We start from the raw sequence: 45620 nt of genomic DNA, 5'->3' as shown, positions 1-45620 counted from the left end.
CAAACTTCAGATTCTAAGATATCCCCTAAAACACAACCCTACCACCAATATTAAATCCTAAGCCAAAGTTTTTATCAAATACACTGCTTTGTAAGCTAAGACTGCCATTTAAATACCATCTACCAAAGCTATATTCTCCACCACCTGTAAGGAATACATAAGACTTATAGCCTTGAGCTTTATATCTCATATTAAAGTTATTTACAGAATCACCTATATTGCCTATACTTGTAGTTGTAGTCCCACTAGAATCTACATTATTTTGTAAAATGATTGCATCTTGCTTTAATTGAGCGACTATAAAAATATAGCTTTGATTTGCAAAGTATTTACGACCATCTATACCTATATTTACGCTTATAGTTTGTCTTATGTTATCATCTGTATTCATAGCAAATATAGGTGTATTATCACTCTTTCTTTTAAAGCCACTTGAGCCTAATACATAATACGATAATCCTGCAAAAGGTTTTACAATATAACCCTTTTTCATTAAAAAAGCATAACCATAAGTTGCATTTAAATCTACATTAGAGAGTGTGTAGCTATACTCATCTTTAAAGAGAGCAAGTAAGTCAAAGTTATTAATTTGAGAGTTTTGTTTCTCATTTGTAAAGCTAAAGGCAGTATTGAGTGTTACATCTATTTCATGGTTTTCAATGAAAGTCCTTGTATAGATTCCAGCAAACATATTGTTTGAATTATTTGAAGTAAAGCCATTATTATTGCCATTAAATGTGCCATAGCCATAACCACCATACGCACCAAATGCAGTTTGGAGTTTATCTACAAAATAATCATATCCTGCATTAAAGCCATAAAGTTGAGCCGAGCCAGTCTTTGAGAAGTTAAGATTACCTAGCATATTAACCCAAGCATGATTTGGATATTCTTCTCTATTATTAAATCTCATGATTAAATCTGCTAAGGTATCAAACCATACTTCATTTGAGTTGTTATCAGTTGTAACATCACTTTGTATATCTGTTACTCCATTGTTTGCATTTTGTGTGTTTGTGTTAGAGCTACTTGCTAGAGTAGCTACACTACTTCTATAAACTGCATTACTATTTGTATTACCACTTACTATATTATTAATAGCTGCTATTCTTGTGTTTGTATTAGAATCTAGACTTGCTAGTTTTAGCTTCTCTGCTTCCCTTAATGCTGCTTCTAAATTCTTTTGATAGTTTTGCATAGCTATATAGCTACTAGCACTACCATGAATGCTAGCTACTCTTGCTAGACGATTTAGCTTTGCACTCTCCATTGATAGTGTGAGTGTATGAAGTGTTGATGCTTTATTCTCTAGGTTTGAGACATGATCTATTGCTGTATCTAGAGTCCTACCTACTTCTAGGAAATACTCTAGGTTTCTTGAGGCAGCTAGAGTTTGGTCTAGGTTTATTAAAAACACAAGTGAAGATTTATCATCATAGAATAGATTTTTTAGAATCTCATAGCTATTTGCACTCTCTTTTTTAATCGCATTTATCCATGAGTTATTTCCACCTGCTTCCATGTATAAAGCACAATCAAATGTGCTAGATTCTGCATTACATAAAGGCTTTTCTGTATTGCCCTCTATGAAGTTATTAATATCTACTTTATTGATTTTAAAGCCTATTGTTGTATCATTTACGACTTTTTCTATATCGATATATTTACCATCTATGCTACCGCCTTTATAAGTGAGTGAAAAGCTATTTTTCATCTTTTGTTGTGCGTAATCATAGCCTCTGTTTGCTTCAGTAGCGTTAGCATTGCTACCAAAGCCACAATACTTGCCATCTTGTTTGCATTCTTCTTGTTTATCTTGCTGACTTGGCTTTTGTATGAGATTGCCTTCATTATCAGTTGAGCCTATGCCATTTTCTACTACATTGCCATTAGAATCTGTTTGGGCTTTATCCATATCCCATGGATTGTCTTTGCCATTTGTTGTGAAGTCGGTTTCTTGTTTTGTATTGCCATTGCTTCCTGTTTGGCAGTCTTTATTTGTGCATTGTCCGCCATTGGTGTGTTCTGTTTTTATGGTTGTATTGCCGTTGCTTTTATCAAAAGTCGTAGTATAATCCCCTTGTGTGTAAGTGTAGCTTATAGATTCTGCTTTTATGAGATTGTATTCTACGCCCTTGCTACCATTAGTATTAAGCTGACTGCTTATACTCGATAAAGTCTTAGAATCTGCTATATCTGCCTGTAATGCCCCTGTGCTTCCGGGTGATATGTCTAGTGTTGCTTTGCCTTTGATATTCATACTTGCATTTTTTATTTCATTGTTGCTAGAGTCATTTGGATTTGCTTGAATGCTAAAAAGGATTTTACCTTTGTTATTAAAGTTTCCTGTTACTTCTATATGTCCGTTAGCTCCCAAATCTATTGTATTGTAGTTATTGAGATTACCTGTGAGATAGAGTGTCGGTTTATCTCCACTTACAAAGCCATCATCGATTAGAATCTTTCCATAGTTATTTAATGCACCTTTTGTGAGTTCGGTTTGCTCTATTAAGATATTACCACCATTTGCAACTTGTCCTGTGCTATTTGTAATATTATCATTTGTCATAATATCTGGCAAGACTAGATAATGTTTGCCATCACTTGTTGTGATATATGTGCCACTTGCGTTTTTGTAATCTGATTCTGTTTTTTCATTATTTCCATTTGTGTTTTTATTAGATTCTATAAGCTTTGCTATCTCATCACCACTCATATTTTTTAGGTCTTTAGAATCTACGCTTACATTTAGGTATTTGTCAAACTTTTGGTCTATGTTTTCGCCATTAGCATTTAACTCAATTTTCATAACACCGCTATGCTTGCTCGAGTCTTTTAGGTGTAAAAGCTCATTGACATTTAGGGCGTTAGCTGTGATTTTTGAAGCGCCGTTTGTGATGATTGTCTGTCCTTTTTTGTTTGTAATGGTGTTAAAGATACCGGTTTTCATGTAAATATCAGCTTCCATTGCACTCAGTTCGTTGATATTTACTTGTTTAATATCCCCAAAGTTTATATAGCTTGTAGGTCTTGCAGCAACGAAGTTGATATTTAGAATATCACCGCCACCTTTAAACCACAAAGCCGCAGAATCTGCTGTATGACTTGTGCCTATTTCCATTGACAGATTATTGATGAAGCTTTTACCGATATTTTCACTCACGGTTGTATATGCACTGCCATCAGTTGGATGCTCAAAACCTACACGATTTGCATTTGCTTTCCACACAGTGAAGTTATTAAAGTGAAAGTTTTTTGCTTTGAGTGTGCCATTTCGAAATTGCAAATCATCAATAAAAGTGGTGTTTTTTACACCGCTTAAATCAAGATAGCTATTATTTAGCGAAGTAACTAGCGAGATTGCTTCCACTTTACCAGCATAGAAGTTATTGCCTTTGATTTGAAGTGTATTAAATGAGCCAATACCGCTTTCATTCGCTGTGCCACCAGTTACACTTTTTACGATAACATCACCCTCTTTACTATTTAGCTCTATCCAACCCGCACAAGCTTGAGTGATACAAATATCAACGGCAAAACCGACATTCCCTACCACTATATCTTTTTTTGTACTAACAAAGATATTAGAATGTCCCATGCCTTTAATACTTTGTGAGATAAAACCACCTTCTTTTGCATTAAATTTTATCTCACTTTTTGGAATCACAGCAAAGCCACCAACCCCACCAATACCATCAAAATACACATCATCTGCAACGATACTGCCGTCCGCATTGACATTTAAAACCTGCGATAATCTACCAGCAGCTTTACCTATATTAATGTTATTTGCATATAGATTTATTACCCCTTGAGAACCAGTAAGTCCATTTTGATTAAAAGATACTCTATCTATATGTAGGTTTTTTGTATAAGCACCATTATTTGCACCAATGATAACATTCAATCTAGTGCCACCACCAGTATTATTATGTGCTAAACCACCAATTTTTGTATCTACATTGATATTGACATTCCCGTTAAAGCCCAATAGACCAGTATGAGAATTGTAGAGATCATGTATTGTGATTTTGCCTTCCCATGGATTTTCTGATTTTATATTAAGATCTACGCTGCCACCAAAGTTATTTGTCCTCAAATCAATACTTGTAAAAGTGAAACTACCACTTTGATTCCCATTGGCAATATGCAATGTATCTGAAGTTGCACCCCCACCGAGATGACACAAAGTCCAATCACAAGCAGCAATCCAAGAATCTTGTCCTCCGGCTCCCAACCATTGCTCCTTGCCATACCCTACATTACACAGCAATAGCGTAGTTCCAAATATAGAGACACATAAGTATTTTGTCTGCACCCGTTTTAGCAAAATATCACTTAATATAAAAGCTTTGCCCTTTAATTTCATTCCCCAATTTTTACCACTCATTACACTCACTCCAAAAAAGATAAATATTTGCAATAGCAAATAAATATTGTATGGGATTCTAACAAAAAAGAATAAATTTAAGTAAATTTACCACCAATTCTAATTTCTTACTATTATTTTACACACTATAATCCCATTTCTCATAATATCAAAAAACAAAAGGGATTGATTTATCAATACCCCTAAAGATACAATGTATATGATTATTCTCAAGGTAGAGAAATGCACCCTCTAGCATATAGGGCCAGTTAAAGTCATCAAGCTGTGGTTGCAGGTTATGACAATAGCAAACAATGGCGATTAAAAAAGTATCATGCGTGATGAATATCTCCATATCTTCACAAGTCTTATCAGCAAAGATATAGTTAAAGAGTGTTTTCATACTCTCTTCTACACCACGCATACCGGGTAAGCTCTCACCACGCAAAAACGCAGATATTATAGAATAAGGCGATTGCGTTTTAAATAACTCTACTGCTTTATCTAAGTCATTGATATAGGTATCTGTAAGTATATTTGTATGGATTATTTCTAGTTCTTTATGTTTAGATTCTTTATAGCCTTTCGCAAAAAGATTTGCAGTTTGGATACACCGCTCAATTATGCTTGTGTGTATTTTAGCAATAGAGAAGTTACAATGCAATCCAAAATGCTCTGCCATGACTTCACCTTCACGAGTGAGTAAAATATCATTTCCCGTTTCATTTGGTGGTATTTTATCTCTTAGTGAATGTCGTAAAATCATTTTTGCATTTTTTGGGCTTATGGCTGCACTTTGTGCAAACCCCTTGTATATTGTTGCTATCATATTTTTCCTCTATTATTTAGAATCTCTGTTAGAATCTATCTGTCTTGCTGCTCTATAACTGGTCGTAGCCTGTAAGTATAACCAAAGGTTGTTAAAGGCACAAATCTAAATTCTGCTTTCACATAGATATTATCAATTACGCTAATTGTATTACCTTGTGATAGCATAGGCGTCCTATTGCTCCCAGCCTTTAGTCCAATACCAAAGCATTTAATGTCTTTATATACGCCAACGCCTACATTAACGATATTTTGCGTCCTAAAGTCATAACCTAAATCCGCTACTAAACCAAAATAGCCCAAATCTCCACGCAGTGAAGCACTCAAATAATTTGACGAGTCTATGGGCTTATAAGTCAGCGTAGTAGGATCAATACTCCATGCCGCATCATCTCGTTTTAAGAAGTAAGAAATACTTGCTGCATACGCCCCTTTTGTATATGAGGCATTTACCCCTATTTCAGTAAAATTACTATAAAACCATGAGTAAAAAAGGCTAAGATTTAAGCTTAATCCCGGAAGTGGTGTCGTGCCAAATTTATTTTCCATAGGGATACGCAAAGGTGAGATTGTATCATCAAAGTTAAAGGACTGACTAAGCTTCCAATAAAAGATTTCAGCACCATTACGATTATAGATATAGTTTGACATGCTAAGGTCAAGCCGCCTTATCATTTGATAGATATTGCCAAAATTTTGTGGATTCCAAATATTTGCACCATTTTGTATTGCATCAAGCACACCAACGGGTAATTGCGTATAGGTTTTTAGAATCTCTGGACTTAAGATCCCATTTGTAAATACCACTCTATCAACTGGGGCATTAAATAAAACTGCGGTTTGCATAGAGTGGAAAAAGTTCCCATATCTTCGCCCAATATCGCTATTTACAGAAATTCTATAATTAAGATTTGCGTAATTACCCATATTCTCTTGCATAGCGATAGAAGTATTTGGGGCGGTATAGATTATAGTATCTTTTGTATTTGTAGCATAGGTATTCCCCGCAAAGACATTAAGCCATGCTCCAATAGAAAAGTATTTATTGAGAAATGAAAACTGCATACCAATGGGAATGGAAAGCTCATTTGATAAATATGAGTAGCCACTATCTCTATACGCATACTGCATCTTATAATCAAGCGAATACAATAATTCTTTTATAAATAAAGATCCCATGTATTTATGATATTGAATATTTGGGAGATTCTGAAATGTCGTTGAGTTATTTTGTGTGTAAAGGTTTAGATAATAGCGTAGATTTAAACCAAAATAGTGATTATCTGTTTGAGCGTAAAGATTTGCCTTTGAGATATATGAGGTTTGATTGAGAAAATATCTCACATCATCAAGCCGCATATAATCAATGTCATTCATAAATGCTAAGTCAAAGAACATAGCATTATCAAGCTTAGTTTTAGCACCAAAATATTTTTGAATCACATTTCTTTTGCTATGCTTGAAATCAAAACCATAAACATGCTGATTGAGTAGATTTAGCTTTTGCATATATTCATCATTATTGTAGAAATACTTGAAATGCAAGATATATTTATCGTTACTGCTATCAATAGCTCTAAACTCAAAATTTGCACCGCCACCCCTTGAAGTCCTTACCTGTGGGCTAATAGTCATATCCCAGAAGTTTTGCAATGCTACATAATAGGGCTGAATATAGGTAAAGCCATCAGTGCTTGAGCTACCTAAAGTTGGGTATAAAATACCACTTGTGCGTTTATTCTCAAGTGAGACTTTAAGGTAAGGCAGATAAAATACCGGCACATCGCCAATGTAGATTCTAGGATTCCATAAAGCAAGTGTATTTTTTTCCTTATCATACGCCCCTTTGCTTGAATCAATACGCCATGCAGGACTTACAAAAGAACAACCTGAAACCATAGAATCTGCAAAGCGATAGATTGACTTTTGAGAGCTAGCACTCTCTGCATGAGTCCAAATGCCTGTATCTGTATCCTGTATATAAAAGGGTCTGATAATGCTAAAATCACTATTGAGATAAACTGTCGCCTGTTTTGCAATCACAGAGAGTGTGTCGCCTTTATAAATGCGGACATTACCCATTAATCTAGCTTGTTTTAGCTCGGGATTATAGATAATCTCATCAGCGATGATATAGGCTTCTTTATTTTTCAATATCGCATTACCACGCACAACCATATAATTGTCATAATGCTCTATCTCTTCACCTAAAAGCTCAAAAAGCTTTGAAAAATCTGTATCTTTTTTGCTTACGCCTGTTTGCAAGTTTTTTTCATTTTCTCTCTTTTCACTCTCACTCATAGTTTGTTTTATGTCTTTAGAATCTTCTTTTTTAGTGTCTGAAAATGTCGGCAATACTTGTTGCTCTTTAGAATCATAAAAGAGTGTTGCACTATTTTGATTCTGTGAAGTTTGTATATCCGTAAGCTGTTCTACTCCATAGACAAAATGAAAAAAAAGCAATACAGACAGAATCCATTTTAGGAATATCACATTTTTTTTATGAATCTTAAAGGCAATATAATACATAAGAAACTCTATGCCGTAACCACGATGGTATGACTCATTTTATCATGTAATGCACGATAGAATCTATCCACAAACGCCACAATGAACCCAACATAAAGCACCGCTCCAAAGATACATTTTATTATCGCTCTTTTCATGCTTACATGCAAACTTGGCTTATCAAAACGATAAATATCCACAACCCTTATACGCAATATAATCTGCCCTAAAGTCGCCCCATAATAATACACAAAGAAGAAATAATACACAATCTCTAGCCCAATGTATATCGCCATATAAAGCAATAGTATCTCAAAGGCTTCTTTTGAAGTTTTACGCATATCTTCTAGTATTTTGCTATTATCTGTCGTGCTATTTAGCGTTGTTCGCGTGTTTGGCAAACTATAAGTTTTTTCAATCGTCTCTTTTGCAAGCACTAATCTTTCTTGCTGTGCTTGTGAAAAAAATAGCGTAATAACAAGACTTAATAGAATCATATCAATCAAATACGCACCAATTCTTAAACTAAGCGGTGCTATCTTGATATTTTCTCTAAATAAATCATTCTCCAATCTATCCATAACCTTTCCTACTTTTTTATAATCTTATTTTATCGCCTTTGGTTTATAATCTCTAGGGCTAGATTCTTATGGAATCTATCTTTCATATTTTGCGATCGATAATTACTAGAATCTGGCTTTTTTGTCGTTTTAAACCAATAAGCAAAATATCTCTTGTATAATCTCTATTAGATACTCCGCTTTCCTTTATGTAGCAATTGCCAGAAGCTTAGATTCTAAAAATCCCACTCCAAGCCCCACAACCCATACAAAGATTAACACAATACTAGATTCTATGCACTAACTTTATATATCATCTCTTTATATGCCAAGCATGGGGATATACTGAAACAAGTAAGACACAACAAAGATTGAGAAAATACAAAGGATAGCACACATAAAGGCTACAAAGCGAATGGGAGCGGTGCTATTGTCTTCATAAAAGTTTTCATTGCTGCCTTGTTTGAAATACATAGCAACGATTAATTTTAGATAATAGCACACTGCAATGGCACTATTTAACATCATCATAAATGCAAGCAGCATTTCATTTTGCTGCAAAGCATTTGTAATGACAAAAATCTTACCCCAAAAGATAGAAAATGGCGGTATCCCAGCAAGAGATAACATAAATAACGCCATGCTTAAAGCCATTATAGGATGCTTTTTCCCAAAGCCATAGAATCTTTGCAAGTCGTAATCATAGCGAGTTTGCGTATTAAGCGGCTTTGCTATCCATAGCATTGTAAATGCTCCAAGATTTGTTATCAAAAACAATACCCAATAAAGTATCAAGGTATCAAATGTCCCAAGATAGATACAAGCAAGGGCAAAACCAGAATGCGAAATCGAGCTAAATGCAAGCATTCTTTTCACATCTTTTTGCACTAGAGCCATAATATTTGGCAAAGTAATAGTAATGAGTAAAAGGATTCTAACAAGATATTCAATGTAATTATGCGATGCGTTTTCGCTCTGTAAAAGCGGTAAAAAGAGTATAGCAAAAAGACCAAAACCAGCAATCTTTGGCACAACAGAAACATAACCTGCTAACACAGGGTTACTTGCCTCATACACATCTGGCATCCAGCTATGCCATGGGACTAATGAGACTTTAAAACCAAGCCCTGCAAGCATGAAAAGCATACTAAAAAGCAGCAATAAGACATCTAAAACATGTCCGTGTAATAAGACATTTTTGTATTCAATAGCATTTCGTTGTAATGAAAAATCGCCAAAATAGAGATAAAAAAGCATGATTCCAAGTATGAAAAATATGCTTGCAAGCGCACTTGCTACAAAGTATTTTATCCCTCCCTCAATGCCATAAATCCTGCGATTAAACGCTAACATCGCCGCTAAAGGCAGACTGCCTATCTCTAGTCCAAGTAACACTAATACTAAATTATTACCTTGCACCATAAGCATAAAGCCTGATATGGAGAATAGATAAAGCGGATAAAACTCTGGTGTTTGAAACTCAACAAATTTATATTTTGAAAAAGTAAGCAATATAAACCAAAATGAAGCAATGAGAATAATATATTCCGCACTTAGAGTAATGGCTGAAACATTCTCAATATGCCCAACGCTAAGGCAGAAAAAGAAAGCCGCTGCGATAAAAATCATACATAAAGATAAGCTTGTATTGCGTGAAAATTGACTTGCAAATACATTGCTAAATAGCACAACAATAGCCCCTAGCACTAAAATGACAGAAGGCATATACATGTATAAATAAGTGTAAAAATCTAGCGTATTCATATTTACTCCTCTTTATTTGTGCTATTGCTTTGATTGTCTATACTTTGAGATTCTGTATTAGAATCCATGCTTTCTCTTTGCGGTGTGGGCGGTGGTAATTCGCCAAGATTATCCATTATTGTATTATTTAGCATTGCCCTTTCTATGACTAAGCCATTATTGACTTTAGCGATATGCTTTTTTGTTGCTTTCTCTTGTGCTAGAGTATAGGTTGTGCCTACGAGTTGCTGCACAGAGACTTGCATAGGTTTTAAAAGCGTATTTGGAAACACACCAAGCCATATAATCACAAATGCGATAGGACCTAGCACACACAATTCTTTGAATCCTAAGTCTTTTAGCGATTGTGTGATATGTGTTTGTTTCAATGTGCCATAGAATACATTCTTAAAAAGATATAGCATATAACTTGCTGCGATGATGAGTGTAGTCCCAGCGATAGCGGTTATAATAGGCGAGGTTTGAAAATATCCATAAAGTGATAAAAACTCCCCTACAAAGCCGATAGTAAGCGGTAAACCAACATTTGATAGCATAACAATAGCAAAGAAAGTTGAGTAATGTGGCATAACATGTGCGACACCGCCAAAATCATCAACATGTCTTGTCATCGTGCGATAATAAAGCATACCTACTAACATGAAAAGCCCCCCGCTTGTAACACCATGTGCTACCATCATAAAAATCGCACCGCTAATGCCCTCATTATTAAACGCAAAGATTCCAAGCACAACGATACCCATGTGTGAGATTGAGCTATATGCGATAACCTTTTTTATATCCTTTTGTTTAAAGGCAATAATACCTGCATATACCACCATAATAACGGCTAAAACGCTTACAATCGGCATAAAATGCACGCTTGCATCAGGAAATAAAGGCAAAGCAAAACGCAATAACGCATAAGTCCCCATTTTTGAAAGTAAAGCAGATAGCATAACACTGCCAAGGGCTGGGGCTTCACTATAAATATGTGGTAGCCATGTATGCAGGGGAATGATTGGAATCTTTACAGCAATGGATACAAAAAAGCCTAAGAATAGCCATATTTGTGTATCTAATGGAAACTTTAAATCTCCGCTTAACCACACGCCTAAATCAAAACTCCAATATCCAAGCTGCTCATAACAGAGATAGCCAATATAAAGGATTGCAAGTAGCATCATAAGGCTTGATGCAAAGGTATAAACAAAGAATTTTAAACCAATATAAATCTTTTGTCCGCTACCCCAAACACCAACCATATAAAGCACAGGTAATAATGCAAGTTCCCAGCATGTATAAAACATTAATACATTCTGTGAAACAAAGAGAGCCATAAGTATAGCTTCAAGTGATAGCAAACATACAACAAAGGGCTTTGCATCATCTCTTCTTTGCAAATAGATATTCGCAAGGAAAATAATAAAGGCAGTCAATACAATCAAAAACAAAGAGATTCCATCAACAAATACAATATAATCAATGCCAAGGGCTGGAATCAAAAATATCTTTGTAAAAAACTGCGTATCCGCTATATCCGCACGATAGCTAATCCATAAAGCGATAACAAGCCCAAGCTCAATAAAAGAAATAATTCGCCCAAATCGCTTTGCCCCGCTATCATCAAACATGAATATAAATAAACATGCTACAAGGGGGCAACCAATAATTAAGCTTAATAAATATTCCACTTTTACTCCTTGCTTAATTCATTATAAAATACATAAGCGTTACACATAATAAAATGGCAACACCAGCACTCATTAACCGCAACATACTGCTTAGATTCCCATTTTGCAATGGTCGCAACATATAGCTACATAGCACAAAGCATTTTGCAATACCATCAACTATTTTATCTAGAATCCCCATATCAATAATATGATATAAGAAATCTGATATAAAGCCAAAAGGTTTCACAATAAAGATTCTATATAAATGCGGAATGTAGTATTCATTTTCTAGAATCTTATGTAAGATATTTTTCTTACCATCTTTATAGCCATTTCTATACATAAAATACGCACTCACAATAGAGAGTATCACAAGCCCTAGAGTAAGTGAGATAAGCATGATAATATTATCTACATGTATTTTTGCTGGAACAAGCACAGATGATAAGAAAGTATCAAATTGAGTATAAAATAACCCAGCAACAATAGCTAGAAATGCTAAAGGAGTCATAGCATATAGCATAACCTTACTTGCTTCATGTGGATGCTCGTTATGATTTTTTGGTGCTAAAAAGACTAAAGTAAAAAGTCTAAAGCTATAAAAAGCCGTGCAGATAGCACCAATAAGCAGCACAATCCATAATTCATACGAGCTTGTAAATGCGACTTCTAGAATCTTATCTTTTGAGAAATAACCAGAAAGTGGCGGGATACCACAAAGGGCGATAGAGCCTATAAACATGAAAATCATGCTAATTTTTAAAGGCTTATTTAAAGCCCCCATTTTTGTAATATCAAGTTTGTCATTCATAGCGTGCATAACATTACCCGCACCTAAGAATAAAAGCGATTTAAAAAAGGCATGTGTGAAAAGGTGAAAAAGGGCTATTGTATAAGCCCCAAGTCCAGCCGCTACAAACATATATCCAAGCTGTGAAAGCGTAGAGTAGGCAATAATCCTTTTTAAGTCTTTATTTACAATTGCCATAAGTGAAGCAAACACGGCTACAAATGCCCCAAGACATGCGATAAAGTAAGCAACTTGTGGGACACTATTATAAAGTGGGGCTAATCTAATGACTAGATATACTCCAGCAGTTACCATTGTAGCAGCATGGATTAGGGCTGAAACTGGTGTTGGTCCCTCCATAGCGTTTGCAAGCCATGTATGCAGTGGAAATTGTGCGGATTTTCCCATAGCACCGATAAAAAGCAAAATAGCAGCCCATGTTAGCACAGAATCTTCTGGTGGATTACTTGCTAATTGTATAAAAATCTCATTATATGAGAGTGAGCCTACACTTGTATAGACTAAAAAGATTCCAAGTAGCATACCTAAATCAGCGATTCTATTCATCACAAAGGCTTCAATAGACGCTGCATTTGCACTCTTTTTTTGATACCAAAAGCCAATGAGTAGATAAGAGCAAGTCCCAACGCCCTCCCAACCGATGAAAAGCACCATAAGATTATCGCCACCAACAAGCAGTAGCATTGAGAATACAAATCCGCCAAGATAGGCAAAAAAGCGATTGAAACCTTTATCGTGTGCCATATAACCGATAGAATAAAAATGCACCATACTTGAAACGAGTGTAACGACTAGAATCATCACTGCATTAATATGATCAAACATGAAAGAAAAGGTTACTTGAAACTGCCCTGTTTGGATAAAATCCCATAACACAACATGAAAACTCTCACCACCATTCATTAAAAAATAAAACAATAAAAGTGCAAGAATAAAACTCGCACTAATACAAAGAGAAGAGATATAGCCAAGCATAATGGAGGGTTTTAGGGTAGAGCTAAGCCCAGCCATAAGAGCGGATATAAGTGGAAGTAATATCAAGGCTATAAGTATTTGTTCTTGATATTGCATAATCGTTGTAAAAAGCATAATTACCCCCTCATGTTACTAAGCTTATCAATATCAAGCGTTTTATATTTTTTATATAGCATAAGTACTAAGCCTAAGCCAATGGCAACTTCTGCTGCTGCTAATGCAATGACAAATAATGCCATAATCTGCCCTTGCAAATCGCCCTTATAATAGCCAATAGCTACAAAGGCTACATTGACAGCATTGAGCATAATTTCAGTAGCAAAGAGTAGAAGCAAGATATTTTTTCGCCTTAAGATTCCATAAAGTCCAATACAAAACATAATGGCACTAAAAACAAGATAATGATTTAATGTAATCATTGTGCCTCCTTCTGTGAGAATTGATTGTGCGGTATTGCTTGATTATATGTTAATGAATCTTTTTCATCTTTTTTGACTTCATTTTTTAGTGAATCTTCATGTGTAAATTCTGGCTTATGAGAGCCTACGCCAATACCTGCTATCATTGCCATTAAAAGCATGATTGCCGCTGCTTCAAAGCATACAAGATAGTCTTTAAAGAGTAAATGTGCGAGTGCGTTTGTGCTATTGTCGTTTTGATATGGGATTGTTGTTTGTGTATTGCCAACAACAATTAAAAGCCCAATAGCAAAAATACTTACAAGTAGCCATACCATAAATTGATTCTGAAATTTTTCTTTGACTTCCTTGCTTACATCAAATAGCATCATACCAAAGGCATACATAACCACAACAGCACCCGTATATACAATAATCTGCACCACACCTAAGAAATCAGCATTAAGCAAAAAGAATAAACCAGATACTAAAATCATACCAAAAGCAAGTGCGGTGAGTGCGTAAAGAATGTTATTTGTCATAACGACAATCAAAAACGCACATAAACACAACGCACCAAATACATAAAATGCGATAGCCTCAAACATACCTACTCCTTAGTAATCTAGCGGTGTTTGCTTGACTTCTTTATCTGCACTTGGACGCACAGACCCAAATCCCACAAACTCAAGCTGATGATGACTTTTTGCTTCTTCTAAATCTTTTAGAAAATCTTCTTTTAAACCAAAATGCGCTCTTTGCTCACTTGCATTCTCAAAGCGATTCCCCATAACAATGGCAAGCTCTGGGCAGACCTCAGCACATAAACCACAATAGATACACCGACCTAAATTAATCGTGTAAGAATCAATCTTTTTACGACCATCTTCACCCTCATGCGTTAAGATTCTAATGCAATTACTCGTGCATATCTTTTCACATAAACCACAGCCAATACATCTCTCACTACCTGATTCTAACATTCTCTGCAAGTTATGCACGGCACGATACCGAGGGCTTAAAGGCTGTGTTTCAAAAGGATAGTTAATCGTTACTGGTTTGCTAAAAAACTCTTTTATTGTTAAGCCTAAGCCTTTGATAATATCTGCACCCAAGCTTAACTTCACGCTTCGCTTAAAGCTTTCAAAGCCATTTTCTGGCATTTTCTCCATACTCACAAAATAATAATCTTTCTTTTCTTGTGAATCTGTCTTTGTCTCTGTATGTGTTGTTTGCATACAATCTCCTTATAATAATACAATGCCTGTAATAAGTACATTTGCCAAAGCCAAAGGCACAAGCACTTTCCAACAAGTATTCATCAATTGATCTGGGCGGACATGTGGCAGAGTAGCCCTTACCCACATGAATAAAAAGATGAAAAAGCACACTTTTAAAATGATAGCAATACCACCGGGGATAAAGCCGATAGGATTAAAACCACCTAAGAAAATAAGGCTTACAACAAAGCCAAAGGCAAACATATGTGCGTATTCAGCGATGAAAAACATACCCCATTTTAAGCCACTATACTCCGTGCAATACCCTGCTATAATCTCTGCTTCATGCTCGAGTAAGTCAAATGGCGTTCTGTTTAATTCTGCATAACTTGCGATTAAGAAAAGCAGGAATGCTAAAGGCTGCTTCCATATAAGCCAATCAAGCACACTGCCGCTTTGATAGCTATTCATAGCCACAAGTGAGAGTGAGCCTACTAACATAATGGGTGCTAAAATCGCAAGCCCGCTTACAATCTCAAAGCTTAAGACTTGGATACATGCCCTAGCCCCACCTATTAAACTCCACTTATTCCCACTGCTAAGCCCTGCTAAAAGCGGCGCATAGATTCCTACTGCACCAACTGATATAAAAAAGAGTAAGCCGACATTAATATCTGAAATAATCGGCGTTACCTTATAGCCAAAAATCTCAAAATCAGGAAAAAATGGAATAGCAACCATAGAAGTCATCGCACTCACTAAGGCTACAACGGGTGCTAATGTGAAAATAAACTTATTTGCACCTTTGGGGATAATATCCTCTTTTGTAAAAAGCTTAATCGCATCAGCCCCAAACTGCAACAATCCAAAAGGTCCTACATAAACAGGTCCAAGTCGCCTTTGAAAAAATCCTAGAATCTTTCTTTCAAGATATGTTGCAAATCCACCTAAAAATGAAAACACAAGCAAAACAACTAATACCTTTATAATAGTCTCAATGATAAACTCACTCATGCCCTATTCCTTTCTTCCTTATTCATTTCATCTGCCTTTACAATCTCTAGCGATGTGCTAAAATAGCCTTGAAACAATGCTTTTATATTACTAATCATAGGTGAAACAAGCAAAAGCATAGTATCTATTTCATTATCGCAATAAATCTCACTCTCAACGCGTATATCATTGTGTATAAGATATATAGAATCTCCCTCACTCAAGCCATGCTCTTGCATATATGCCTTACTTGCATATACACCGCTTTTTGATTGGAGATTCTTACTTGAGCGCGTTGTGTTATTAAACTGATTCTGTGTTTCAAGTAATAACGCATTATAGCCTATATTCTCACGCGGACATAATGAAAACTTCACTTCAAGGCTACTTTGTGCTTCTTTTTTATCTAAAAGCAACATATAGCCCCGATTATCCCTGCCATCTCTCTCAAAACTCACCTTTAAATCTTTATGTAGAATCTGCTTATAAGCGGCATTATTCATATACAAATATTCTGTAAAATCGCTTAAATACTCTAAATGTGAAATCTCATCAGGCAAAGCTTCTAACTCTCTTGCAATATCGCTTAAATCAAGTCCAGATTCTAAACAAGAATCTAAATAAGGCACACTAGGGATTAAAGGCAGGACTCTATTTTCTAGATTCGTTATACTACCCTCACTTTGTGCGAGTGTAGGTAGGGCGAAATTTGGCTTTATAGTAGGGAGATTAGAATCTAGAGTAAAGCTTCCCTTTGTGCGGATACCTATGCTATATTTAGATTCTATAGTATCACTTGGGCTTAAAGCACAAAGATTTGCTACGCCAATTGTATTTGTGCCTTTTGGAATATAAAGCAGGGAAAGATTTAGCCTATTGCATACAAAGGCGATTAAATGAGCTAGAATCTGAAGTTTCACTCCATTATCCATAATATCATGTCGCACAGATTCTGTAATGCCCTCCATAATCGCTGTTGCCACCGCATTTTCTATTGTGGGGGGATTTTTATCTGTAAAATGTGATTGCAATCCATAGCCTTCACTACTTGTAAAATCATGCGCTAAAAACTCATCAAAAACATATTGTGAGATCATTAAGATTCCATCTTTTTTGCTTAATTTAAGGCTACTTAAATCAGTCATATTTAATGCGTTTGCGATTATACTTGTATCATAGGGGCTTAGGTTATCTACTTCGCTTTTTGTGTCTGCTTGTTTCTCTTCTGCTTGATTTACTTCCACTTGATTTTCAACTTGAGAATCTTTAGATTCTAAACTCTCTTTAGAATCTTGTGTCAAAGTCTCTTCAGCTTCTTTTTGGATATAGAATCCCTCTACCTTTTGGACTTCCTTTTTCATAAATGCACTTAAGCTATTAGGAAAGCATTCTTCAAAATCATCAATTAAATCATTTGCAAATACTAAGCCAAGTATCCCCATAAGTGAAACATTCGCATTATCACCTTGTATTTGTGTAACATTTTTGCCAAGAGATTCTAAAAGTGTATCTTTAAAGAGAGTTATGCTTATTACTTGTGAGTTTTTCTGCATTTTTAGATTATTGTTTAGCTTGTAGCGAACAATTGGTGCGTCATGTTTAAAATAAGTATGTAATGCTATAAAGCTTGGACTTGTTTTAAAGTCTTCAAAAGTAGCAAAGAAGTTTTGTTTAGATTCTGTGCTAAATTGTGTATTATAAAGCTTTCTTGCTTGCAAAAAGTAATTTTCAAAATGCTGCAAACAATAGGCTTCATGATTTATTAATGGAATCTCTAGCTTTTTAGCAATCAGGTCAGCAAGAAAAGCTTCTTCATTACTCACATCACTGCCTATAAATATAGAATCTGCCCTTTGGAATGCTTGGTGCAATGCCGTTGTATTACGAGAACCAATAGATACCATATCAAAGGCAAACCGCCCTGCCCCACAAATAGGATTATATAAAAAATCATTTTGCACGCGATAGACTTTTTGTAAATCGCCCTTTACATCTAAATGCTTTACATTATATATAAGAGAGCAACCCCCCGCACAATGCGTGCAGGTAGAATGTATCTTTTCTAATTCCCACGCATTACTTGTATAGGTAAAATCTTTATAAGTCATAGCCCCGACAGGACATACAGAGATACACTCTCCACAATCCTTGCATTCATTCTTACCCACAAACTCAATCAAGCCTTTTTGTCTTTTCGCCCATACAGAATAGGGATCTTTCCCCATAGAATCTTTATAGTTATCTGGCGTGAAGAGGTTTGCTTTGCCTGCTTTCAAGTTTGCTTCACCTATATTATCCTTGCAAGTGGTAACACACCTTTCACACATGATACATAATGCTGGGTCATAAAAGCTTTGAGCAAAACTATATGACTTTTTATCTGCTTCTTGTAAGCCAAATTGTTGCGTATCAACCTTTGTATAAAGTGTGAAATCTTGCAATTCACATTCCCCGCTTTTATCACATACGCCACATTCTAAAGGGTGATTCACACAATAGGTAGTCATAATCTCATTTCTATCTTTTTGTAACTCTTCATTATGGACTACAACTTCCATGCCATCTTTTACTTTCGCATTACAGCTATACACCCTTTTACCATTGACTTCCACCATACACATTTTACATGCTAAAGTCGGGCTACAACCGCTTAAAAAGCAAATGGTAGGAATCTGTATATTATTGCGTCTTGCAACATCAAGGATTGTATCCCCATCATTTGCTTGAAGCACTTGCCCTTCAATCGTAATATTCATACTATGCCCTCTTATAATCAAAATATTTTGTAGAAGTTATTACATAATCACTCGCAAGGACTGCTACCATGCCTTTCATAAATGAAGTCTGCATAACTCTCACACTAAGGATAACATCGCCTACTTGTAGATTGATAATCTCATTATCCTGCAATTTTGTAGCAATGCAAAACTGCTTTGATACCTTTAAGATTCCATGCAACTCTTTGCCATTATACACTAGATTTTCACTTCTGTATTCATTGCGATAAAAGCTTAAATTGCCACTTAAAGCCGCTTTGTAGATAAAGATACCACTGCCCTCACTCATTACAATTTCTGGATATTCAAGCAGGGCTATATTATCTAAAGTGAGTTTTAAATTTTTAGAATCTAAAGGCATTTTAGATTCTAAAGAGTCAAAATCTTTAATATTTTTTTCTTGTAAAAACTCACTTAAAAAAGGAACTTCACTTGTAATATCTATCATATATTCACAATCAAGCCCTAAATAATCCCTGCTTATATCAAGCAAATCTCTTTGTATGCAATCTTTCGTGCTACTAAAAATATCATCATCTCTAAAACTTGGGTAGAGCTTTACTAGATTCCCATACATATCAATGACACTTCCCTCCATAAACTGCAATGGCATAATGGATAAATGCTTGTGTGGATTTTTAGATTCCGTTGTAGAATCTAGTTTGAAAGGCATGGGTGCAATGCTAAATTCAGCATTTGAGCGGATACCTAACACATTATTATAACTGCCATCATCATAAGCTAAATCGCATAACAAACCAATCGCATGGATATTATCATAGCAAAGCGGGATAATAGAGCAATTCTTATTGCAAAGAGAAATAGCGGATAGAATCTGTGCTATAAGCTTATAATGCTTAGAGAGATAGAAATCTTGTCCTATTAGAATCTTTATGTGAGAAGTTTGAGTAATATGAGATTCTAAAGGCTTATTATAATTACATATAGAATCTAAAAGAACTAATTCTGCTTCACTTACATTGCTTTCTGCCATAAGATAGGCTAAATCTTGTGCTTGTAGCCATGTCAAAGTATTTTGCAATAAGGCTAGATTCTGAACACTATTTAAAGCCTTATCAGATTCTAAAGTGTGTATTGTATCTTGTATTTGCTTTGTAAATAGGCTTAAAAGTAGTGTGCTAATAGCAAGTTCGCTTGATACTTCATAAGTAATTGCTAAATCACTTTGAAATCTCTCTTCAGCAATAGGGCTTATCCAAATATTTTTCACACCTTTTTTGAGTGATAGCTTTGAGAGATCACTACGCAATACGGGCATTTCATCATAGAGATAACTACCTAAGATAATCACAACGCCATTATGTTGTAAGTCTTTTATTGCGTTTAGATTCTCTACTTCTGCGTATGTATTACAAATCGCATTAAACTCTTTATAGGATAAAGCCTCGTTGCAATAAAGCTTTTTATTAGATTTTTGTGCTAAAAGATTTGCTATATAAATCTCTTCATTTGTTAGATTTGTCCCAAGACGCAGGGCATTTATTTGCGATAAAGCTTCATTTAAGCTGAAATTATTAGTTGTAGAATCTTGTAAGTTTTTGCGTAAAAAGTTATGTCTTCCAGCATGGCATAACTGCATGATATGGGCTTCATTTTTAATGCGATAGACTTCTTTTTTAGAATCTATATTATGCTTTACTTCATAATGCAAAGGGCAGTGCAAACTGCAATGAATGCAATGCGATTTAGCTTTCTCTAGCTCCCAAGCATTACTTGTATAAGTGAAACGCGTAGAAAACATAGCCCCTGTTGGACACACACTCACGCATTCATCACAATCTTCACAATAGGCATTAAAATCTACACCAATCTTTGAGTGAAAGCCCCCTGCAAGCACGGATAATACACTATTTCCCACATATTCATTACAAGTTCTAGCACATCTCTCACACATGATACATAAGGCTTCATTATAGACTTTATTATGAAAATGCACATAGTCATTTTGCTTTTGAATGGCAAAAAAGGGCTGAATTGCAACCCTAGATTCTAACACTTTATCTTGCAATTCACACTCACCGCTTTTATCACATACACCGCATTCTAAAGGGTGATTAATACATAAAAAGCTCATAATTTGATTGCGATATTTTTGTAGCTTCTCTGTTTGAGTATAGATTCTAATTGGCTTTGCTACATAGCTTTTACAACTTGCAATAATATTGCCATTATCCTCTTCTACCACACACATGCGACATGCACCCGTTGGTGTAAGCTTTTTAAGATCACAAAGTGTAGAGATATTTATACCATTATTCCTTGCTACGCTTAATAAACTCTCCCCTTTTTTCGCATAGCATTCCTTATCATCGATAAATACTTGAATACGCTCTGTCTTAGAATCTTCATGCTTTATAGCAATATCTGCTTGTGTCATGTTGTCTCCTTTTGCAAAGCTTCTTTGTCTTTATTAGATTCCCTATCACAGCCTACAACACACATGCTAATATAATAACACCGCATACATCGTTGTGCCTCAGCTATTGCCATTTCATTATCAAAGCCTAGATTGACTTCCTCAAAATTACCTGCCCTATATTCTGGCTGCAATTTATCACTTACTGCCCGAGTGTTGCCTGATAAAAAGCCCTTAATCTCTCTATTCTTATCAAATACACCAATTTGCTTTAATAAATCCTCCATTCTCTCATCATCATTAATCGCTACCTCGCCTGTTTGTAAGAAATTAGCTACAACGCTTGCTACTCTCCTGCCCTGCCCTACTGCATTTACAATCGTTAAAGGACCGCTTACGCAATCTCCTGCGGCAAAGATCCCCTTTTTTGTCGTTGAGAAACTTGCATCATCAACAGCAATTGTCTTCCATTTGCTTATCTCCACACCAAAGCTAGAATCTAAAGGGAAATCCATCTCTTGACTAACCGCTGGGATTAAAATATCACACTCTAGCATAACCCCACCATCTTCAATAAGCTTTAACTCGCCCTTTGGACTTGTATCACTTTTTATTAACTCATAGCGATTTATTTTCAAGGCTTTGATTCTAGAATCTTCTTGTATTATCTCATCTACCGCACTTAAAAACTGAAATACAACGCCCTCTTCACATGCCTCATGATACTCTTCTTTTGAAGTGTTTTTAATGATAGTCGCCTCATCTCTACGATAGAGCATAATCACACTAGAAGCCCCAAGCCGCACACAACATCTCACAACATCCATAGAGGTAAAACCACCGCCAACGCATACCACTTTTTTACCTGCTAGATTCGGTAACTCGCCGATATTAAATTTTTGTGCTAGATTTACAGAATCCATAAATTGAATCGCTGGTAAGTATCCCTCTAGTTTTGTATTTTCATTCTTACAGCCAAGCTTTTTACTAGCCCTTGTGCCAACAGCTATCACTAAAGCATCATGCTTAGATTCTAATTCACTAATATTTCTAGAATCTACTAAGAAATTTGTATGAAAAATAACACCTAAAAACTTCAAAGATTCTATATCATGGTTATATTCATTAATTGGCATACGATAGTTTGGCACACCTACTGCTACCTCACCACCTAAAACAGGCAAGGCTTCATACACATCGACCTTAATCCCCCTTAATGCCATATAATACGCACTGCTAAGCCCTGCTGGACCTGCTCCAATAACACCTACTGACTTATTAGCAAACTCTCTTGTCTCTATATTATTTGGGTGAGAATAGCCCTGCCATTTGCTTATGTGCTTCTTATTAAACTCAATATTTGCACCAATTCGCTTTAACTCCATAATGCTAATAGGATCATCTAAAATAGCCCTGCGACACGCATTCTCACAAGGATGCGGACATACACGACCACAAACTTGGGCTAAGGGCATACTCCCCCTTGTGCTGCTTAGTGAATCAAGATATCGCATATCTTTCACACCCTCAATATAGGCTGGAATATCCACACGAGATGGACACTCATCGGTGCATGGAGCAGTGATTTTTGATATATATTCTAGGTTATTTATCCTTGTTGTGATTGCACTTTTATATCGCTCTAAAGATTCAAAAGTGTTTTCAGTGGTATTGTCTCTAGTGAGATTGTAAGTTACGGGCATAAGTGTGTGAGTTTTTATCTCTTGCGTTGTATTTTTAGCACTTTTATTAGAATCTAGGGTATTAGCTCGGTCATATATGTTTAATAAGCTCCCTTCGCCTTTGCTTTGAAAACCGCTAAAATCACTCAAAGATACTTCCACAGGATTTTTATCTGTGTTAGCGTTTAGAATCTTGTCATGTTGAGCCTTTGAAAAAGGCGAAATATCTTTGTTAGATTCTATGCTAGATATTTCAGCACACGCCTCAATATGACAATTTTTAGAATCTACACTCTCTCTTGCTATCTTTCTAGCAGATTCTATCATTATGCTTTCTAAATCTTCTTTTTCCTGTGTAGCCTTTATATTCTCTATTCTTTGCATAACATCATGGACTAAGGAAGCTGGGGTAACTCCGCTTTCAATGCTTTGCTGCACCTTATCTACAAAGTCTCTTGCATCTTGCAGCTTCTTTGTGCTTTGTCTTAATTGCTCTGTTAAGTCATTTAGACTTTGCGTGCTATTCTCTAAAGCCGAATCTTTTTGTTTTGATAGAGGCAGGGCTTTTGCAAAGACTTCTGGTCTCTCTTTTAGAATTTGTAAAATAGGATTTGGTGTCGTTTTGCCAACTTCACATTTTGAAGTAGCTTTCATTAACTCACACACTTCCTTTAACTTTTCAATATCCTTTAATGCCTCACAATCACTTGCATAATTATAATTTTGTAGCTTTTCTAAAAGCTCATAAAGCACTTTGCCGCCATATTTACCCGGCGTGCATCTCCCACATGATTGTGCGTAGTTTTGATATTGCTTTGCATAGATTTTTAAGGTTTGTAAAATATCTAGGGAAGGATCAAAGATTACTATCCCATCCCAACCGACAAATGCTTTTATCTCTTTTTGTGTATTCTCAATAGGCTCTTTTGTAAAAAACTTTACTTGCGGTAAAACCTTAGGAAAATCATTTAAGCTATATGGAATGTTTGGATTTGTTTTCTTTACCATTACGCAACCCTTATCCTATGCTTTTTTTACAACTATTGTCCAATCAACATGATTAAACTGCAAAGAGTTCATAAGCGTATGTCCCCTTTCTTTCACATAGTTTGCACTCTTTGCAACATTCTCATGCTCTCCCTTTTCAAAGAGAAAAATACCGACTTCCCCACTATCTAATTGCGTTTCAATCAACTCGCCCATTTTGTCGTAAAATTCACTTTTTAAATGTCGTAAATCAAATCGTTTCATGCCCTACCCTTTTAGAATCTCTATCTATCTATTTCGCCTAAGATAATATTGCTATTACCTATAATCGTAATAACATCAGCTAAGTAATGTCCGGGCAGCATTGCCTCTAATACTTGCAAGTGATAAAAACTTGGGGCTTTTATCTTTACTCTGTGTGGATATGGATTCCCTAAAGAGCTTATAAAAAAGCCTAATTCACCTTTTGGCGATTCAGTCGGAGCATAGACTTCACCCTTTGGCGGTCTCATACCTTGTGTTACAAGCACAAAATGCTGCATTAAAGAATAGTTTTGTGTCATCACATATTCTTTTGGCGCGGAGATATATTGTGGTGCGTGTGCCATAAGAGCTGTATCTGTATCTTTATAGAGTTTCATTGCTTGTCTAATGATAGAGCATGATTGAAATACTTCTTCAGTGTAAAGCACATAGCGACCATAGCAGTCGCCACTATCTGTAAAAGGCACACTAAAGTCTAACTCATCATAGATTTCATAAGGCTCTTCCTTTCTAATATCATAAGGGATACCAGACCCACGCAGCATAACACCACTAAGCCCATAATCCTGTGCCATCTCTTTGCTGATTTTACCTACGCCCTCTAATCTCATACGCCAGATTCTATTCTTATCTAAAAGCCCTTTTATGAGATTGATTGTCTTTGTAACTTCATTTAAACAAGATTCTATATTTTCAAACCAATTATGCGGAATATCAAGCGGCACACCACCTATACGAATAGAATTATGCGTAAGTCTTGCCCCACAATAATCCTCTATCATGTCAAGCACATATTCCCTACCCTTAAATGCGTAAAGAAACACACTCATAGCACCAACATCAAGAGCATGTGTAGCCATAAAAAGAAAATGTGAGATAATGCGATTAAGCTCTAAAATGATTGTGCGTATAACCTTAGCCCTTCTTGGCACTTCTACCCCTAAAAGCGTTTCTACACCATAGGCAAAAGCATGATTATTGCTACTTGCAGCGGTATAGTCCATTCTATCAGTTGTTGGCATAAATTCATTATAAATCATATTTTCAGCTAACTTCTCAATCCCTCTATGCAAGTAGCCAATATCAGGATAAGCCTTTTTTACCATCTCTCCATCAAGCTCTAGAATCAGTCGTAATTGCCCATGTGCGCTTGGGTGCTGCGGGCCGAGATTTACAACCATTTTGCCTTCATCTTGCTCAAATAAAACATTTTCAAATTGCGTTTGTAGCTTATTAAAATATTGTGCCATATCTACCCCTATACTCGTTTTTCACGCACTTTTGGTTGAGTGTTTGGAAACTTTTGTAAAATCGGTGGTTTATTTGTCTCTTGATAGCTTATCTCATGCACCATATCGCTTGGTGTTGCACCTTTTGGCACTTCTTTGCCTATGCGTGAGAAATTGATACTATCATTTCTATCAATCCTTGCACTATCTCTTTGCTCTGGTCCTACAACATCTCTATATTCTCTACCAAAAATCTTATCGACTTCATACCATGAGGCAAACTCATCGCCTTTTAATGGATAGGTTTTTAATAAAGGATTGCCTACCCAGTCAATAGGCATAAGGATTCGCTTCAAAAATGGGTGATTGAGAAACTTTATACCAAACATATCATAGCATTCTCTCTCACTCCAATTCGCACAAGCAAAAATGCCACTCACACTAGGCATAGCCTCATTTTCTTTTAAAGCGCATTTTACACGCAATCTGCGGCGGTCTTTATGTGATTTTTCATGTGAGGTAAGCTGATAGAAAAGCTCAAATGTCCCATCACTTGCAAGATTATCAATCGCACTCATTTCAGACATAATATTGTATTTCATAGATTTTAGAATCTCTAATGTTTTGCAAACTTCTTCTTTTGGGACATAAAATACTGCTTGATTTATCTCTACATAGCTATTTAATATACTGACTTCTTTTTGCAGGGATTCTAAAACTTCTTTATAGTTTGAGTTTATAGTCTCTATTTTTGGGGTTGTTATAGGCTGATAGAATCTATCTATATGATAGACTTTTTTTTGGACATCTTGTTTTTGTGCTTTTCTGCGTATCATGTTTTATCCTTATCTTCCTTTATTCAAACTTTCCTAATTTGAGTTTTTACTAGATTCTAAATCCTCTATAAAACAAAGTTTTATTTAACTGCTTGTGGAATCTAAACACCATATTAAAACTTATAAATGCAATTTGTCTTATAAAATCTATACAATGCAAGGTTTTTCTATATTTATATAAAGGATATTTACATAAACACGCTCTTTTTGCATTCCTATATGACATGTCCTGCATTCCAAATCCTTTTTAGATTCTCATTCCAATCTATACCTAATTCTTTGATTAGAATCTGTGCTATTATAAACCTCTCTACACAAGCCTTTTTGGTGCTTCAGTTTTAATCGCCTTTTCAGAGCGAATCTTTTGCTGCAATACCATCATAGCATACTGCAGTGTCTCTGGTCTAGGCGCACAACCGGGCAAATAAATATCCACAGGGATAATCCTATCAACACCCTGCACTGTAGCATAGGTATTAAACATACCTCCAGTATTTGCACAGCTTCCCATAGACACAACCCACTTTGGCTCAGGCATTTGGTCATACAATCTTCTTGTAAATTCCGCGTGCTTCTTCGTCAATGTCCCTGCGATAATCATAACATCGCTTTGTCTAGGACTAGCACGGAAAATGATTCCAAATCTATCGAAATCAAACCTTGAACCACCCGTTGCCATCATCTCAATAGCACAACATGCAAGCCCATAAGTAAGGGGCCAAAGAGAGTTACTTCGCCCCCAGTTTAGAATCTTATCCACACTTCCAAGTGCGACAGGCATACCCCTTGGACTAAGCTCACCTACCTCATGTGTTGCCATGACAATGCCCCCCTTTTCCATGCAAACAAAAAGCCAACTACAAGTAAGCCAATAAATGCAAGCATTTCAATAAATCCTAACATTCCAAGATTACGATACTCTAACGCCCATGGAATCATAAAAATCACCTCTACATCAAAAAGCACAAATAGCACAGCTATAATGTAGAATTGGTGTGAGATTTTATTTTCTTGCTTGATAGGGATAGGTCCGCATTCATAGGGTGCTGTTTTAAGTTTATCGCCCTTTTTCTGTGCTATCTTTCTTGATACAAGCCTTTGTAAAAAGAAAGTTGCTTGAAAGGCAACAAGCGTTAAAACAAACATAACAAATGCACCAAAATATGGGTGTGCCAACATAGGCTCTAGCGTTTTGGGCATATTCTTCCTTCACTTTCAATTTTGTATGTAATTCTAATTTCAAATTAATAAAAAATAATTTAAACTTAATTTCAATGCGTCATTTTATTGTTATACAAGTTACAAAATGTTACTAAAAGATTTTATCTATACATATATCCACTTATTATAGATTATGTTATTTTATATATATAAAATTATATATTAAATAATTTATATATTAAATAATTTTAAGATTATTTTCATAGGCTTAAATATACTTTATTAATCTAAACCCACTAAGGCATATTTAATATAGAATCTAGCTTTAATCTTTTTAGAAACTATTATGCTGCTTAAACTCTTAAGCCTTCCTAAATTTGTAGGACTTTATGTTATAATACTAAGCATTTGAGATTCTAATTTATTCACAACTACTAAGGATTATAATGACTACAAAAACTACTATGACAAAAGATTCTAAAATCTTTGTTGCTGGGCATAATGGGCTTGTTGGCAGCTCTATTGTAACAAGCCTTAAAGAGCAAGGATTCCATAATATTATATGTCGCACTAGATCTGAACTTAACTTGTTAGATTCTGTGGCAGTGGAGAAATTTTTTGCTACACAAAACATAGAGTTTGTATTTTTAGCAGCAGCTAAAGTTGGCGGGATTTTAGCGAATAATACTTATCGTGCGGACTTTATTTATGAAAATCTTGTAATACAAAATAATATTATCTTCAACGCATACAAATTCAATGTAAAAAAGCTTTTATTTTTGGGTAGCTCATGTATCTATCCAAAAAACTCACCTCAACCTATGAGAGAAGACCACTTGCTTACAGGGGAGTTAGAATATACAAATGAGCCTTATGCTATCGCAAAGATTGCTGGGTTAAAAATGTGTGAGAGTTTTAATCTTCAGTATAACACAAATTTTATTTCCATTATGCCTACAAATTTATATGGAAATAATGATAATTTTAATCTTTTAAACTCTCATGTATTACCCGCTTTAATCCGCAAATTCCACCTTGCAAAGCTACTAAGCGAGAATAAAAAAGATTTAGTATATAAAAATCTCATGCAAGATTGCGCTAAGAGTGAGAGTGAATGCGAAGCCCTTTTAAAACAACTTTTAATCACAAAAGATTCTGTTGGAATATGGGGTAGTGGGAAGCCTAGAAGAGAGTTTCTACACAGCAAGGACATGGCAGATGCAAGTGTATATATCATGCAAAATGTTGATTTCTCCGATTTAGCAAAAGGTGAAAATGTGCGTAATACACATATTAATGTGGGTTATGGAAGCGATATCAGCATAAAAGAACTTGCAAATCTTGTAAAAGATATTATAGGATATAGTGGCGAGATTGTCTTTGATACGACTAAGCCTGATGGCACATTTCAAAAGCTTATGGATTCAAGCAAACTAAACTCACTTGGCTTTACGCCCAAAATCTCACTAGAAGAAGGCATAGCAAGCGTCTATCAACATTATTTACAAAAATATAATGGATAATCATGCGAAATCTAGCCTATAAATTTCGCCCCACAACACTTGAAAACTTCATAGGACAAAAGCATTTATTAGCACAAGATGCACCGCTAAGAATAATCATCGAGAAAAACATACAAGATTCTAATATGCTACCAAATCTTTTATTTTTTGGACCGCCGGGCAGTGGCAAAACAAGCCTAGCCCACATCATCGCAACACTAAGCAAAAAAACCTTTTTATCCTTTAATGCGACAAATTTTAAGCTAGATTCCCTAAAAAAAGAATTAAGCTTGTATGAACACACAATGAATAAGCCGCTTTTATTTATCGATGAAGTCCATAGGCTAAACATAGCACAACAAGAGTTTTTACTCCCTATTTTAGAAAAAGGACAAGTCGCATTCATAGGGGCTAGCACAGAGAATCCTTTCTTTACCCTAAGCCCAGCCTTAAGAAGTAGATCCTTTCTCTTTGAGTTAAAAGCCCTGCAAACACAAGATTTTGAAGAGCTTTATAACAGAGTATTAAAAGCCTATCCACCAAAGCATAGCTTTGATTCCATAAAGTCATGGCTTTTAAGCCATCACAATGGCGATTGTCGTGCGTTTTTGAATCTACTTGATATTGCCCTTGATATAGATTCTAAGCAGGAAGTAAGTGTATCCATGCTTCAATCTCTAGTCCAAAACGCACAGGGCGTAAAGTCGCAAAGCACGCATTATGACTACATATCAGCCCTTATTAAATCCATACGGGGCAGCGATGAGAATGCAGCATTATATTATCTCGCATGCCTCATACAAGCAGGGGAAAACCCAGAGTTTATAGCACGCAGACTAGTCATTCTAGCAAGTGAAGACATAGGCAATGCAAACCCAAATGCACTAAATCTAAGCGTAAGCACAATGCAAGCAGTAAGTAAAATCGGCTATCCAGAAGCAAGGATCATTCTCTCTCAATGCGTGATTTATCTAGCATGCTCTCCAAAGAGTAACACCGCATACACAGCGATAAATCACGCCCTAGAAGATACAAAAATCCGCTTAGAATCTGTGCCAAGCCATCTAAAGACAGACGCAAAAGGCTATAAATATCCACATGATTTTGGTGGCTTTGTAAAGCAAATCTATCATCATGGAAAAAAGTATGTATTCCTTAAAAACATCGGCTTTGAAAAAACCTTGCAAGAATGGATAATGAAAATAAGAAATAGTGATATATCTAAAAAGTAGATTTATATGCCTACGACCATTCCAACACCTGCTGTAACTTACAAAGTAAAATACCTAGAGATCTGTCAAAGAAAAGATTGTAGTTATGGCTCAAATGATAAAAGTTTAAATTTCCATAATCAACTAATGTAATTTTTTGTCGATACTACTTCTTTGAAAAAGCAAGGAGTTTATATGAAATGTATAAGTGTAATATTGTGCAGTATAACTTTATCAAGTGTGGCGTATGCACAAGTTTATAAACGCACACAGCCTAGATTGCCCGAACCCACAAAAGAGATCACAAAAGATTCAAAGACTGGGGCTATGCTTGGTGTTGATAGCGGGTTTAATCTTGTAATGGGACATGATAGCGATAGGTTTGTTGTAGATGCTGGTTTGAGGCTTGGCTATAATCTATTTTTCACAAAAACATGGGGTATGCGACTTTATGGTAGTTATAGCTATAGCTTTAGTGATTTTGTAACAGCATATAGAGATGTAGCAGTTATAAATGATTTATATGCAAATACGCATACATTTTTGTTCAATGCTGATGTGCTATATGATTTTTATAACAACAATGATTTGAAATTGAGTTTGGGTATTATATTTGGCTTGGGTGCTGGTTATGAGCTTGGCGCACAAAAGACATATAGAGATAACGGGAATTTGCAACATACGCAAAACTATACAAAGAGTGGATTTAAAGCGGTGGCAAATGCGGGCTTTTCGCTCACATTTGAAAGCCGACATAGGTTAGAGATTCTCTATCGATATGCAATATTGCAACCTGATTTACACAATATCGTGAGAGATACCAACAATCCGCCAAATGTAATTCGCGAGGAAATATATAAGCCTAAAAGCCCATTTTCTTTCCATCTTGGGTATAGCTATACACTCTAGACAATATGCTTGTTCTATGACTTATAAGTTATAGAACATATTATTACTTTACCAAGAATAGGCTAGACCGCCTTAATGGCACTCTCTCAGGGACAATTTTCTGCCTTAATTTTTTAAGTTATAAATAATGAACGAAACTCTAAAACAAACACAACTATGACAATCGCAAGACATAAAAACATGGAAAAATACTTCTTGTTTTTATTATGCTTTAAGTTTTTTATTATAATAGTTTCATTTTTGATGATAGAGAAGGAAACTAATGCGCGTTACACAAGTTTTGATGAATTTTATCCGTAGTGAATCTTTTGGCGGTATTTTTCTTGGGATAAGCACGATTATGGCACTTATTGTTGCCAACTCACCCTTATCTCATATATATCACACGATTTTTGAAACACCTTTTGGTTTTCAGTTTGGCGAACATTTTGTGGGTATGGAGCTAAAAATATGGGTGAATGATGTGCTTATGTCATTTTTCTTTTTGCTTGTTGGCTTAGAGATTAAGAGAGAAATGCTTTTTGGCGAGTTAAACTCTTTTTCAAAAGCGGCATTTCCAGCTATTGCAGCATTAGGGGGCATGATAGTCCCGGGTGCAATCTATTATGCACTCAACATTGGCACGGCTTCAAGTCATGGTTTTGGTATCCCGATGGCGACAGATATTGCATTTGCATTAGGCGTGTTGCTTATACTTGGCAAACGCATTCCTATTGCCCTAAAGGTTTTTCTTGTTACTTTAGCGGTCGTTGATGATTTGGGTGCGATTGTGGTTATTGCGTTATTTTATGGAGATTCTATACATTTGATGTGGCTACTTGCTTCAGCGGGAATCATTGTGCTACTTGTGCTATGCAATATGCGTGGCATTAAGCATTTGATTGTATATCTTGGACTTGGAATCTTATTATGGTTTTTCGTGCATGCAAGCGGTATCCATGCGACTATTGCGGCGGTAATTTTAGCATTTTGTATCCCTGTCAAAGCAAAAAAAGATTTTCAAGCATTTTATGAGCAAATGGGCGTATGGGCGAAAAACTATCAACACAAGCAAAATAAACAAGATTCTATACTTTTAGACCATGATAAATTAGAGTTTGTGCAAGAAGTTCAGCATAGTGCCATAAATACACAGAATCCTCTCTTAAGACTAGAGCATTTTTTGCAGCCTTGGAGTGCGTATTTTATCATGCCTTGCTTTGCGTTTGCAAATGCGGGGGTAAGCATTGAATCTAATTTTAATTTTAATATAGACCATATTTTTCTTGGTGTATTCTTAGGCTTAGTTGTAGGGAAGCCTATTGGAATCTTCCTTGCGTCTTTCTTGTGTGAAAAGTTAGGCATTGCAAAACGACCTGATGGAATCTCTTGGACTTATATTTTAGGGGCTGGTATGCTTGCTGGGATTGGCTTTACTATGTCGCTTTTTGTATCCGAGCTTGCCTTTGATATACAGGAAGCAAAAGAGTTATCTAAAATCACTATATTACTTGCATCGCTTACTTCATGTATTATTGGTGTTATATTCTTGCTTTTATCTGGTAAAGCAAAAAATTAACATTTTTTGTGTTAGAATCCTTGCTTTATTTTTGAATCTAAAGGATATGTATGCAAGAGCTTATTAGTTTTTTGCCATTAGCAGTTCTTATTTTAGTGTTTTATTTTCTTGTGTTTCGTCCGCAGCAGCAGCAAAGAAAGAAACATGCAGCTATGGTTGAATCTTTAAAAAGAGGGGATAAAATCGTTACAAATGGCGGTTTTGTATGTGAGGTAATCAAGCAAGATGATAGATTTATAGTTGTAGAGTTGGGCGATACTCAAGTGAGACTTGCAAGGGAATTTGTAGCTTACAAGGTTGATGAAATGGCAGAAGACGATGATTCTAGCACAGATTCAAAGAAAGAGGAAAAAGAATCTAAAAATAAGCATGATAAAAAATAAATTTTAGGTTAGATTAGCGTATGGCAAAGATTCACACAAATACACAAAAACCCTTTAATTACAGGTTGTTAGCCTTTGTTCTTGCATGTTGTTTTGGAATCTTTTTTAGCATTCCATCGTTTTTTCAAGATTCTAGCAAATATCCCTTTTTTGATGGTTATAAAAAGATTACGCTTGGACTTGATTTGCAAGGTGGGTTAAGTCTTTTACTTGATGTTGATGTAAATGAGGCAGTTGGCAATAAGTATAGCAGTATGCTTAGCGACTTAAAGCACCAAACAGATAAGAAAAATATTTTTATTAATAAGCTTAGAATGCAAGGTGATTCCATAAGCTTTATATTGCTTGATTCAAGTAGAACAAAAGATATGGAATCTATCCTTAGCAATATGGAAGGTGTGGTATGGTCTCAAAGTGGTAATACCTTTAATATAGCACTGAATGAAGAGGCTATAAAAAAGGTGCAAAAAAATGCCCTAGATCAAGCTATCTTTACTATACGCAATCGACTTAGTGGTTTTGGTTTAACAGAGCCAAATGTCTTGCGTGAGGGGACTAATCAAATACGCGTGGAAATGCCGGGTGCGCAAAGTGAGGAAGAGCAAAAAAGGCTTATAAAACTCATCTCACAAAACGCACAGCTAGAGTTTATGGCAGTAGATGAAGATTTGGCTAGACGCATGATGAATGGTGAAGTAATCAGCGATGAAGAGGCTATGAGGTATAATTCTGCGCTATTGCCTTATGCTGAAAATGAGATGGCAAAGCTTCCACTAAAAGCTATCCCTATCCTTGATGGAAGCTCCATTGTAAAAGCAGATTCTACAATTGATGAGAATAAAAATGATGCGGTAAGCTTTGTGCTAGATTCTAAAGGTGCTGAAATATTTGGGGATTTCACAGGGCGAAATATTAAGAAAAGATTAGCGATTGTGCTTGATAAACGCATAATTTCTGCACCTAGCATTAATCAAAGGATTGGTGGTGGCAATGGCATTATTACTGGTAGTTTTGATAGAAAAGCAGCAAGTGATTTAGCCATAGCACTTAGGTCTGGTGCGCTTCTTGCCCCCGTTTCTGTGATAGAAAAAAGGGTTGTAGGTCCTAGTCTTGGTGCAGATTCTATACAAGCTTCTGTTATAGCCCTTATCAGTGGCTTTATCTTAGTTGTGGGCTTTATGATTATATATTATGCTATGGCAGGTGTCTTTGCCTCTCTTGCCCTTGTTATCAATCTCTTTTTGATTATCGCCGTTATGGCGTTATTTGATGCGACACTCACACTTCCGGGTATGGCTGGTATCGTGCTAACCGTGGGTATGGCGGTAGATGCAAATATCATCATTAATGAGAGAATTAGAGAAGGGCTTAAGTCTGGCATGGGGGTAATAAAGTCATTACGCATTGGCTATGAGAATGCTTCTCGTGCCATTTTTGATGCCAATATTACTTCACTTATTGCTTCAGTTTTGCTTTATGTGTATGGCACTGGTGTGATAAAAGGCTTTGCGATTACTACCGGTATTGGCATACTAGCTTCTATCGTTACCGCTATAATTGGCACACATGGAATCTATCTATGGCTTGGTAATCGTATAGAAAGAAGTAAAAATCTAGCCTTTTGGTTTGGCATTAAGCTAGATTCTAAGACTGAAGTAGCAGCAAAGCAAAAGCGTTAGTAAGGAAGTGAAATATGGAGATTTTTAAACAGCAGAAAATTTTTGATTTTGTGCGTTGGAGTAAGTATGGACTAATTGCTTCTATTTTGCTAACACTTGCTTCATTTTATCTATTTTTTGGGGTGGGTTTTAATCTTGGCATTGACTTTGCAGGTGGCAGCACAGCACAGATTCAATACACACAGCAAAATGCCCCTATGGCAGAAATACGCAAACTTTTAGCAACAGATGAGCGATTTAAGAATGCTCAAGTGAGTCGATTTGGTGCAGATAATGAGATTATCATTAAGATTCCATTTAATGAGAACTTAAAAGCAAATGAGATTGATACCACTTTACATACATTATTAGAATCAAGCGGTGAGTTTAGCATAAGAAAGCTTGATACAGTCGGTCCAAAGGTTGGCGATGAATTGCGTAAAAGCGCGATATTATCACTTGTTTTAGCGACTATTGCAATGATGGCGTATGTGAGTTTTCGCTATGAGTGGCGGTTTGCCCTTGCTTCTATCATCGCCTTAGTGCATGACATTGTTATTACCGCAGCAAGTGTGATTATCTTTAAGATTGATTTAAATCTTGAAGTTATAGCAGCTTTGCTTACCTTGCTTGGCTACTCAATCAATGATACCATCATCATCTTTGATAGAATCAGAGAAAAAATGCTTGAGGGCAAAAAGATGAATGCAAATGAAGTGATTAATGAAGCCGTATCAAGCACACTAACAAGGACAACGCTTACTTCACTTACTATGTTTTTTGTCGTCTTGACACTTTATCTTTTTGGTGGGCAAATTATCGTAGGGTTTTCTTTGCCACTTCTTATTGGTGTTGTCTTTGGGACATATAGCTCAATGTTTGTAGCACCAAAACTTGCGATTTTACTGAATTTCTCTGTCGAAGCCTATTATGCAAAGGAAGTGCAAAAAGCTAAAAAACAAGAGGAAAAGAAGCGTATGCGACAGCTTTATGAGGGTGGTAGAGTGTAATACATGAATGATTTAAGATTCTAAGGTTTATACATGAAAAGATATTTTACAGCGTTGCTTATGTTAATAATGAATAGCATATTATTTGGGAATCTTGCATATAGTAATGAAAGTATAGAAGATGAAACAAATACAAAAGATTCTATAAGGCTTATCACACAACCTGAAATAAGCGAGATTCTAGAGATAAATAAGCAAGGCGATGATACACTTATAACCTTTACAAATATCAATCTTAAAGTAGGTGAGAGTGGCATTATCCTGCGTGATTTATCATCTTACAAAGCGATTGTAGCAAGCGTAGTTGTGATAAAACTAGAAGGCACAAAGGCTATTGCAAAAGTCTCCCCTTTTACACAATTAACCCAGCCCTATCTACCAACACCAAACATGACGCCTGAAACTGGCGATATGGTGATATTTAGAAGTTTTAACAACAAGGCATTCCTTATCGCCCCAAATGAGATAACCTATAAAAACATTACTGAAAAATATGATTTTATAGAGTTTGTAAGCTCTGATTTACTCATGGGCTTTCTAAACTCACAAGGCAAACATGACCCAACGCCAAAGCTACTCCCAAAGGCATGTAATGAATATGGTGTTGGACTTTTATTTATCGTAGGAAGCAAAGATATTGGAATCTTTAGTTGCCAAAATGTTGCTAGGATTGCAAAATACAAAAATACACTCACAGACACAACGACAAAATCCCCATTCTACACACGCACAAATTTTGAGGGCGGTGGCTCACTGACTTACTCACTCTCATCAAAGAAAAGCAGGGATTATTTTCTATACTACGATGAGTTTTTAAAAGATTAATCATGTAAATATTTTTTGACTAAATACACTTTGAAATAGCCTTTGACACAATATCCCTTTTTAAATAGTAATTTCTAACATTTTGTATTGTAGCAAGCACTAGATTCAAACACCCATTGATATATTATTCAAAGCTATTTTGATATTAAAGGACAACAATGCAATATATCACTCTAAATAATGGCATAAAAATGCCTAGTATTGGACTTGGGACTTATGGACTTAAAGGGCAAAAGGGTGTGAAAATAATGCAAAATGCCCTGCAAATTGGATACAGACTCTTTGATACTGCACAAATGTATGAGAATGAAAAGGAAGTGGGCATAGCTCTAGCTACGCAAAGCCTAAAAGATTCTAATTTGCAAACAAAAGAATCTAGGGATTTTGCCCATCATATTACAAACACAAAATATTTAGATTCTAGCACCACGCCAATTTCAAACCCACACAAGCAATCAGCCCATAGAGAATCTAGCGAAGTTAGCCCAAACGATTTAAGCCGCCCATTGCAAAGAAATGAGCTTTTCATCACCACAAAGCTTTCATCAAATATGCCCTATAAAAGAGCGTGGCAGAGCATAGAGCAGAGTTTGCAAAATCTAGGGCTAGAATATGTAGATTTGCTTGTAATCCACGAGCCTTACGCAAATGCTAAAGAAATGTATAAAGCTTGTGAAGAGGCGTATCACAAAGGGCTTATCCACGCGATTGGAATCTCAAATTTTTATGGCAGATTTTTAGAGGATTTTTTAGATTATGTGCGTGTTAAGCCTGTGCTAAATCAAGTCCAAGCACATATTTTCTTTCAACAGCACACATTGCAAAAATTTTTAGAATCTAAAGGCATTCACCTGCAAGCGTGGAGTCCTTTAGCTTGTGGGAAAAATGGTATTTTTACAAATGAGACTCTGCAAAGTATAGCAAAAGCTCATCATAAAAGCACCGCACAAATTGCTTTGAAATTTCTGCTAGATAAAGGAATGAGTATTATCCCAAAGGCTTCAAGCTTTGAAAAATTGCAAGAAAATCTCACGCTTTTTGACTTTAGCTTAACGCAAAAAGAGAGAGATTCTATCACGCAACTTGATAGGAATAAAAGCCTTTTTGGCTGGGACTGCTAGGGCTTCTCTCTTGCACAAAACACGCAATTATCAATCTTTAGCTACAATTACGCATAATAAATTTAAAGGATACACAATGCAAAAAGCAGGGCAAAAAGAGCATAACCTACTACAAATCTTACAAGAAAGGTTTATTAGCTTAGAAAATGTGCGCACTCTAGCCATAGATTATGATAGAGAGCTTTTAGGCTTTTTGCTAGAAAATGCCGAGTTTAGAGAGCGGTTTTTCACACGCATTGATAGCATAGCAGTCTTTGAAAAGGATAAATTCTTAGACTTTTTAAAGTTAAGAATGCTTAATAAATCCTACACTGCTTTTAGTAATAAAATCGGCTTGCAGTTAGAATCTAGCTTTGAAAACACTTCAAAAGTCGTGCTAAACTTCCCCTTTAAAGACTGCATTCTAAAAGGCGGACAAAGCAGAGATGAGAAGCAAAAGATTAAGGAAATATTTTTTAACGAAGTGTTGGCTAAGAGTGAGATAGATGTTTTATTTTCTAAAAAGATGCTTCACAATTTTGAACTCATAGAATGCCAAGATTCTAAGCAACCAACCCAGCGAAACAATAGCAGCTCATTTAGTCATTGCGAACGAAGTGAAGCAATCCATAAAAAGCTAGATTCTAGTGTGGATTGCCACGAAAATTTAGCTTGTCATACTGAGCCTTTAGGCGAAGTATCTAAAAATACAGAATCTAAACTAGATTTTTCGCCTGTTTCACAGGCTCAAAATGACGAAACAAAACACGAAGCAACTGCAAAATCTCAAAATGACGAAAAAGAAAACGCAGGGCTTAAAGAGTGCTTAAGCACAAGTCCTAGCCTACTCATAAAAGGCAATAACCTTTTAGCTTTGCATTCTTTAAAAAAGAAGTTTGCAAATAAAGTAAAACTAATCTATATTGACCCACCTTATAATACAGGCAATGATAGCTTTAATTATAATGATAACTTCAATCACTCCACTTGGCTTACCTTTATGAAAAATCGCCTAGAAATTGCAAGGGATTTTCTAAGCGATGATGGCGTGATATTTATCCAATGCGATGATAACGAACAAGCCTATTTAAAAGTGCTTTGCGATGAGATATTTAATCGTGCGGGGGGGGGGGGAATAACTTTGTAGCCACAATTTGTTGGGAAAAAAAATATTCACCAGCAAACGATGCAAAGTGGCTTAGTGATAACCACGATTTTATTTTAATTTATGCCAAGAAAAAAGAAACTTGGAGACCAAACTTGTTGCCTCGAACAAAGGAAATGAATGCTAGATATACAAACCCAGATAATGACCCAAGAGGTAGGTGGAAAACAGGTGGATTTTCGGTTAAAACCTACACAGAAAAGTATGACTATCCTATAACTACGCCAAGCGGAAAAATAGTTTATCCGCCTAGTGGGAGTTGTTGGCAAACTTCAAAAGAAAACTATGAAAAAATGTTACAAGACAATAGGATTTATTTTGGCAAAAATGGAGATTCTAAACCACAAATAAAACAATTTTTAAGCGAAGTGCAACAAGGAGTTGTTGTAAAAACTTTTTGGAAATATGACGAGTGCGGACACAATCAAGTAGCTAAACAAGAAATAAAAGCCCTTTTTGCTTGTCATACTGAGCCTTTAGGCGAAGTATCTAAAAATAAAGTTTCTTTAGAAAAAGTGGATTCTAGTAGAGATTTTTCGCCTGTTTCACAGGCTCAAAATGACAAAATGGCAGAATCTCAAAATAACAATACCCCGCTTTTTGCCACGCCTAAACCCGAAGCTTTGTTAAAACGCATTATAGAAATATCCACGCAAGAGGGCGACTTAATTATGGACTTTTTTGCTGGAAGTGGCACAACTCTAGCAGTCGCACATAAAATGAAAAGGCGATTTATAGGCATAGAGCAAATGGACTATATAGAATCTATCACAAAAGAGCGGTTAAAAAAGGTGGTAGCTGGAGAGCAAGGGGGGATTAGCAAAGCGGTAGATTGGCAAGGAGGTGGAAGCTTTATCTATGCAGAGCTTATGCCTTTAAATGCAATATATAAAGAGAGAATAAAAAATTTAGCTTGTCATACTGAGCCTTTAGGCGAAGTATCTAAAAATGTAGAATCTACAAGAGATTTGCATAAAGATATTTCGCTATCGCTCAATATGACAAGTATAGAAAAAGAGCTAGAATCTAAAGCCTTTGTAGATTATAGAGTGGATATACAAGATATGCTAAAGGATAAGGAATTTCACGCATTAAGCCTTGATGAAAAGCTAAAGGTTTTATATGCGATTTTAGATTCTAATATGGACTATGTTTTGTATGATGATATAGAGGATAGTGAGTATGGAGTGAGTAAAGAGCTAAAGGAGCTTAATAGAATCTTTTATGGGGAAAATGATGAGTGAAAGAGTGGATTTTAATATAGATTGCCACGATTTTGACAAGTCAAAATCTCGCAATGACACAAATTTATATGTCGCCCCTTGTCATACTGAGCCTTTAGGCGAAGTATCTAAAAACACAGAATCCAAAAGAGATTTTTCGTTTGCTACGCAAACTCAAAGCAAAGCTTCTTTAGAAAATAACAAAGATTTTAATAACAAAAAGAAAGGGCAAAAATGAGTGAAAATACACAAAAGCTAAGTGATGAGCTAAAGAGTGCTTTAAAATATGCAAATGTGGAGATACCAAGCTATATAAGTGAGAATCTAAGCAAAGAGCTAAGAGCGTATCAAAAAGAAGCCTTACAACACTACCTTTTACAAAGGCAAAAGCCTAATATAAATCATTTATTATTTAATATGGCAACAGGCAGTGGGAAAACGCTTATAATGGCGGCGTTAATGCTGGATTTGTATAAAAGGGGATATAGGGAGTTTGTGTTTTTTGTCAATTCTAGTGCGATTGTGGAAAAAACTAGGGATAATTTTTGCGGAAAAGCAAGTAGCAAATATCTCTTTAGCGAGAGTATCATCATAGATTCTAAACGCGTGGAAGTAAGAAGTGTGGATAGCTTTAGCGCGTGTGATAGTGAAAGCATAAATATAAGCTTTAATACCATTCAAGGACTGCATTCACTCTTCACACAAGAGAGAGAAAATAGCCTAACTCTAGCGGATTTAAAGGGGCGTAAAATCGTGCTTATCGCTGATGAAGCACACCATCTAAACACAGAGACTAGAAAAAAGCTCAATAAAGCACAAGAGACAGAGAAGCAAAGCTGGGAGGGGACGATACAAAATGCCTTGCAACAAAATAGCGAAAATCTCTTGCTAGAATTTAGTGCCACGATACCAAATGATGAAAATGTGCTAAAAAAATATAGAGATAAAATCGTGTATGAATACGCTTTAAAAGAGTTTTATAACGATAGATATAGTAAGAAAATCTTTTTAGTCAAATATGAGAGTAGGGAGCTAAAGGAGCTATATTTAGGGGCGTGTATTTTGAGCCTTTTTCGGCAGTTTGTAGGCAGAGATTCTAGCGTGTATGTAAAGCCTGTGATACTCTTTAAAAGTGGGAGTATCGCTAAGTCAAAAGAGAATGAAAAGGGCTTTTATGAGTTTTTAGAAAAGCTAGATTCTAGAGAGATTGAGAGATTTTTGCAAAATGTGGATTCTAGTGGAGATGAGCTACTACAAAGGGCAAAGGGCTATTTTGAAAGGGCGTTTGAAAACTATGCGATAAAGGTAGCGGAGCATATAAAGGCGAGTTTTGATAAAAGCTACTGCATAAATATGAATGATGAAATAGACTTGCAAGCAAATCAAAAAAGGGTCAATACTCTAGAATCTAAGGATAATGCTTTGCGTGTGATATTTGCCGTAGATAGACTAAATGAGGGCTGGGATGTGCTAAATCTCTTTGACATCGTGCGACTTGATAATGCTAAGGATAATAAGAACACAACGAGCAATGCCCAGCTTATAGGGAGAGGGGCTAGGTATTATCCCTTTGGCTACAAAGAGGGCTATGAAGTGGATAAAAGGAAGTTTGATAATGAGCAAAATGCCTTAGATGTGCTAGAGGCTTTGAGCTATCATTCTTTCAATGAGAGTGGCTATATCACTGCTTTACAAAAAGAGCTAGAAAATCAAGGCACCCCCGCACAGGATACAAGGACTCTCTACAAACTACAACCACAAGAAAAGGCACTCACACTTGCAAGGGAGTTTGCTAAAAGTGCTACTAGAGATTTGGCTAGAGATTCTGCTACGACTTCGCAAAAAGATGAGAATCTAAGCTTACCCATAATGAGTAATGATATAAGAAAGCTTAAGGAAAATGAGAGTTTGTTTCACAAAGCAAAAGAGATAGAAAATACTATAAGCACACTCTCTATACCGCTTTTAAATAGCAGGGAAAAATCGCAAGTAGAAGCCTATAAAAAGCAAGAATTTAGCGAAGATGAATTTGCTATAAAGAGCTTAAAATCTATCAATAAAGCGGTGTTTCTAAAGGCGATGAATAAAGAGGGCATAGGCTTTAATATGCTAAAAAATCTGCGTGAAGTGGGGAGTAAAAGGGAGTTTATAGAAAAGCATTTATATACGCTTGAAGTGCGGTTTCACAAAAAGCAGGAATTTAGCAGGGCATCGCAACTGCATATCGCAACTTTCATAGTAAAAAGGCTAAAAGAGATTCTAAACGCTAAGGGTGCAAAGTGGGAGATAGAGCCATTTAGGATAAAGTATTTTACGCTAAAGGCTAGAGAGCTATGGAGTGAAAAGGAGCTAGAAAAAAGCAAATATCAATGGCTAGTGTATGACAAAATGCTAAAAGCGGATTCTAGCTATGAAGGGGCGTTTTTAGCCTTTATCAATGAGTATAAAGACAGGCTAGATGAAACATATCAGCACTGGTGCGTGATACGCAATGAATGCTTTAGTGAATTTAAGCTTTTTAGTAGGGATAATGCGGGGGAGGTGCGGGGGTTTAACCCGGATTTTGTGTTTTTTGGTGTGAGTGGGGATAATAAGGAAGTGCTATTTGAATGCGTGATAGAGGCTAAGGGGGAGCAACTAGAACCTAATGATAAGTGGAAAGAGAATCTTTTGCTAGATTTAGAGAGTGAGCTTGTAAGCGTGAGAGAGAAGCAAAAGAATGCTAAGAATCTAAGGCTAAGGGGGCTTGGGTTTTTTAGTGTCGGCGATAAAGAAAAGCAAGTGGAGTTTCAAAACGAATTTAGAAAAGTGGTGCTGGGGGCGTAAGTGGAGCGTAGAATCTATAAGGGTATAAATTTAGCTTAAATCTTTATGCGATAAAAATGCTATAAAGGACAACAAATGGCATATACAATCATAGAAGTTGAGAGAATGATAAATATCCCTTCAAGAAAGATAAGATTCTGGGCAGATAAGGGGCTATTCCCATTTGTAGAACGCGATGAAAATGGGGTGCGTTACTTTGCAAAAAGCGATATTGTGTGGGTGGAATGGGTAGATTGCCTAAGAAGTTGTGGTATGAGTATAGATGACATTAAGCACTATATCAAGCTTACAAGGGGTGGTATAGAGACTACAAAAGAGAGAAAAGAGCTATTAGAGCGGCATTTTGATTTGTTAAATAAAGAGCTTGAGATTCTGCATATCGCCCTATACAATGAGATGATAAAAACAGGTATTGACTATCTAAACCCAAACAACACGGCATATCAATGGCCCCCAGATTCTAAGGGTAAGGCAAAATAACATATTACATTTTCAAGGCACAGGGGGGGGGGGTAGAAGTTACTTGTTGGTTTATCATCAAATTTCCCCTTGACAGATACTAGGTGTCAGGTTTTATACTTTGATTTAGATTCTTGTCGTTTTAAGCCATAGGTGAAAAATCTTTATTTGAATCTGTTTTAGAATTTAGGCTTTGCTTAGATTCTACATTAGATGTTTTGCTCCGCTCAACACGACAACTTTTATCATCTAGAATTAAATCTTAAACATAGAATCTAAAAGTATGCTATATGGCTTTAATCAAAGTCTATTTGGTATCACTTTTTAAGGCATATCTCTTGTAAATATTTAATTGCTTGGCTAATGCTTTTAAGTTTATCCGTCTCTTCTAAATCTTTATTTGTTAAGGCTTTATCATTAAAGCATTTAGCGCTTATAAACTTGCCGCCCTGTGTTTTAATCAAGGTTAGCAGCTTTTTATCTTCTGTGTAGAATCTCATATCTCCATGCAATAGATTATTTAAAACTGATGATTCTAATCGCAATTTTCCATTTTCATCATACCTTTTTTCTATGCTTTCTATTTTGTCATTTTTGTACGGTCTTTCTACTCAATAGATTCCCATTGTAATAATATTTTCTCTCTAACAACCGCTTATAAAATCTTCATCACTTTTACATTCTTTTAGTATGTCTGCATGTAAAATAGAAAATGAAAGAAAAGCTATAAACACACTTTAGCAATATAATTTCCCTTTTAATTGAGACAATAGATTCTAATTTACAAAAAAGTATTAGAAGCAAAGTGAGATTTAGCCAAATATAGAATCTAGCCATAGCGTTTTAATGTAGTTTCAAAATCACATGCTATAATGCAGAGTGCTTATTTGTATTCAAGGACATGTTATGACAAAACAGCTTGTTAATCTTGTAAAAATCGCAAAGCAACAACTTGATATGCAGGAAAAAAACCTATTACGCAATCAAACATTAATCACGCGTAAATATGCTGATATAGATTCTATCAATACGCAGATTGCTAGTATTCCTATGCCCTCATCTGGTAGCTTCAGTGCTTATCAAAGTCAAAAAGATTCTATCCAAGCCTATCTTTATGAAATACACGAGATTCAAAGGCAAATAGGCATTTTGAAAGAAGAGCAAGAATACATTAAGCAGCAAATCCGCATAGCACACCTAGAGCATGAAAAAACGCTATATCTCTACAACAAAGCCAAAGATGCACAAACGCTAGAAAACAACAAACAAGAGACAAAACAGCTAGATGAAGTTACAATCATGCTGCATACAAGACAAAAAAACAGCACAAATATTGAGTAACCACATGATTATGGTAAGATTACGCATTTAGTATGGAGAAAGTTATGTTTAGCGGACTTGTGAGACAATTTGCAAAAGTGCGTTTTTATCGCGATCAAATCCTGTGTTTAGAATCTGATTTAAACCCAAATATAGGCGATAGCATAGCAGTCAATGGTGCATGTCTTACCGCCATAGAAAGCACAAAAACGCATTTTAGCGTAGAGCTTAGTAAAGAGAGTGCCTCATTAATCGCCACAGAAAACCTGCAAGGGCTAGTGCATATCGAGCCAGCCTTGCGTTTAGGCGATGGATTGCATGGACATATCGTGCAGGGGCATATTGATTCTATCGGCGTGATAAAGTTTAGAGAAATGCAGGCAAATCAGCATGTTTTTTACATAGAAACAACGCAAAAAGCCCTATCTTACATGGTAGATAAGGGAAGTGTATGTATTGATGGCATTAGCCTTACGATACATGAAGTGCAAGATTCTAGCTTTAGCCTTGTGATAATCCCACATACAATGCAGAATACACTTTTTATGGATTACAAGATAGGTCGTAGAGTAAATATTGAGACAGACATTATCACACGAAGCATTGCAAATATGTTTCATAAATATATGCTAACTCACAATAAGCCTAGTAAAAAACAAGCCATGCAGGATATGTATGATTCTATAACGCTTTTGTATTGATAAAAGTTCGCAGGTTGTTTCTTAACTGCATTACACAAGAGAATTTTGACTTTCAGAATCTTAGTTTTTTATAGAAGCTAAGATGAAAGATAGCTAAATTATAAAGATGCCTTAGATAGCTTTGTAAAGTATATGCCAAAATATGTTTTAATAGAGCTATGCTTTTACAGACGACCAAAAAGCCCTAGCATATAGTGATTTTATGGCAAAAACATTTTTAGGCGTATTTCAAAGTGCAGTCCAAACAGCATTAACCATAGACCAAAACGAAGTAGCCACAAGAGATGCACAAAATCAAAGTGCTTTAGGCATATTAGGCAAAATAACAATAAAAGAGAGAAAGAAGTAGCAATGCTATCAAATCAAGTGAAAGAAA

37 protein-coding genes and 1 pseudogene are annotated in these 45620 nt (G+C 35.8%); 17 read left to right on the top strand and 21 right to left on the bottom strand.

Features of this window, described 5'->3' with window-relative positions:
* Nucleotides 1–25: 25 nt before the first annotated feature.
* From T368_RS0105060 to T368_RS0104965, 20 genes and pseudogenes are all read right to left on the bottom strand, one after another.
* Nucleotides 26–4390, bottom strand: coding sequence for an autotransporter outer membrane beta-barrel domain-containing protein (locus T368_RS0105060; protein ID WP_004088618.1), 4365 nt, complete (start codon nucleotides 4388–4390; stop codon nucleotides 26–28).
* 148 nt (nucleotides 4391–4538) lie between these two features.
* Nucleotides 4539–5198: a histidine phosphatase family protein gene (locus tag T368_RS0105055; RefSeq protein WP_004088620.1), complete on the bottom strand. Its 660-nt coding sequence runs from the start codon at nucleotides 5196–5198 to the stop codon at nucleotides 4539–4541.
* A 35-nt stretch (nucleotides 5199–5233) separates the two neighbouring features.
* Nucleotides 5234–7726 carry an LPS-assembly protein LptD gene (locus T368_RS0105050; protein WP_004088622.1) on the bottom strand — a complete coding sequence of 831 codons (2493 nt, stop codon included), beginning with the start codon at nucleotides 7724–7726 and terminating at the stop codon, nucleotides 5234–5236.
* An 8-nt stretch (nucleotides 7727–7734) separates the two neighbouring features.
* Nucleotides 7735–8286 (bottom strand): RDD family protein, encoded by a 552-nt coding sequence (locus T368_RS0105045; RefSeq protein WP_004088624.1) that lies wholly within the window; start codon nucleotides 8284–8286, stop codon nucleotides 7735–7737.
* A gap of 300 nt (nucleotides 8287–8586) precedes the next feature.
* Nucleotides 8587–10029: an NADH-quinone oxidoreductase subunit N gene (locus T368_RS0105040; RefSeq protein ID WP_004088626.1), complete on the bottom strand. Its 1443-nt coding sequence runs from the start codon at nucleotides 10027–10029 to the stop codon at nucleotides 8587–8589.
* Between the two features lie 2 nt (nucleotides 10030–10031).
* Nucleotides 10032–11702: a complex I subunit 4 family protein gene (locus tag T368_RS0105035; protein WP_004088629.1), complete on the bottom strand. Its 1671-nt coding sequence runs from the start codon at nucleotides 11700–11702 to the stop codon at nucleotides 10032–10034.
* A 13-nt stretch (nucleotides 11703–11715) separates the two neighbouring features.
* Nucleotides 11716–13566: an NADH-quinone oxidoreductase subunit L gene (nuoL, locus tag T368_RS0105030; RefSeq protein ID WP_027338336.1), complete on the bottom strand. Its 1851-nt coding sequence runs from the start codon at nucleotides 13564–13566 to the stop codon at nucleotides 11716–11718.
* A 20-nt stretch (nucleotides 13567–13586) separates the two neighbouring features.
* Entirely contained in the window at nucleotides 13587–13889 is a 303-nt protein-coding gene (gene nuoK, locus T368_RS0105025; protein WP_004088633.1) for an NADH-quinone oxidoreductase subunit NuoK, read from the bottom strand.
* Complete coding sequence (locus T368_RS0105020) at nucleotides 13886–14476, bottom strand: NADH-quinone oxidoreductase subunit J (protein WP_004085688.1); 591 nt, start codon at nucleotides 14474–14476, stop codon at nucleotides 13886–13888. The genes nuoK and T368_RS0105020 overlap by 4 nt, the downstream gene beginning before the upstream one ends.
* 12 nt (nucleotides 14477–14488) lie before the next feature.
* Nucleotides 14489–15106, bottom strand: a pseudogene (gene nuoI / locus T368_RS13300) (NADH-quinone oxidoreductase subunit NuoI); the annotation flags it as partial.
* Between the two features lie 9 nt (nucleotides 15107–15115).
* Entirely contained in the window at nucleotides 15116–16102 is a 987-nt protein-coding gene (gene nuoH / locus T368_RS0105010; protein ID WP_004085692.1) for an NADH-quinone oxidoreductase subunit NuoH, read from the bottom strand.
* Nucleotides 16099–18837, bottom strand: coding sequence for an NADH-quinone oxidoreductase subunit G (locus T368_RS0105005; protein ID WP_004085700.1), 2739 nt, complete (start codon nucleotides 18835–18837; stop codon nucleotides 16099–16101). The genes nuoH and T368_RS0105005 overlap by 4 nt, the downstream gene beginning before the upstream one ends.
* Before the next feature lies 1 nt (nucleotide 18838).
* Nucleotides 18839–21256, bottom strand: a complete 2418-nt coding sequence (locus T368_RS0105000; RefSeq protein WP_004085702.1) for a 2Fe-2S iron-sulfur cluster-binding protein — start codon at nucleotides 21254–21256, stop codon at nucleotides 18839–18841.
* Complete coding sequence (locus tag T368_RS0104995; RefSeq protein WP_004085704.1) at nucleotides 21253–23925, bottom strand: FAD-dependent oxidoreductase; 2673 nt, start codon at nucleotides 23923–23925, stop codon at nucleotides 21253–21255. The genes T368_RS0105000 and T368_RS0104995 overlap by 4 nt, the downstream gene beginning before the upstream one ends.
* Nucleotides 23926–23940: 15 nt before the next feature.
* Complete coding sequence (locus T368_RS0104990; RefSeq protein WP_004085706.1) at nucleotides 23941–24168, bottom strand: NADH-ubiquinone oxidoreductase subunit E family protein; 228 nt, start codon at nucleotides 24166–24168, stop codon at nucleotides 23941–23943.
* A 20-nt stretch (nucleotides 24169–24188) separates the two neighbouring features.
* Nucleotides 24189–25418, bottom strand: coding sequence for an NADH dehydrogenase (quinone) subunit D (nuoD, locus tag T368_RS0104985; protein ID WP_004085708.1), 1230 nt, complete (start codon nucleotides 25416–25418; stop codon nucleotides 24189–24191).
* 8 nt (nucleotides 25419–25426) lie between these two features.
* Entirely contained in the window at nucleotides 25427–26233 is an 807-nt protein-coding gene (locus T368_RS0104980) for an NADH-quinone oxidoreductase subunit C (protein ID WP_004085710.1), read from the bottom strand.
* Nucleotides 26234–26282: 49 nt separating this feature from the next.
* Complete coding sequence (locus tag T368_RS0104975; RefSeq protein ID WP_004085712.1) at nucleotides 26283–26468, bottom strand: hypothetical protein; 186 nt, start codon at nucleotides 26466–26468, stop codon at nucleotides 26283–26285.
* Nucleotides 26469–26543: 75 nt separating this feature from the next.
* Nucleotides 26544–27053, bottom strand: coding sequence for a NuoB/complex I 20 kDa subunit family protein (locus tag T368_RS0104970; protein ID WP_004085715.1), 510 nt, complete (start codon nucleotides 27051–27053; stop codon nucleotides 26544–26546).
* Nucleotides 27035–27433, bottom strand: coding sequence for an NAD(P)H-quinone oxidoreductase subunit 3 (locus T368_RS0104965; protein WP_004085718.1), 399 nt, complete (start codon nucleotides 27431–27433; stop codon nucleotides 27035–27037). Before T368_RS0104965 ends, T368_RS0104970 begins: the two co-directional genes overlap by 19 nt.
* A gap of 425 nt (nucleotides 27434–27858) precedes the next feature.
* Here T368_RS0104965 and T368_RS0104960 point away from each other — a divergent pair, with 425 nt between their 5' ends.
* The 14 genes from T368_RS0104960 (at nucleotide 27859) to T368_RS0104900 (ending at nucleotide 43244) form a co-directional block, all read left to right on the top strand.
* Nucleotides 27859–28917: a GDP-L-fucose synthase family protein gene (locus tag T368_RS0104960; RefSeq protein WP_027338334.1), complete on the top strand. Its 1059-nt coding sequence runs from the start codon at nucleotides 27859–27861 to the stop codon at nucleotides 28915–28917.
* Between the two features lie 2 nt (nucleotides 28918–28919).
* Nucleotides 28920–30128: a replication-associated recombination protein A gene (locus tag T368_RS0104955; RefSeq protein WP_004085728.1), complete on the top strand. Its 1209-nt coding sequence runs from the start codon at nucleotides 28920–28922 to the stop codon at nucleotides 30126–30128.
* Between the two features lie 174 nt (nucleotides 30129–30302).
* Nucleotides 30303–31016, top strand: a complete 714-nt coding sequence (locus tag T368_RS0104950) for an outer membrane beta-barrel protein (protein ID WP_004085729.1) — start codon at nucleotides 30303–30305, stop codon at nucleotides 31014–31016.
* Nucleotides 31017–31278: 262 nt separating this feature from the next.
* Complete coding sequence (gene nhaA / locus T368_RS0104945; RefSeq protein WP_004085731.1) at nucleotides 31279–32574, top strand: Na+/H+ antiporter NhaA; 1296 nt, start codon at nucleotides 31279–31281, stop codon at nucleotides 32572–32574.
* A gap of 50 nt (nucleotides 32575–32624) precedes the next feature.
* The gene (gene yajC / locus T368_RS0104940; protein WP_004085733.1) at nucleotides 32625–32957 is read left to right on the top strand and encodes a preprotein translocase subunit YajC; all 333 of its coding nucleotides are present in this window, start codon (nucleotides 32625–32627) and stop codon (nucleotides 32955–32957) included.
* 20 nt (nucleotides 32958–32977) lie between these two features.
* Entirely contained in the window at nucleotides 32978–34636 is a 1659-nt protein-coding gene (secD, locus tag T368_RS0104935; RefSeq protein ID WP_004085735.1) for a protein translocase subunit SecD, read from the top strand.
* A gap of 14 nt (nucleotides 34637–34650) precedes the next feature.
* Nucleotides 34651–35625, top strand: coding sequence for a protein translocase subunit SecF (gene secF / locus T368_RS0104930; RefSeq protein ID WP_004085737.1), 975 nt, complete (start codon nucleotides 34651–34653; stop codon nucleotides 35623–35625).
* A 33-nt stretch (nucleotides 35626–35658) separates the two neighbouring features.
* Nucleotides 35659–36450 (top strand): plasminogen-binding N-terminal domain-containing protein, encoded by a 792-nt coding sequence (locus tag T368_RS0104925; RefSeq protein ID WP_004085738.1) that lies wholly within the window; start codon nucleotides 35659–35661, stop codon nucleotides 36448–36450.
* A 158-nt stretch (nucleotides 36451–36608) separates the two neighbouring features.
* Entirely contained in the window at nucleotides 36609–37571 is a 963-nt protein-coding gene (locus T368_RS0104920) for an aldo/keto reductase (RefSeq protein WP_004085739.1), read from the top strand.
* 76 nt (nucleotides 37572–37647) lie between these two features.
* Nucleotides 37648–38697: a DNA methyltransferase gene (locus T368_RS17095; protein ID WP_004085740.1), complete on the top strand. Its 1050-nt coding sequence runs from the start codon at nucleotides 37648–37650 to the stop codon at nucleotides 38695–38697.
* A 5-nt stretch (nucleotides 38698–38702) separates the two neighbouring features.
* On the top strand, nucleotides 38703–39959 hold the full coding sequence (locus T368_RS17090) for a site-specific DNA-methyltransferase (RefSeq protein WP_080628838.1): 1257 nt from the start codon (nucleotides 38703–38705) through the stop codon (nucleotides 39957–39959).
* Nucleotides 39952–40176 carry a hypothetical protein gene (locus T368_RS0104910; protein ID WP_004085742.1) on the top strand — a complete coding sequence of 75 codons (225 nt, stop codon included), beginning with the start codon at nucleotides 39952–39954 and terminating at the stop codon, nucleotides 40174–40176. The genes T368_RS17090 and T368_RS0104910 overlap by 8 nt, the downstream gene beginning before the upstream one ends.
* Nucleotides 40173–42764, top strand: coding sequence for a DEAD/DEAH box helicase family protein (locus T368_RS0104905; protein WP_004085743.1), 2592 nt, complete (start codon nucleotides 40173–40175; stop codon nucleotides 42762–42764). The genes T368_RS0104910 and T368_RS0104905 overlap by 4 nt, the downstream gene beginning before the upstream one ends.
* Before the next feature lie 75 nt (nucleotides 42765–42839).
* Nucleotides 42840–43244: a MerR family transcriptional regulator gene (locus T368_RS0104900; RefSeq protein WP_004085744.1), complete on the top strand. Its 405-nt coding sequence runs from the start codon at nucleotides 42840–42842 to the stop codon at nucleotides 43242–43244.
* Nucleotides 43245–43540: 296 nt separating this feature from the next.
* Here T368_RS0104900 and T368_RS16590 read toward each other — a convergent pair whose 3' ends face one another.
* A complete protein-coding gene (locus T368_RS16590) occupies nucleotides 43541–43768 on the bottom strand; it encodes a hypothetical protein (protein ID WP_230455603.1) in 228 nt (75 codons plus the stop codon).
* A gap of 361 nt (nucleotides 43769–44129) precedes the next feature.
* On the opposite strand from T368_RS16590, the gene T368_RS0104890 reads away from it, so the two are divergent.
* The 3 genes from T368_RS0104890 (at nucleotide 44130) to T368_RS16585 (ending at nucleotide 45593) form a co-directional block, all read left to right on the top strand.
* Entirely contained in the window at nucleotides 44130–44564 is a 435-nt protein-coding gene (locus T368_RS0104890; protein WP_004085747.1) for a flagellar FliJ family protein, read from the top strand.
* 44 nt (nucleotides 44565–44608) lie between these two features.
* Complete coding sequence (gene ribE / locus T368_RS0104885) at nucleotides 44609–45244, top strand: riboflavin synthase (RefSeq protein ID WP_004085749.1); 636 nt, start codon at nucleotides 44609–44611, stop codon at nucleotides 45242–45244.
* A gap of 202 nt (nucleotides 45245–45446) precedes the next feature.
* Nucleotides 45447–45593, top strand: coding sequence for a hypothetical protein (locus T368_RS16585; protein WP_194146753.1), 147 nt, complete (start codon nucleotides 45447–45449; stop codon nucleotides 45591–45593).
* The last annotated feature ends 27 nt before the right edge of the window (nucleotides 45594–45620 follow it).

Origin of the sequence: Helicobacter bilis ATCC 51630, assembly GCF_000686565.1 — a bacterium.
GTDB lineage: Bacteria > Campylobacterota > Campylobacteria > Campylobacterales > Helicobacteraceae > Helicobacter_A > Helicobacter_A bilis.
This window is presented reverse-complemented; position numbering and strand designations above follow the sequence as displayed.

What these genes read in the sequence shown, in the direction of transcription:
- T368_RS0105060 (WP_004088618.1), bottom strand. Translation starts at nt 4,390, where the DNA reads ATGAGTGGTAAAAATTGGGGAATGAAATTAAAGGGCAAAGCTTTTATA.
- T368_RS0105055 (WP_004088620.1), bottom strand. Translation starts at nt 5,198, where the DNA reads ATGATAGCAACAATATACAAGGGGTTTGCACAAAGTGCAGCCATAAGC.
- T368_RS0105050 (WP_004088622.1), bottom strand. Translation starts at nt 7,726, where the DNA reads ATGTATTATATTGCCTTTAAGATTCATAAAAAAAATGTGATATTCCTA.
- T368_RS0105045 (WP_004088624.1), bottom strand. Translation starts at nt 8,286, where the DNA reads ATGGATAGATTGGAGAATGATTTATTTAGAGAAAATATCAAGATAGCA.
- T368_RS0105040 (WP_004088626.1), bottom strand. Translation starts at nt 10,029, where the DNA reads ATGAATACGCTAGATTTTTACACTTATTTATACATGTATATGCCTTCT.
- nuoL (WP_027338336.1), bottom strand. Translation starts at nt 13,566, where the DNA reads ATGCAATATCAAGAACAAATACTTATAGCCTTGATATTACTTCCACTT.
- nuoK (WP_004088633.1), bottom strand. Translation starts at nt 13,889, where the DNA reads ATGATTACATTAAATCATTATCTTGTTTTTAGTGCCATTATGTTTTGT.
- T368_RS0105020 (WP_004085688.1), bottom strand. Translation starts at nt 14,476, where the DNA reads ATGTTTGAGGCTATCGCATTTTATGTATTTGGTGCGTTGTGTTTATGT.
- nuoH (WP_004085692.1), bottom strand. Translation starts at nt 16,102, where the DNA reads ATGAGTGAGTTTATCATTGAGACTATTATAAAGGTATTAGTTGTTTTG.
- T368_RS0105005 (WP_004085700.1), bottom strand. Translation starts at nt 18,837, where the DNA reads ATGAATATTACGATTGAAGGGCAAGTGCTTCAAGCAAATGATGGGGAT.
- T368_RS0105000 (WP_004085702.1), bottom strand. Translation starts at nt 21,256, where the DNA reads ATGACACAAGCAGATATTGCTATAAAGCATGAAGATTCTAAGACAGAG.
- T368_RS0104995 (WP_004085704.1), bottom strand. Translation starts at nt 23,925, where the DNA reads ATGGTAAAGAAAACAAATCCAAACATTCCATATAGCTTAAATGATTTT.
- T368_RS0104990 (WP_004085706.1), bottom strand. Translation starts at nt 24,168, where the DNA reads ATGAAACGATTTGATTTACGACATTTAAAAAGTGAATTTTACGACAAA.
- nuoD (WP_004085708.1), bottom strand. Translation starts at nt 25,418, where the DNA reads ATGGCACAATATTTTAATAAGCTACAAACGCAATTTGAAAATGTTTTA.
- T368_RS0104980 (WP_004085710.1), bottom strand. Translation starts at nt 26,233, where the DNA reads ATGATACGCAGAAAAGCACAAAAACAAGATGTCCAAAAAAAAGTCTAT.
- T368_RS0104975 (WP_004085712.1), bottom strand. Translation starts at nt 26,468, where the DNA reads ATGCAGGACATGTCATATAGGAATGCAAAAAGAGCGTGTTTATGTAAA.
- T368_RS0104970 (WP_004085715.1), bottom strand. Translation starts at nt 27,053, where the DNA reads ATGGCAACACATGAGGTAGGTGAGCTTAGTCCAAGGGGTATGCCTGTC.
- T368_RS0104965 (WP_004085718.1), bottom strand. Translation starts at nt 27,433, where the DNA reads ATGCCCAAAACGCTAGAGCCTATGTTGGCACACCCATATTTTGGTGCA.
- T368_RS0104960 (WP_027338334.1), top strand. Translation starts at nt 27,859, where the DNA reads ATGACAAAAGATTCTAAAATCTTTGTTGCTGGGCATAATGGGCTTGTT.
- T368_RS0104955 (WP_004085728.1), top strand. Translation starts at nt 28,920, where the DNA reads ATGCGAAATCTAGCCTATAAATTTCGCCCCACAACACTTGAAAACTTC.
- T368_RS0104950 (WP_004085729.1), top strand. Translation starts at nt 30,303, where the DNA reads ATGAAATGTATAAGTGTAATATTGTGCAGTATAACTTTATCAAGTGTG.
- nhaA (WP_004085731.1), top strand. Translation starts at nt 31,279, where the DNA reads ATGCGCGTTACACAAGTTTTGATGAATTTTATCCGTAGTGAATCTTTT.
- yajC (WP_004085733.1), top strand. Translation starts at nt 32,625, where the DNA reads ATGCAAGAGCTTATTAGTTTTTTGCCATTAGCAGTTCTTATTTTAGTG.
- secD (WP_004085735.1), top strand. Translation starts at nt 32,978, where the DNA reads ATGGCAAAGATTCACACAAATACACAAAAACCCTTTAATTACAGGTTG.
- secF (WP_004085737.1), top strand. Translation starts at nt 34,651, where the DNA reads ATGGAGATTTTTAAACAGCAGAAAATTTTTGATTTTGTGCGTTGGAGT.
- T368_RS0104925 (WP_004085738.1), top strand. Translation starts at nt 35,659, where the DNA reads ATGAAAAGATATTTTACAGCGTTGCTTATGTTAATAATGAATAGCATA.
- T368_RS0104920 (WP_004085739.1), top strand. Translation starts at nt 36,609, where the DNA reads ATGCAATATATCACTCTAAATAATGGCATAAAAATGCCTAGTATTGGA.
- T368_RS17095 (WP_004085740.1), top strand. Translation starts at nt 37,648, where the DNA reads ATGCAAAAAGCAGGGCAAAAAGAGCATAACCTACTACAAATCTTACAA.
- T368_RS0104910 (WP_004085742.1), top strand. Translation starts at nt 39,952, where the DNA reads ATGAGTGAAAGAGTGGATTTTAATATAGATTGCCACGATTTTGACAAG.
- T368_RS0104905 (WP_004085743.1), top strand. Translation starts at nt 40,173, where the DNA reads ATGAGTGAAAATACACAAAAGCTAAGTGATGAGCTAAAGAGTGCTTTA.
- T368_RS0104900 (WP_004085744.1), top strand. Translation starts at nt 42,840, where the DNA reads ATGGCATATACAATCATAGAAGTTGAGAGAATGATAAATATCCCTTCA.
- T368_RS0104890 (WP_004085747.1), top strand. Translation starts at nt 44,130, where the DNA reads ATGACAAAACAGCTTGTTAATCTTGTAAAAATCGCAAAGCAACAACTT.
- ribE (WP_004085749.1), top strand. Translation starts at nt 44,609, where the DNA reads ATGTTTAGCGGACTTGTGAGACAATTTGCAAAAGTGCGTTTTTATCGC.
- T368_RS16585 (WP_194146753.1), top strand. Translation starts at nt 45,447, where the DNA reads ATGGCAAAAACATTTTTAGGCGTATTTCAAAGTGCAGTCCAAACAGCA.